The sequence below is a fragment of the Luteibacter jiangsuensis genome (assembly GCF_030812295.1).
GTDB classification, from domain to species: Bacteria; Pseudomonadota; Gammaproteobacteria; order Xanthomonadales; family Rhodanobacteraceae; genus Luteibacter; species Luteibacter jiangsuensis_A.
In genome coordinates, this window is the sequence record NZ_JAUSSK010000005.1 from 397146 (window position 1) to 453343 (window position 56198).

A 56198-nucleotide genomic window follows, 5' to 3' on the forward strand; every position below is an offset into this window, starting at 1 on the left:
GCGTGAAGGGAGCCCACTGATGGCCACGCTGACCGTCAAGCGCGCCGACCGGCTGATCGGCGCCAGCGTCCTCGGCACCCTGCTCCTCGTCTGGCTGGTGCTGACCGGTTTCGACGCGCTCACGCAATTCGTGCGCCAGCTGGGCAATATCGGCAAGAACGGCTTCACGCTGTACGACGCCATCGCGTACATCATGCTCACGGTGCCACGGCGGCTGTACCAGATGTTCAGCAACGCGGCGTTGATCGGCGGCCTTCTCGGCCTGGGTGGCCTCGCCGCCACGGGAGAACTGACCGCACTGCGCGCGGCGGGCATGTCGAAGCTGCGCATCGCCGCCTCGGCGGCGGGCGTGATCGCCGTGCTCACTGTCGGTGTCGTCATCATGGGGGAGACCGCCGGCCCTTACGGCGACCAGCATGCCCAGGCGATCCAGGTACGCATGCGCTCGAGCAACCTGGGCTCCACCAGCAGCGGCCTGTGGGCCCGCGATGCTGGCAAGATCATCAACGCCAAGTCGGCCATCGCCACGCAGGACGGCGACCGCACCACGGTGAAGCTGGTGGACGTCCGCGTCTACACCTTCACACCGGACGGCCAGGTGAGCGTGTTCTCGCACGGCGACAGCGCCATCCACGATGGTAACCGCTGGGTGATGACCAATGTGCGCACCACCACGCTCGACGCCCAGGGCACGCATTCCTCGCACGAGGACACGCAAACCTGGGCTTCGCGCCTGAATCCGCACGTGCTCGAACAATCGGTGATCCATCCCGAATACCTCTCGATGGCCGACCTGCGCCGCAACATGCGCTATCTCGAGGCCAACGGGCAGAATCCCGGCGCGTACGCCGTGGCCTTCTGGGGGCGTGCACTGTTCGCGGTGAACACGCTTGTGCTGGTGCTGTGCGCCATGCCGTTCGCGTTCGGCTCGCTGCGTTCCGGCGGCCTGGGCAAGCGCCTCTTCATCGGCATCATCCTTGCGATCGGCTGGTACTTCCTGCAAGGCGCCATGGTCAACTTCGGCACCGTCTACGGCATGCCACCGCTACTGGCGAACCTGCTGCCGACGACATTGCTGGTCGTGGGCGCCCTCGCGTACTTCAGGCGGTTCGGCTAGCACGGGCTTTCTGGTGGGAGCCGACCCTGTCGGCGATCCCGTGGCAACGGGCCAGGTTGAGGCAAGCGTTTATCGCCGACAGGGTCGGCTCCCACCAGAGGAAGAGACCTTTACTGCATCGTGGCGGCCGATGCGTGGCAGACACTCTCCAGCACCGCGTCCAGGTCGTCGCCCGTCATGGGTTTGCGCAACAAGGCGTCCATGCCGGCGTCGCGGATCGCCGACAGTTCGTCGCCGGCGGAACGCGCTGTGACGGCAATGATCGGCAACCCATCCAGGTGTTCCATGCGGCGGACGAGGCGCGCCACCTGGAAGCCGTCGACCACCGGTAGGTCCAGGTCGAGCAGCATTGCGTCGAAGGTGCCGCGCGACAGTTCGGTCATGGCGGCAAGTCCGTCGGCGACAGCCGTAACCACATGGCCGCGCCGGCCCAACAAGCCAGTGATCACCTCGCTGACGAGGGCGTCATCCTCGACCAGGAGCAGCCGCTTTCCCGTGAGGGCGAACGACGGGACAGGGTTGCTGGCGTGACCCTCGCACGTACACACCTCGAATGGGAGCTGCACGACGAAGGAACTGCCCTGCCCTGGCTCGCTGCTCACGCGGATCGTTCCGCCCATCAGGACGCATAGCTCGTGGCAGATCGCAAGGCCCAGCCCGCATCCCTGGGCGCGTTGCGGTGACCCACCCTGCTCGAACCGGGAAAATACTCGCGAGCACAACGCTGCCGACATGCCCGGGCCGGTGTCGTTCACCGTCATGACGACGGTTCCGCCATCGCGCCCCATGTGCAGGGACACTCCACCGCGCTCTGTGAATTTCACCGCGTTGTTCACGAGATTCTGCAGGATCTGACGAAGGCGGATCGCATCGCCACGGATGGCCGCGGGCACGCCGGCGTCGATCGCCGACGAGAGGACCAGGCCCTTCTCCCCCGCGCTGCCGGTGGCCAATGCGACCACCTCGTCGCTGATGGCACGTAGCGAGACACATTCCGACTCGAGAACCAACCGGCGCGATTCGATGCGGGTGATGTCCAGCGCATCGTTGACCAGCCGCAACAACGTAGCTCCCGAACGGCGGACCGCCTCGACATAGCTTCGTTGCGTATCGTCGAGCGGGGTTCTCGCCATCAACTCGGCCATGCCGAGCACGCCGGTCATCGGTGTACGGATCTCATGGCCGAGCGTCGCCATGAAATCGGTCTTTGCCGCGTTCGCTGCTTCAGCAAGGCGCTTCTGTTGCTCGGCAAGCTTGAGCCGCATGGCCTGGCGTACGCGCCGGCGCGTGCTGAAGACGATGGCAAGGGCGACGCCACCCAGGGCGACCGCGTAGGCGAGCCATGCCCACCAGCGAAACCATGGCGGCGCATCGACCACGATGGTCAGTGGCTCGGGAAGCGATCCGTTCACTTCGTCGCGCCCCGAGCCGGATATCACCAGCCGATAGACGCCCGCGCGGAGCGGGCCGAAGTTACGCTCGCCATCCTTTCCCGTATGCAACACCGTCGTACCGCCATCGTGCCCGAGCGTGAAAACCAGGTGGTTGCGATCCGGATTGACGTAGGAAAGGGCACGCGCCCGCACGATCAGTTCGCGATCGTTCCAGGCAAGACGCAATGATCCGTCTTCGACGGGCACGACCTGGCGAACGCCGCCGCGCGACACCGTGGCACCGAGTACGGCGATGGCGGGCGCCCGTATGTGGTCGCGCTGACGATCGGGCCGGAATCCCACAAGGCCCCCGAGGGTGGCGCCATACATCGTACCGTCGTCGAGTAGCACGGTTGTCGCATTGGTGAATTCGCCGCTGGCCAATCCGTCGGCGAGGCCGAACGGACGAAAGTTGCCACTGCCCGGATCGAAGCGCCAAACCCCGGTGTGACCGTACAACCAGATGCGGCCAACGACGTCGCGGCGCACGTTGAGGATATCCGACGACGGGAATCCATCCGCGCCGCCGACATGGCGATCGCGCTGCGCTCGCCGGCCGTCCCAGCGGTAGTGTTCCAGGGCGTCCGGGCGTACGACCCAGAAGCCGTCCTCCTCCGGTTCGAAGGCATTGATCCGGCCAGGCGCGATGCCTTCAATGAAGCGCATGTCGCCCGACCCGCGATCGAGTCGGGCGAGGCCCGCCAGGCTTGCCTGCCAGAGCTCGCCGTCGACGATCTCAATTTGCCGCGTATCCGCCGCGCCGCGCCGCGACTCGGCGAAGGGAATCGCGGTGGCCTGGGTGAGCTTTGTATCGAGCGCGAAGAGACCCTGGCCCAGCGAGGCGACATAGACGGTTTCATCATTACCCGCGACTATCGTCGTGACGGGCCGATCGACGCTTGCCCGCAACAGTGGCCGCGCGCGTCCACGCCGCGCGAGCGACAGGCCGTCCACCGTCCCGATCAGCAGGCCACGCGATACCTCGAGCAACGATTGCACGCGCACGGACCCGATATCGAATCCTTCATCGGTGCGCCCCGTGGCGGGATTGAAACGGCGGATCCACCCGCGCAGGCCCCCGACCCACAGTTGCGTGCTTCCGTGCGCGGCCACGGCCGTGACCGCACGGCCGGGAAAACTGAAGCGATCGGTGGCGACATGCGCGAAACGGGTGAAGTCCTCCCAGGCCGGCCCGAGGTAAGCCAGTCCACCGTCGCTCAGGGCGAACCACAGGCCGTGCTCCCGATCCTCCAACATGCCGCGCACGGTACGTCCGGGTAGTCCTCCGGATGCGGTCCATGAGCCCGGCACGGCGTGCAGGCGCCCGTAGCGATCGAGCATCGACAAACCATCGACGCCCGAGAGCCATAAGCTGCCGTGGCTGTCGACAAGGGAAGCGTAGGCTGTTGATACCGGGAGGCGTCGGTCGCGGCGCAACTGACCGTCATGGGACAGGCGATAAAGGCCTCGTTCGGTCGCGAAGCGTAACTCCGCCGCATGGCCGTCGATCCGAAGCACACGTGGGTGGCTTCCGTCTTCGAAGGGCACGCTGTAGATACGGCCAGACACATCGACGACATCCACGCCCCCGTCCGAGCCGATCCATACACGACCGTCGTCCGATGCGTGGACGGCACGAATCGATGCCGACGACGGCCCGTCGGCGCCCGCATGACGATGCTCGAAGGCGCTGCCGTCGGCCCGCATATGGGCCAGGCCACCACCGGTTCCGATCCAGATCGAACCGTCGCGCGCCTGCGCGATCGCGCGGACGTCGTTGTCCGCCAGGCTGTCGTGCCACTGCACGAAGCCACCGCTTGCGGGATCGTAGCGCCCGAGTCCCATTTCGGGGCCGCCGATCCAAAGGCGATCGGCGGAATCCACCAACAGGGCCACCACGCCACCGGTGGGTAACGGGTGGGTGAAGTCCGGGCCGATGCCTGGCGTGGTGAATTCGACGCCATCGAAACGGGAGAGGCCAACCGACGTGCCCACCCATACGAAACCGCGGGCGTCCTGGGCTACGGCCTGGACCTTGCTGCTGGGCAGGCCTTCATGCAATCCGTAGCTGCGGAACTGCGGCGTGGGGACCGGCGGCATGGTGGCCGCTTCGGTGGTGAGGGGGGCCGCGATCACGAAGATCGTGGCCACGAGGATCCATCTCGTGATGAGCGTGTGATGCATACGCAAGTTCCCGGTACGAGCCCGATGATGCCATGCCAGCGACGGGGGCAAAATGGGCATGCCCCGGCCGGGGACGTAGGTGTGCGCCTACTCGCTGCCCGTAGAATGGGGGCATGTCCCGCCGATTCCGCCTCCTCGTAGCAACCATCGGTTTCGCCGCCGTTGTCTGGCTGCTGTTGGCGGCGCTCGACCGCGCGGTCGCGCTCGCCCAGCGTTTCATGGGGTTGCCCGAGGGTTTGCGCTGGCTGGTTGGCGGTCTTCTGGTCGCCCTGGCGGTCCTCGGCGCAGGCCTCGCGGCGTGGTGGCTGCGCCCCCGCAAGCCACGCGCTCCCGTCGTCGCACCAGACCGGGCGTCACTCGAGGCGCGTATCGCCCAGCTGCGCGAAACCGACGCCAGTGTTGAGGAACTTCGTAGTGAGTTGGGCGAACTCGACCGCCGCCGCGAAAGCGCACACGTCTATGTCGCGGTGTTCGGCGAGATTTCCACGGGCAAGTCAACCCTGATCGCGGCGCTGGTACCGGGCGCCGCACCGGGCAGCGACGTGCTCGGCGGAACCACGAGGGAGATCGCGCATTACGAGGGCGAGACACCGGCAGGCGAGCGCTGGATGATCGCCGATGTACCTGGTTCCGCCGAGACGGGCGGTGAATCACGGGAACGGCTGGCCCGGCACGAAGCGCTGCGCGCGCACGCCGTGATCTACGTCTGCGCCGGCGACCTCACCCGTACCCAGGCGGATGAATTGCGCTGGCTGGGGGACTTCGGCAAGCCGTTGCTGCTGGCGGTCAACAAGGCCGACCAATGGACGCTCGCCGAGCGCGAGCGCATCCTGGCCCGCGTGCGCGAACGGGCCGCCGGGATACCCGATGCCGTGGTCGCGATCAGCGCCGGTGGAGAGGAACGCTTCACACGGCGCCTGCCCGATGGAGATACCGAGGAGGTCACCCGAAGGCGCGCCGCCGATGTGCGGCCACTGCTCGATGCGCTGCGCCGCCTCCTGGCACCGGGAGCGGCCGCCCTGGAGGCGCTGCGCGAAAACGCCGTACTCGCTGGCCTGCACGAACGCACGGCGGAACAAGAGTCCGTGTACCGCGCCCTGGAGTCGGAGCGCATCGTCCACCGCTACGCGCGACGCGCCATCGTCGGCGCGATGGCCGCGGTCGCGCCGGGAAGCGATCTGGTCATCCAGGGCATCCTGGCCACAGGCATGGTTCGCGCTTTGGCCGACCTCCATGGTGTCCGGGTCACCGACGTCGAAATCGACAATCTCCTGCGCCAGGTTCGCATGACCTTGCGCACAGGAACCTCGGTGGTGCTCGCCGTGGCGGGCAACGCGATGAAGGCTTTTCCAGGCCTGGGCACGCTCGGTGGCGGTGTCTTGCACGCTTTTGCCTACGCCCTCATTTTCGACAGCTTCGGGCGTGGCCTGGCGGCGACGCTGGCGGAGCGGCACACACTGGACCAGGCCGATGCGGGCGAACGGATGCGTGAACTGCTCGCCGACGCCGGAACTTCGCGCCTGCGCCGCCTCGCCGAATTGACCGGCGAAGCCTTGCGGGATCGCTGAGTGAACGATCCGTTCGCGGCAACCGGGCTGACAAGCCACCGCCGCTCGGCCACACTCTTCGCATCGGCCGCCAGGCGGCCTTCCGGCAGCAGGCCACCACGCATGCACCTTGCCCGTTTCATCCTCCCTGTCGCGCTGGGCACAGCCCCCTTCATGACGCACGCGGAAGCCGTCACCTATCGGATCGACCCCGTGCACAGCCAGGTCGTCTTCAATGTCGACCACAACGGTTTCTCGCGATCCTTCGGCCGATTGCGCATCGCGAACGGAACGATCGTCTTCGACCGCGACGATTGGTCGAAATCGTCGGTCGACGCGACCATCGACCTGGCTTCCGTGGACATGGGCGACAGTGGATGGGACAAGGCGGTGCGCGGGTCCAGCCTGCTCGACAGCGACCGCGCCGCCACCGCGCGCTACATCAGCGAATCCGTGGAGAAACGAAACGACGACGAGGGCGTCGTGCACGGCAAGCTCACCCTGCGCGGCACGACGCTTCCACTGGACATTCCGTTCCGGGTGAACCGCATAGGCAAGACCATCTACGGCTTGCACACCGTGGCCGGCTTCTCGGCCCAGATCATCCTCGACCGCACCGCCTACGGCATGACCTCCAACCGCAACTCGATCGGTACCGGCGTATCGGTATGGCTGGAAATCGAAGGCATCCGCGGCGGTGAATCCGCCGACCAAAACAAGGAGACGAACCGTGCCGCTGCGCAGTGATCACACCCGCTGGAGCCCCGTCGCCAAGACCTTCCACTGGACGATGGCCTTGTTGATCCTGGGCAACGGTGCGTTCGCCTACTGGATGGATGGTCTCAAGCCATCGCTGCACAAGATCAACATGTTCGCGCTGCACAAGTCGATCGGCCTGACGGTGCTGGCGCTGTTCCTGCTGCGCGTGCTCTGGCGCACGATCGACCGCCGTCCGCACGACGAGCCCGCCCCGGCCTGGCAGAAGATCGCGGCGCACACGGTTCACGGCTTCCTCTACCTCCTGATCGTCACGATCCCGCTGACCGGCTGGGCGTACAATTCGGCGCACGGATATCCGCTGCAGTATTTCAAGCAGTTCAACCTTCCCGCCTTGCTGGAGAAGAACGAAGAACTGTCCAACGTCCTCGGCGCGGTGCATGAATACCTGTTCTGGTTCCTGCTCCTCGTGCTTGTCGCCCACGTCGGTGGCGCGCTCAAGCACCACATCGTCGACCGCGACGACACCCTCCGCCGCATGTTGCCGTTCGGCCGTGTGAAGCGGAACAACCCCACCATCCCCGGAGATACCCCATGAATCCGACGATCCGCCGCCTGTCCATGCTCGGCCTCGCCCTGGCCTTGACCTTCGCCGCTTCCGCCGCGGACTACAAGGTCGGCCCCGGCAGCACGCTCGGCTTCAGTGGCAAGTTCCAGGGCCAGCAGTTCGATGGCAGCTTCGGCAAGTTCGATGCGGCGATCAGTTACGATCCGGCGAATCTCGCCGCGTCGAAGTTCGACGTGAGCGTCGACGTCGCCACCGCCAGGACCGGCGACAACGATCGTGACAGCGCGTTGCCCGGCAGCGACTTCTTCGATGCATCGAAATTCCCGAAAGCGCACTACGTCACCACGGGCTTCAGCAAGGATGCCAAGGGCAACGTCATCGCCAATGGCAACCTCACCCTGCACGGCGTCACCAAGCCGGTCGCGTTGAAGGTCGCTTTTTCGCCAAACGCCGGCGGCGCGCGGCTGTCGGTCACGGGCACGGTGAATCGCCTCGACTTCGGTGTCGGCAGCGGCGATTACAAGGACACCACCACCATCGCCAACGAGGTGCTGGTCAATGGCTCGCTGAACCTGCTGCCGAAGTAAGCGGCACATGACGGGGTGGCGCGAACGCCTGCGGGACATCGCCGGCCGCTTCCGCCGCGGCGACGCTACGGCGTCCGCCGTGGACAAGCGGGGCGGCGCGGTGGCCGCCAGCCTTCGTGGCCTGCTCGAGGATCCCTCGATACCGTCCCATGTCCGCGAGGCCATGGCTGCCGACTTCCAGCGCGTCGAGCGCATGCTCGACCGCCTGGAGAACGAGGAATTGCACGTGGCCGTCTTCGGTCGCGTATCCGCGGGAAAATCGGCGCTGGGCAACGCGTTGCTCGGTCGCGATGCCTTCGAAGTGGGCGTGCTCCACGGCACCACCACCGAGGCCGGTGCGGCGCGCCTGGACGAAGCGGCCAGTGCGGGCCTGGTGCTGATCGATACGCCGGGGATCAACGAACTCGGCGGTGAAGCGCGCGAGAAACTCGCCTTCGAGGTCGCCGAGGTGAGCGACCTGATCATCTTCGTCGCCGACGGCGACCTCACCCGCGAGGAGCGTGACGCGCTACGCACGCTGGCATCCACGCGCCGGCCGCTCCTGGTCGCCCTCAACAAGGCCGACCGCTACAGCGACGACGAACGTGAGAGCCTGCTCGAACGGCTTCGCCAGCATGCCGCGAACCTGGTCCGGCGGGAGGACGTCATCGCCGTGACGGCGCGCCCCGCCCCGCGCGATGTCATGGAAGTGGACGCCGCGGGCAAGGAGCGCCATCTCCGTGAACCGCGCGCCGCCGATGTGGCAGCGTTGAAGGCGCGCCTGCTCGCCATCGCCGAACGCGAAGGCAAGGCACTGTCGGCGATCAACGCCGGGCTGTTCGCCGGTCGGCTGACCGATCAGGTCAGCGAGCGTATCGCCGCGACCCGGCGCGACGTCGCCTCCGGCGTCATCCGCCAGTACTGCATCGCCAAGGCCGTCGCCGTGGCCTTGAACCCCGTGCCGGTCGCCGACCTGTTGCTCGCCGGCGGCTTGGATGCGGCGATGGTCGTACAACTCGGGCGCGTCTATGGGCTACCCCTGACCCGAAGCGAATCGGGACGGCTGGTCGCCGTCATCACCACGCAGCTGGCCGCCCTGATGGGAGCGGTATGGGGTGTCCAACTCGTGTCGTCGGCGTTGAAGGGCTTGAGCGGGGGCTTGTCCGTGGTGGTCACCGCCGCCGCCCAGGGCGCACTGGGCTGGTACGCCACGGTGCTGATCGGCCGTGCGGCCGAGCACTATCTCGTCACCGGAAAGTCGTGGGGCGAACACGGCGCCAAGCGCGCCGTGGCGGAGATCGTCGCCAGCCTCGACCGGGATTCGATCCTGCGCGAAGCGCGCGAGGAAATCCTGCGGCGGCTGCGTAAGTAGGAATCACCGACAGGGTCGGCGCTTCAGCCCGCGAAACGCCGCGCCGTCTCCACATCGAAAGGCCACTCCAACTCCACCCCATCCTCCCTCCGCAGCACCGGCACCCGCGCGCCATAACGCGCCTCCAGCCCGTCGTCGTCGTCGATCCATACGGAAACGAAATCCGGGAACCGCGCCTCCGCCAGCACCGCCAGGGCCTGGTCGCAGAGGTGGCAATCGTCGCGCTGGAACAGGGTGAAGTGGGACATGCGCCGGTGTATGGGGTCGTCGGGGCTCGCAGCGTAGAATAGCGGGCTCCCCATAGCCAATCCTCCCGCAGCCATGGCAGTCAGCGTCTTCGACCTCTTCAAGATCGGCATCGGCCCATCTTCGTCCCACACCGTCGGGCCGATGCGTGCCGGGGCACGTTTCGTCGAGCACTGGCTGGAGGAAAAGGGCGTGCTGGATCGTGTAGCCCGCGTCCGCTGCGAGCTGTTCGGCTCCCTGGCGATGACCGGCCGCGGCCACGGCACCGACAAGGCCGTCCTGCTGGGCCTGGAGGGCGAGTGGCCCGACCGGGTCGATCCGGACACGATCCCGGCGACACTCGAGCGCATCCGCAGCAGCAAGCGCATACGCATCCTCGGCCGCCACGAGATCACCTTCGACGAGAAGGCCGACCTCGTCTTCAACAAGCGGCAGAAGCTCCCGTTCCATACCAACGGCATGCGGTTCTCGGCCTACGATGCCGAGGGCGACGAACTGGCCACGCGCGACTACTACTCCGTCGGTGGCGGTTTCGTGGTCAATCCAGACGAAGCGGCAGAAGATCGCATCGTGGCGGACACCAGCGAGCAGCCGCTCCCGTTCTCGTCCGGCGACCAGTTGCTATCGCTGTGCAAGGAACACGGCCTCACGATCGCGCAACTGATGATGCGCAACGAAAGCATCTGGCGTCCCGAAGCGGAGACCCGCGCCGGCCTGCTCAGGATATGGAAAGCGATGCAGGACTGCGTGGAGCGTGGCCTTCGCTCCCCCGGTGTATTGCCGGGCGGACTGAAGGTCAACCGCCGCGCCCCGACGATGGCCGCCGAGTTGCGCGCGCAGCCGGAAGCCGCGCTGCGCGATCCGCTCACCATCCTCGACTGGGTCAACCTCTACGCGCTGGCGGTGAATGAAGAGAACGCCGCCGGCGGCAGCGTGGTCACCGCGCCGACCAACGGCGCGGCGGGCATCGTCCCCGCCGTGCTGCACTACTACCGGCGCTTCTGTCCGGGCGCCAATGAGGACGGGGTGGTCGAATTCCTGCTCACCGCGGGCGCCATCGGCATCCTCTACAAGGAAAATGCCTCGATTTCCGGTGCCGAAGTGGGCTGCCAGGGCGAGGTGGGCGTCGCCTGCTCGATGGCCGCCGGTGGCCTCACCGCGGCGTTGGGCGGTACCGTGACCCAGGTGGAGAACGCCGCCGAGATCGGCATGGAACACAACCTCGGCCTCACCTGCGATCCCATCGGCGGCCTGGTGCAGATCCCCTGCATCGAGCGCAACGCGATGGGCGCGGTGAAGGCGATCAACGCCAGCCGCATGGCGCTGAAGGCGGACGGCAAGCACCATGTGTCGCTCGACAAGGTGATCGCCACCATGCGCGACACCGGTCGCGACATGAAGGACAAGTACAAGGAAACCTCGCGCGGCGGCCTGGCGGTGAACGTCATCGAGTGCTGACCGCGATTGCGATGAACCTCAGCGCGACGGGCACAGCCTCGGCAGCCGGTCGACCGTCTCGACCCGTACCGGCTGGTCCTCACCCCACCAGTTGGCCACCGCGGTGTAGCAAATGCGCAGCTTCCCCCGGCGTGTGTCGAAGCGCTGCTTGCTCGTGTACGCGAAGCAGGAAACCGATGCCAGGTGGCCCAGTTCGCGCATCGCGATGGCGCAGCGCCGCACGGCTTCCACGGGGTCTTCGCCGGGATACAAAGTGAAGTAAAAACCCTTGGCGGTGCGGTCGTAGGACTCCGAATCGATCAGCCGGCCCTTGTCGCTCCATTGCTCGGCGGCTGCGGCAATGCCGCATGCCGTCATGGCAACGAACAACATGGTGCTGGCGACCGCCTTCGAACGCATCCGAACCCCTTGATCCCTACCGCGTCGGCCAGTGTATATCGACGCGGTGCCGGTTGGGGTACGGCCGGCACTGGCTGACAGAGAGGTCCCGGGCTGTCATCATCCGGCCCTTGTGCCGCCCTGGGCCGGGGTCCACCCGTCCCGTCCGACCGGAGTCACCATGTCCCATAGCGCTATTCGCCGCGACGTCGGCGCCTTTGCCCTCATGCTCACCGGCCTGGGGTCGATCATCGGCTCAGGCTGGTTGTTCGGTGCCTGGCACGCCGCCCAGTTGGCCGGCCCCGGTGCCGTCTACGCCTGGCTCATCGGCGCCGTCATCATCCTCTTCATCGCCCTCACCTACGCGGAACTCGGCGCGATGTTCCCGGAGTCCGGCGGCATGGTCCGCTATGGCCATTACTCACACGGATCGCTGGTCGGCTTCATCGCCGGCTGGGCGAACTGGATCGCCATCGTCTCGGTGATCCCCGTGGAAGCCGAGGCCTCGGTACAGTACATGGCCTCGTGGCCATGGGAATGGGCCGCGTGGACCAAGGACCTGTACGTGGTCACCAATGGCCATGGCGAACTCACGCCGCCGGGTCTCGCCATCGCCGTCGTGCTGGTGCTGGTCTATTTCTTCCTCAACTTCTGGAGCGTGAAGCTGTTCGCCAAGAGCAACACGGCGATCACGGTCTTCAAGCTCGTCGTCCCGGCCGCCACCGGCATCGCCCTGATCGCGACCAGCTACAACCCGGGCAACTTCGACATCGGCGCCCATGGCGGCACCCACGCGATCGATATCTCGTCGATCCTCACCGCCGTCGCCATCTCGGGCATCGTCTTCAGCTTCAACGGCTTCCAGAGCCCGGTGAACCTCGCCGGCGAAGCGCGCAATCCGGGGCGCAGCGTACCGCTTGCGGTGATCGGGTCGATCCTGCTGGCCACGGTGGTGTATGTGTTGCTGCAGGTGGCCTTCATCGGCGCGGTGCCACCCGACCAGCTCGGCAATGGCTGGGCCGGCCTCGAGTACGCCTCCCCGTTCGCACAGCTCGCCACCGCGCTGATGATCAACTGGATGGCCATCCTGCTTTACGCCGACGCCTTCGTCAGCCCGAGCGGTACCGGTGCCACCTACACCGCGACCACGGCGCGCATGATCTACGCGATGGAGCGCAACGGCCAGTTGCCGAAGATCTTCGGTCACATCCACCCGCGTTTCGGCATCCCCCGCCCGGCGATGTGGCTGAACCTCGTGGTGAGCTTCATCTTCCTGTTCTTCTTCCGCGGCTGGGGCACGCTGGCGGCCGTGATCTCGGTGTCGACGATCATCTCGTACCTCACCGGCCCGGTGAGCGTGATGACCCTGCGTCGCACCGCCCCGGAACTGAAGCGCCCGCTGCGCATCCCCGGCCTGCCGGTGCTTGCCGCGCTGGCCTTCATCTTCGCCACGGAACTGCTCTACTGGGCGAAATGGCCGCTCACGGGCGAGATCATCCTGCTGATGGTCGTCGCCCTGCCGATCTACTTCTATTACACCGCCAAGAGCGGCTGGGAAGACTTCAGCCGGCACCTCAAGGGCGCCTGGTGGCTGATCGTCTACCTGCCGGTGATCGCGCTGGTGTCCTGGGCCGGCAGCAAGACCTTCGGCGGCCACGACTACATTCCCTATGGCTACGACCTCGCCCTGGTCGCCGTGCTGGGTGCGATCTTCTACTTCTGGGGCATCGCGACGGGTTGGCGCACGCCGATGGTGGAAGCCGCGCGCTTCCACCACGATGAACTGGAGCCGGGTGAGCCGGACCTTCCGCCAAGCGCGGACGAGGCCGAGAAAATCGTCGGCCACCGGTAAGGAAAAACCGCCCTTCGGGGCGGTTTTTTTGTTGTGCTTTTCGGTGGGCCCCGCCCTGGTGGGAGCCGACCCCGTCGGCGATGGGTGCTCGCTTCAATCCCTTGTGGGAGCCGACTTGTCGGCGATGGGTACTCGCCTCAATCCCTTGTGGGAGCCGACTTGTCGGCGATGGGTACTCGCCTCGACCTGGCCCGCTGCCGCGGGATCGCCGACAGGGTCGGCTCCCACCTAGAGCGCCAGCACATCGCCAAGCAACGCCTGGGCGGTGATCTCCGGTCCCGCCCCCGGTCCCTGGATGACCAACGGCGTCGCGTGATATCGGGTGGTCGTCAGCGCGAACTGGTTATCGGTGCCCGACAACCGCGAGGCCGGGTGGTCGTGGCCAACCTCGACCAAGCCGACACGCGCACGGCCGCGCTGGTTCAGCCGTGCCAGGTAGCGCAGCACCTTGCCGTTCGCACGGGCTTGCGCGTGGCGTTCACGCAAAGGCTCGTCCAGCTCGTCCAACCGGTCCAGAAACGCCTTGGTGTCCACGCCACGCAACGCTTCCGGCACGAGGCTTTCCACTTCCACTTCATCGCTGCCGAGGGCGAAGCCCGCATTGCGCGCGATGATCAGCAGCTTGCGCGCCACGTCTTCGCCGGAGAGGTCCGAGCGCGGATCGGGCTCGGTGAACCCCAGCCGCCGCGCGTCGCGCAGGAGCGACGAGAACGGGCGGCTGCCGTCGTACTGGTTGAACAACCACGATAGCGAGCCTGAGAAGACACCCTCGAGGGTAAGCAGGCTGTCTCCGCAATGGCGCAGCCGGCGCAAGGTGGAAAGCACGGGCAATCCCGCGCCGACCGTGGCGGCGTCACCGTACACCGCGCCGCCCGCCGTCGCGCTTTGCAGCGCGCGCCAGCCGGACAGGTGTCCACCCGCCAGGGCCTTGTTCGCGGTCACGACGTGGTAACCGGCGGCAAGCCACTCCGCGTGGCGGCTCGCTTCGATGGCGCAGGCCGTGGCGTCGACCACGACCTTCCTCGTCGCGCTGGCCGCATCGAGTGCGGCCAGCAAGGGCAGGTTGTCCCGGCCCTCGCGTGCCTTGGCCAGGCGCTCGGCCACCTCGCCAGGTGTGACGCCATCGGCCAGTACGTGCTGGCGCCGGGAGTTCGCCGCACCCACCAGGCGTAGCGAACGTGCCGCGGGCGTACCGAGCAGGGTGAGCAAGGCGCGGCCGACCACGCCAGTTCCCAGGAGCACGATGGCGGTGCGCGGTACCGGCTCGGCCAACGGTGCGATCGCCACGGCGCTCATGCGCCGACCTTGCGTTTGGAGGTCGCCGAGGCCACCGCCGCGGCGCGAGCCAGGCCGGCTTCGATGTCGGCGATGAGGTCGTCGCCATCCTCGATACCGATCGACAGGCGCAGCAGGCTATCGGAGATGCCGGCGACACGGCGTGCTTCCGGCGCCATGGATGCATGCGTCATGGTGGCCGGGTGCGCCACCAGGCTTTCCACGCCGCCAAGGGATTCCGCCAGCGAGAAGAAACGCAACCCGTCGACGAAGGCCTCGATGGCATCGGTGCCGCCATCGAGTTCGAAGCTCAGCATCGCACCGAAGCCCCCTTGCTGGCGCTGCGCCAGGGCATGGCCGGGGTGGGAGGCAAGGCCCGGGTAATAGACCCGCTGCACTGCCTCGTGAGCGTCGAGGCGGTCGGCGACGCGGCGCGCATTTTCCTCGTGCGCACGCAGGCGCACGGCGAGCGTGCGCACGCCACGCAACGTGAGGTAGCTGTCGAACGGTGAGCCGGTAAGGCCATTGCAATTGCCCCACCACTTCAGCTGTTCGGCAACGGCCTGGTCCGCGGCGATCACCGCGCCACCGACGACATCGCTGTGACCATTGATGTACTTCGTGGTCGAGTGCACGACGAGGTCGGCGCCGAGCTTCAGCGGCTGCTGCAACGCGGGTGAAAGAAAGGTGTTGTCGACCACCACGAGCGCGCCCACCGCATGCGCGGCCTGTGCGACATGGCGAACGTCGGTGATCCGCAGCAGGGGGTTCGACGGTGTCTCGATCCAGACCAGGGAAGGCCTCGCGGCGAGCCCCTCGGCAAGAGCGGAGGGATCGGTGAAGTCGACGAAGCGCACACTGAAGCGGCCTTTCTTCGCCCACGCATCGAGCAGGCGCCAGGTACCGCCGTAGCAGTCGTGCGCAGCGAGCACCAGCGATCCGGCGGGAACCAGTTCGAGCGCAAGCGCCACTGCCGACATGCCACTGCCGGTGACCACGGCGCCGGCGCCCTCTTCCAGCTCGGTGAGCGCGTCCGCGAGCAAGTCACGAGTGGGATTGCCGCTGCGCGAATAGTCATAGGCGCGCTTGCGGCCGAAGCCGTCGAACGAATAATTCGTGGACAGGTGCAGAGGCGGCACCACCGCGCCGTGCTGCGTATCGGATTCGATGCCTGCGCGCACGGCGCGGGTACAAAGACGGGAATCGGTCATGGCTTAGCGGTCTCCGCGACAGTCGTTGAGTGCGTGACGCAGCACGGGGGCGAGCTGCACGGTTTCTTTGAGGAAGGCGTCGTGACCGTAGGGCGAATCCACGACTTCCAGGGTGGCGGTGCCGCCGAGGCGGCGCTGCAATTCACACAGGTCGGCCAGCGGGACGAGACGATCCGACGGAAAGCCCACGAGCGTGGTCGGCGTGGAAACACATTCCGGCGAGATGTCGTGCAGGTCGATCGACTCGGACAGCGCGAGGAAACGCTCCGGTTCGAACCGTTCGACAAAACGCCGTCCGGCGTGTTCCAGATAGTCTTCCACCGGGAAATGAAAGCGGCCCTCGCGCAATTCGGGGCCCGCGGCGAAGCGGCGCGAGAACTCCTCGCTGCCGCGATAGGTGGTCATCGCCAGCTGCCGGGCCAGCGCCAGCGCCTCGTCGGTGCGGCCCGACGCGATGCCCAGCCGCACGATGCCGCGCTGCACCGAACGCTGCGCCGTCGCCAGCGGATGCGGGCGGTGCGCGCCGGCGAGCAGCACCAGCGATTTCAACTTTTCCGGGTACAGCGCCGCGAAGGCCAGGCCGGTCATCGCGCCGTACGAGGAACCAACGAAGGCATGCACGCGACCGATGCCGAGCTCGTCGACCAGCGCGGCCAACGCCGCGGCCTGGTCTTCGCTGGAGACCGAGGCGACATCGCCCAGGTCCGCCGGCACCAGCCAGTCGATCGAGAGCACGCGGCATGCCGCGAGATCGATCGCGGCGCCCTGCCCCACCAGATCCTGCCACCAGCCGGCGGCGCGCTCGCGGCCGGCGCAGACATCGCGGTCGGCCGAGATGCCGCCCTGCACGATCACCGTCGGCGCATGCGGCGCGCCGCACCAGAGGTAGCGCACGTCCACCGCGACGGAGTCGCTACCGTACTTCGGCTTGAGGGACACGCGGCGGGTACCGCGCTGTTCGGTGAGATCGGCCGCGCAACGCGGCGCGGCGGGGACGGCCACTTCGGGGAGGGAGATCACTTTGAGGGGCTCAGCTGACATGTCCGGGTTCCTGCGTTCGGGATCGAGCCCTGCGGATACCGTGTACGGACTGTCGGCTCGGCGGGTACGCGGTGGCGTGCCCCGAAACGGACATCCCATCTATCGGCTGACGTGAAACACGCCCCGCAGGAGTTGGCACCGTCGCGGAAATCCGCAGGTTGCCCCGGCTTCAAAGGGCCTGTCCCTCAGCCGGTCTCGATGAGTGGAACCGACGATACGCCTGGATATGGTAGGTGTCAACAGACGTTTAGACGTCCAGATGTCCATACTTCCATTTCTTGCGATGCATATGTTGGATCTTGCACCGGATCCGGTGGGATATGACCCTGTGGGAGCCGACTCCCACAGGGGCGGCTCTCCCGCAGGGTCGGTTCCCACAGGAGCGGCTCCCGAAAGGGTGGACCAGCGCCCGGGCCGGACGGGTTAACATCCGGCCATGCCTATCCGGACCTCCTTCGCCGCCGCCGTCGGCCAGACGCCGCTCCTTCGCCTGCGCCATGCATCGGAGGCCACCGGCTGCGAGATCCTGGCCAAGGCCGAGTTCCTGAACCCGGGCGGCTCGGTGAAGGACCGCACCGCCCTGGGCCTGCTCGACGATGCCGAACGCCGTGGCCTGGTCCGTCCCGGCTGTGTCCTGGTGGAGGGCACGGCCGGCAATACCGGCATCGGCCTGGCCCTGCTCGGAGCCAGCCGGGGTCACCGCACGCTGATCGTCATGCCCGAGACCCAGAGCCGGGAGAAGATCGACGCCTTGCGGGTCACCGGCGCCGAAGTGCGACTGGTACCCGCCGCTCCCTTCAAGGACCCAGGGCACTACGTGCACGTCGCCCGGGCCTTGGCCGGGAAGATGAACGAGCAAGAGCCCGGCAGCGCGTGGTTCGCCAACCAGTTCGACAACACGGCCAACCGTGACTGGCACGAGGCCCATACGGGGCCCGAGATCTGGGAGCAAACCGGCGGCAAGGTGGACGGCTTCGTCTGCGCCGCGGGTACGGGCGGCACCCTGGCCGGCGTGGGCCGCGCCCTGAAGGCCCGGCGGCCGGATATCCGCATCGCCCTGGCCGATCCCGGCGGTTCGGCGCTGGCGGCTTTCGTCAACACCGGCGAGCTGGCCGCCGAAGGCACCTCGATCAGCGAGGGCATCGGCAGCAGCCGGATCACGGCCAACTTCGCCGACGCCCCGGTCGACCTGGCCTGGACGATCCCGGATGCCGAGTCCGTCCCGGTCCTGCACGACCTGCTCCAGCGCGAGGGCTACTGCGTGGGCGGCTCCAGTGGCGTCAACGTGGCTGGCGCGCTGCGCCTGGCCCGGGAGCTCGGGCCCGGCCACACCATCGTCACCGTGCTCTGCGACGGCGGCATGCGCTACCAGGCCAAGCTGTTCAATCCGTCCTTCCTGCGCGGCAAGGGCATCCCGGTACCCGAATGGCTGGACCGGGCGTTCCCCTAGCCCGGGCTTCCCCAACCTTCCCTGATAGAATAGGGGGTTAGCCAGAATCAGCGACCCGAGAACGATGTCCTCACACCTCACCGAAACCCGCCGTCGGCGCAGCTTCGCCATCGTCAGTCACCCCGACGCCGGCAAGACCACGTTGACCGAAAAGCTCCTCCTGTTCGGCGGTGCCATCCAGATGGCCGGTTCGGTGAAGAGCCGCAAGGCCGCGCGCCACGCCACCTCGGACTGGATGGCGCTGGAAAAGGAACGCGGCATCTCGGTCACCTCGTCGGTGATGCAGTTCCCGTACAACGACGCCATCGTCAACCTGCTGGACACCCCGGGCCATGCCGACTTCTCCGAGGACACGTACCGCGTGCTCACGGCGGTCGACTCGGCCTTGATGGTCATCGACTGCGCCAAGGGCGTCGAGGAACGCACGATCAAGCTGATGGAAGTCTGCCGGCTGCGCGACACGCCGATCATGACCTTCATCAACAAGCTGGACCGCGAAGGCCGCCCGCCGATCGAGCTGCTCGACGAGGTCGAATCGGTGCTCGGCATCGCCTGCGCGCCTCTCACCTGGCCCATCGGCATGGGTTCACGCCTGAAAGGCGTCTACCACGTGCTGCTGGACGAAGTGCATGTATTCGAGCCGGGCAAGAACTTCACCCGCCAGGATTCCACCATCTTCAAGGGCCTCGATCATCCGGACCTCGCTGGCCGCATCGGCCAGGCCGCGCTGGATGAACTGCGTGACGAACTCGAGCTCGTGCTGGGCGCGTCCAACCCGTTCGACATCGACGCCTATCTCGCCGGCAAGCAGACCCCTGTGTTCTTCGGCTCCGCCGTGAACAACTTCGGCGTGCAACTGCTGCTCGATTTCTTCGTCGAGCATGCGCCGTCGCCGCGATCGCGCGAAACCCTCACGCGCGAAGTGAAACCCGAGGAAGAAAAACTCACGGGCTTCGTATTCAAGATCCAGGCGAACATGGACCCCGCGCATCGCGACCGCGTGGCGTTCATGCGCGTTTGCTCGGGCACCTATACCGCCGGAATGAAGATGCAGCAGACGCGCACGGGCAAGGAAGTGCGCATCGCCAACGCGCTTACATTCATGGCTTCCGACCGCGAGATCGTCGAGCGCGCCTTTCCCGGCGATGTCATCGGCCTGCACAACCACGGCACGATCACCATTGGCGACACCTTCACCGAAGGCGAACCGCTCTCCTTCACCGGCATCCCCAACTTCGCGCCGGAACTGTTCCGTCGCGCGCGCCTGCGCGACCCGATGAAGATGAAAGCGCTTCAAAAAGGACTGGCCCAGCTTTCGGAAGAAGGCGCCACGCAGTTCTTCCGCCCACTGATGTCCAACGACCTGATCCTCGGCGCGGTGGGTGTGCTGCAGTTCGACGTCGTGGCCTATCGCCTGAAAGACGAATACAACGTCGATGCCACGTTCGAACAGGTAGGGGTCGCCACGGCGCGCTGGATCCATTGCGACGACGCCAAGAAGCTCGAGGAATTCCGCGAGAAGAACGCCGGCAACCTCGCCATCGATGGCGCGGGCGAACTGGTTTACCTCGCGCCGACCCGTGTCAATCTGCAGCTCGCACAGGAACGCTGGCCGGCGGTGCGCTTCTCGGCCACGCGCGAGCATGCGTCCGCGGTCGAAGTCTGAGTTCGCCGCCCGGGGAACCGGACGGTCAAACGGGCGACGGATTGAGGAACCGGTGGATCGCCTGCACGACCACCGAGCCCTCGCCCACGCTGGACGCCACTCGCTTGATCGAGCCCGAACGCACGTCTCCCACCGCGAACACCCCGCGCAAGGTCGTCGCGAACGGTGAAGGCGTGGCGTAGCCGTCCGCGTCGCGTCCGGTCACCACGAAGCCCTTGCGGTCGAGGTCGAGGCATCCTTCGAGCCAGCCCGTGTTCGGCTCGGCACCGATCATCACGAACAGGCTGCCCGCCTTGATCCGCTTCTGCGTCCCGTCGGTACATTTCCAGCCCACTTCCCGCAGGTAGGCATCGCCGTCGAGGTGGTCGATCTGGCAGCGCGCGTGCAAGGTGATCCGCGGCGATTGCGCGATGCGCTGCACGAGGTAGTCCGACATGGTGGCCGCGAGGCCGTCGCCGCGCACGAGGATATGCACGTGGGCCACCGTGCGCGCCAGGAACACCGCCGCCTGGCCCGCGCTGTTGCCGCCGCCGACCACCACCACGTCCTCCCCTGCGCAAAGCGTGGCCTCCATCGCCGTGGCGGCGTAATGGATACCCTGGCCTTCGAACCGGTCGTAGTCCACGTGGTCGAGCTTGCGATAGCGCGCACCGGTGGCGACGACGACCGCGCGGGCGGCCACCGATGTGCCGTCGTCCAGCAAAAGGCGGTAGGGATGCCTGGAGCAATCCATGCCTTGTACCGAGCGCGCTATCGCCATGTGCGCGCCGAACTTCATCGCCTGCACCTGGGCACGGCCGGCCAGCGCCTGGCCCGAGATGCCGGTGGGAAAGCCGAGGTAGTTTTCGATCTTCGAGCTGGTACCGGCTTGCCCGCCTGGCGCAAGCGCCTCCAGCACGAGGGTGTCCAGCCCTTCGGACGCCGCGTACACCGCCGCGGCCAGGCCGGCCGGTCCCGCGCCGATCACGGCCACGTCGTGCACGTGATCGCTGTCCAGCACGATGGTGATGCCCAGCTCATCGGCCAGTTCGGAGGTGGTGGGGCAACGCATCACGCGGCGGTCCGGCATGATCACGACCGGGCATTCCGAGGGATGCAAGCCAAAGCCATCGATCAGGTGCCGGGCATCTTCATCGATGTCGGTGTCGAGCAAGCGGTAGGGATAGCCGTTGCGGATCAGGAAGCTGCGCAGGCGCACGGTATCGGCGGCGTGAGCGGAACCGGCCAGCGTGACCCCTCCCTGCCCGCTCTGGATCAAGCCCACGCGGCGCAGGATGAAGGCGCGCATGATGATCTCGCCGATGTCCGGCTCTCCCGAGACCAGCTTGCGGAAACTCGGCGGATCGACGCGGACCAGGCGCGTATCGGAACCGGTCCGGCCATTCACCATGATCTGCCGCTCGCTGAACAGGTCCACCTCGCCGGTGAACTGGTTCGGCCCATGGACGGTGAACACGTTTGGATGGCCGTCTTCGCCGATGTCGTAGACCTCGATGCAGCCTTCGATCACGAAGAAATAATCGATCCGCCGGTCGCCCCGCCGGAACAGGACCGTACCCGACGGAACGACCTCCTCCACCCCGTACTTCACCAGGCGCGCCGCCATCTCTTCGTTGAGGTGGGGAAACGTCTGCTCTCGCCGGTTCGTCGGGCTCGAGGGGTCGTTTTCGGAGGGGATGGCCATCGCTTGATTTCCAGGTCCGGGCGTACCCGCCCATGGCCGCGACCTTAATGGAAGCGGCGTTGCACTATCTTGTATCGGAGCACCATCATGCCTGCGTAGACTGCGTGCGCAAGCCCCTCTACGCGAGATGCCCATGTCAGCCGAGCCAACTGTCGCGACCCGCCCAGCACTGCCCTTGCGCCTGCTCCGCTCACCCCTGGGGCGGATCGTGGCCTTCTCCGCGACGGCCTTCCTCATTGGCGTCGTCATCGCCCGGATCTACGACGGCCTCGGCCTGCCCAAGGGCGCCATACCCTTCAGCGACGTCACGCCGCTCATCGAACTATTCCGGCTGGCCCCGGTGGTGCTGGCCTACTGGTTGCTGGTCCGGATCATTGAAAACCGCAGGATCGACGAGCTCGCTCCGCGCAAGGCCGTACCTCATGTGCTCCTCGGCATCGCCGGCGGCACCGCGCTCTTTTCGCTCGTCGTGGGCGCCCTGTGGGCCCTCGGGGCATTCGTGGTCGACGGGGTGAACCACGATGTGCCTTGGCTGGGCCCGGTCCTGGTGCTTGGCGTCGGCGCCGGGGTCGGCGAGGAGATCGTCAGCCGCGGCGTGATCTTCCGCATCGTGGAGGAAGGCCTGGGTACGTGGGCGGCCTTGCTGTTCTCGGCTGCGGTGTTCGGCGGCCTGCACGCGTGGAACCCCAATGCCACCGCGTGGAGCGCGCTCGCCATCGCCATCGAGGCGGGGTTGCTTTTCGGCTTGCTGTACCACGTGACCCGGTCGCTATGGGTTTGCATGGGCATGCACGCTGCCTGGAACGTGGCGCAGGGCCCCGTCTACGGCATCCCCGTGTCCGGCTTCGAACAGCACGGCCTCCTTGCCTCGCACATGCGCGGGCCCGACTGGCTCACCGGCGGGGCGTTCGGCGCCGAAGCATCCGTGGTGGCGCTGGGCCTGTGTTCGGTCGTCACGGCGGGCTGCCTGGCGATCGCCCTGCGCCGTGGCACACTGGTTCCACCACCGTGGCGCCGAAATCGTGCGCAATCCGCCTGAGCCATTTCGGTAACGTGGTGATCCGGGGCGCGACGCCCCTTCCCGTCCTCATTGGGCTGTCACATGCCTTCGACTGAAAAGAAGTACTCCTGGCTGGCCAACCAGCCTCTCCAGCGCAAGATCGTGCTCGCCATCGGCATGCTGCTGATCCTCTTCGTGGCGGTCGGCATCAGCAACCTCGTCTCGCTGGGCCGTGAGGACGACTCGCGCGAATGGTCTTCACATACGTATCTAGTGCTGCTCACGCTGGCGGAAGTGAGCGACGATGCGCAGACCCGCCAGGCGGGCGCGCGCGGCTACATGCTCAACCAATCGGAGGACGAGTACGCCGACTTCGAGGCCGCCGATCGCGACCTCGATCGCAGCTTGGCGGGCCTGCGCGGACTCACCGCGGACAACCCCCTGCAGCAGTCGCGCATCGACCGCTTGCAGGAGATGCTCGACCGCTGGAAAAGGGAGGTGCTGACGATCGGCCTCGAGCCCATGCGGGCCATCGGCGATGCCGCGACACCGGAAGGCGTCGCCGCGCGCGAGGCCATCCGCCGGGGCTACTTCGTGCAGCGCACCGTCTTGATGGACGATATCCGCAAGCACATCCGTGAAATGGCGGAGACCGAACGCGCCCTGCTGGCCAAGCGCAACGCCGAGCTCGACGCGGAGGTGAAAGCCATCCGGTACGTGGATATCGCCTCGCTCGCCCTCTGCGTGCTCATCGGTGGCATCGTGATCGTCATGACGTTCCGCCTCATCACGCGGCCGATCGTGCGCATGACGGGGCTCATGACGCGATTGTCGAACCACGACCATTCGATCGAGGTGCGCCAGCTCGAACGCAAGGACGAGATCGGCGAGATGGCCCGCGCCCTGCAGGTCTTCAAGGAAATGGCGATCGAGACGGCCGGGCAGACGTGGTTGAAGTCGACCGCCACGAACATCTCCAACCGGCTCCAGGCCGCCACCTCCTACCGCGACTTCGCCGACACGCTGCTCTCCGAACTGGTGCCGAACCTGAAGTCCGGGCTGGGCGTGTTCTACGTCTTCCGCGAAGAAACCGGCCGGCTCGAACTGCTCGGCAGCTACGGATACAAGCAGCGTCGCCACGTCACCGCCGACTACGCCCTCGGCGAGGGGCTGGTCGGGCAGGCGGCCATCGAACGGCGCACCATCGTCCTGCAGGACGTCCCCGACGATTACACGCGCATCCATTCCGGCAGCGGGGAGGCGCCACCACGCAGCGTCGTGGTCGTTCCCGTCCTACTGCGAGACACCCTGCTCGGCGTTCTGGAGATCGCCAGCTTCACCCACCTCACCGACGTGCAGGAGCGCCTGCTCGATGAGTTGACGCCCATTGTCGCGCTATCGCTGGAGAATCTCGCCCGCACCCTGCGCACCCGCGCCCTGCTCGAACAGACGCAAAGCCAGGCCGACGAGCTGCGGGCTTCCGAGGAAGCGTTGCGCCGCCAGCAGGAAGACTTGCGCAGCACCAACGAAGAACTGAAAGCCAAGACCGCCGAGTTGCTGGAGCAGTCGCAGCGGCTGGTCGCCTCGGAAGAGGAACTGCGCGTGCAGACCGAGGAATTGCACGCCTCGAACGAAGAATTGCGCGAAAAGAGCATCACGCTGAACCAGCAGAAGGAGGCGCTCGAAGCACTTCAGCGAGAGACCCAGGAAAAGGCCGAGGAACTGGCGCGCGCGAGCCAGTACAAGTCCGAGTTCCTGGCCAACATGTCGCACGAACTGCGTACGCCACTGAACAGCCTGCTGATCCTTTCGCGCAGCCTGGCCGACAACGACGAGGAGAACCTCAACGCCGAACAGGTCGAATCCGCACGGATCATCCATGACGCAGGGTCCAACCTGCTGCGCCTGATCAACGACATCCTCGACCTCTCCAAGGTCGAGGCTGGAAAGATGGAACTGGTGGTGGAACCACTCCCCCTGGCCGACCTGGCGCGCACCCTGGGGCGTACCTTCAACCACGTGGCCCAGGAGAAGAAACTCGATTTCGAGATCCACCTCGATCCCCGTCTTCCGGCCACGATACGTACCGACGGCGGCAAGCTGGAGCAAGTGGTGAACAACCTGCTCAGCAACGCGTTCAAGTTCACCGCCAGCGGCCGTGTCGGTGTGACTATCTCGCGGCCAGCCGCGGATGCCCGCCTTCCCGATGGGCTCGACGCCGCGCGGGCGATCGCCATCATCGTGACGGATTCGGGTATCGGCATTCCCCGGGACAAGTTCCAACGCGTCTTCCACGCCTTCGAACAGGTCGACGCCAGCACCAGTCGCCAGTTCGGCGGCACGGGGCTTGGTCTGGCCATTTCGCGGCGTATCGCCATGCTGCTCGGCGGTGACATCTCACTGCGCAGCACACCCGGCGAAGGCAGCACCTTCACGATCCACCTGCCCGAGGAGGCGCCGGAAGGCGACGGCCGTCCGGAACCCATTCCCCTGCAGCAAGCCGCAGCGGAGGCCACGCTACCGCTATCACCCGGCCTGCTCGCCGAGACGATCGAAGACGACCGCGATTCGTTGAATCCCGGCGACACCGCCATCCTCGTCGTCGAGGACGATCCTGCCTTTGCACGTATCCTGGCGGCGATGATCCACCGCAAGGGCCATCGCGTGCTCGCCGCGGCCGACGGCGAGTCGGGACTCGCCCTGGCCAAGCGCTATCGCCCAACCGGTATCCTGCTCGACGTGATGTTGCCGGGCATGGATGGCTGGACGGTGATCGAACGGCTGAAAGCCGAAGCCGCCACGCGGCACATACCTGTGCATTTCATCTCGGCCACGGACGACGCCACGCGCGGACTGGAGTTGGGTGCCGTGGGATTCCTCACCAAGCCCGTCAGCCGGGAATCGATCACGGCGGCCTTCGAACGCCTCCTGCACTTCGCCGAGGGCCGCACGCGTCACCTCCTCGTCGTGGACGACGACGCCAGCGCCCGTGCCGCCGTGCGCAGCCTGCTCAAGGATGATTCCGTCCTTATCGAGGAAGCGGCCTCCGGTGAGGAAGCGCTCGCGATGACCGCGGAAAAGCCGTTCGATTGCATCGTCCTCGATCTTGGATTGCCACACATGACCGGCTTCGAGTTCCTCGAGCGGCTGTCGCAAGCGGGGTATACGCCACCCGTAGTGGTGTATTCAGGGCGCGACCTCTCGCGCGAAGAGAGCATGCGCATCCGCCAGTACACCGACAGCATCGTCGTCAAGGGCGCCCGCTCGCCGGAGCGCCTGCTCGACGAAGTGAGCCTGTTCCTGCACTCGATCCGCCACGGTGGAGGGGTGCGTGCCGAGGCATCGGCCACGGCGGACGGCCTGGAGGACGGCGACCTGCGCGGCCACCGCCTTCTCCTTGTCGACGACGACATGCGCAACCTGTTCGCGCTATCCAAGGTGTTGCGTGCGAAAGGCATGGACGTGGTGATGGCCCAGGATGGACGGAAGGCTCTCGACACGCTGGACAAGGACCCCACCATCGAGCTCGTGCTGATGGACATCATGATGCCGGTGATGGATGGATACGAGACCATGCGGTCCATCAGGGCGAAACCGGCGCTGGCACAGGTGCCGATCATCGCCCTCACCGCCAAGGCCATGCGCGGCGACCGCGAGAAATGCCTCGAAGCGGGTGCCAACGATTACCTTTCCAAGCCGATCGACGTCGACCGCCTGTTGTCGATGATCCGCGTATGGCTGCCGGCGCGGGTCTGACATGGACGTCGAGGACATCGAGATCCAGCTCTTCGTGCGCGCCATGCAACTGCGCCACGGATACGACTTCAGCGACTACGCGCCTGCGTCGCTGAAGCGACGGATCCAGCAACTCGTGCGCACGCACGATGCCGGCACGATCAGCGGCCTCACCACGCGCTTGTTGCATGACCAGGATTTCCTGCGCAAGGCGGTCGAGGGCCTCTCGGTTCCCGTGTCGGAGATGTTCCGTGATCCCCCGGTTTTCCGCGCCCTGCGCGACAAGGTGTTTCCGGTGCTGGCCTCCTATGCGGAGATCAATATCTGGCAGGCCGGCTGCGCGCACGGACAGGAAGTGTATTCACTGGCGATCATGCTGGAGGAGGCCGGACTCTACGACCGCACCCGGATCTATGCCACCGACTTCAACGATGCCGCGCTCGCGGCCGCGGCCGAGGGTATCTATGCGACGCGGGACGCCCGGGACTGGTCGCGCAATTACCTGGAAGCCGGCGGCAAGCACTCCTTTAGCGACTACTACAGCGCGCGCTACGAGTTCATCAAGCTCGACCGGCGCCTGCGCCGCCATGTCACCTTCATCAACCACAACCTCGTTACGGACAAGGTGTTCTGCGAGGCGCATCTGATCCTCTGCCGGAACGTGCTGATCTATTTCAGCAATGCCTTGCAGGACCGCACGCTCGGCCTGTTCAGGGACAGCCTCGTCCGCGGCGGCTTCCTCTGCCTCGGCACCCGCGAGAACATCGATTTCTCCCCGGCGGCAGCGGGATTCACCGACATCGACCAGGCCATGCGCATCTATCAGGCAGGTGGATCGGGCGCGAGGCCACTGGCCAGATGAGTACACACGACGCCGTGGTCATGGGTTGCAGTGCGGGTGGACTCTCCGCGCTGCAACGTGTGCTGCCGGGCCTGGATCGTCATCTCGCCGTGCCGGTGGTGCTCTGCTGCCATACAGGCTCGGCTGACGTCTCGCTGCTGGTCGAGTTGCTCGCGCGCGTTTGCCCGCTACCAGTGACCGAAGCGCAAGAACGTGCGCCCGCCGATCCGGGCGTGGTCCACGTGGCACCCAGCGGTTACCATTTGCTGGTGGAAGACAACTTCCGGTTTTCCCTCAGCGTCGATGCGCGCGTGGCTTATGCGCGGCCTTCGATCGATGTACTGTTCGAAACCGCCGCGGAGGCATGGCGCGAGCGATTGGTCGCCGTGTTGATGACTGGGGCGAACTCCGATGGTGCGAACGGGATCGCAGCCGTGCGCCGGGCCGGCGGTTACGCTGTCGTGCAAGAGCCGGCGACCGCCGAAGCCGATGTGATGCCGCGGGCCGCGCTGGAACTCGCGGGAGCGGATGCCTGCCTGACACTGGACGCGATCGCAGCGAAGATCAACGAATTGTGCCTGCCATGAATCCGCTCCGCCCGAAAATCCTTGTCGTCGACGACACGCCCGCCAACCTGGTGGCCATGCGTCGCCTTCTCGCCCGCGCGGATGCCGATATCTTCGAGGCGGGCAGTGGCAACGAGGCGCTCGCGCTCTGCCTGGACCACCAGTTCGCGCTGGTGTTGCTCGATGTGAACATGCCTGAGATGGACGGCTTCGAGGTGGCCCAGTTCATCTCTGAAACCGACCACCTGAGCGAGACGCCGATCATCTTCGTCACGGCCGCCTATGCGGACGACATCAACCGGATCAAGGGATATACATCTGGTGCCGTCGACTACATCGCCAAGCCGATCAACGACGTGATCCTGCAGTCCAAGGTCAAGATCTTCCTTGAACTCTATCGCGCACGTGCCTTGCTGCAGCAGGCCCTGGATGAGTTGTCCCTGCGCAACCGGCAGCTCACCAGCGAGGTGGCCGAACGCACACGCATGGAGCAACTGGTGCGACACCAGGCTACCCACGATGCGCTGACAGGCCTGCCGAATCGCGTCCTGTTCCGCGACCGCCTGGAAGCTGCCATCGAACTGGGTAGCGGAGGAGCACCGTTCGCACTCGCCTATATCGATATCGACGGATTCAAGGCCGTGAACGATGCCCATGGCCACGCAGCCGGTGATGAGCTGCTCAAGGCGATCGCCGCGCGCATCGACGCCCGCACACGCGGAACCGATACGGTCGCCCGCCTGGGCGGCGACGAATTTGCCGTGCTGTTGCATGACGCCGCCAGTGCGGAAGGCGCCCTCGTGCGCTGCCAGGCGCTATGCGAGGCGGTGGGAGAGCCATACATGCTGCATGTGGGCGATATACCCATCCCCGCCAGGGTCGGCGCCAGCATTGGCGTGACGATGTTTCGCGCGGGGACAGGCTACGACGACCTCGTCGCCGCGGCCGACGGGGCGATGTACGAGGCCAAGCGCGGCGGGAAGAACCGTTGCGTTCTGGGGTGACAGGGAGACGGGAAACAGGAGGCCGCCGGCTAGAGGGTCGCCAGGAACGCCTCGAGCACCGCCCCACGGTAGCGCTGTCGATGCAGTAACACCGATAACGTACGCCTCAAGTCGAGGAAAGGCGTCGGCAACATCGCGATCCGCCCTGCCCGGACGGCGTCGCCCACGGCCACCTCGGGCAGGCAAGCGATGCCCAACCCTGCGATCACCGCCTGCTTGATCGCCTCGGACTGGTCCAGTTCCAGTACCGTGCTGCCTTCCGGCAATTCCGCCAGGGCCCGCTCGCTCAACGCCCGGGTCGCCGAGCCACGCTCGCGCAGCACCCAACGCTCGCCGGCGAAGTCCTCCCGGCGCAAGCGCTTCTTTCGTGCCAGCGCATGCTCGGGCCGCGCGCACACCACCAGGCGATCCTCCCGCCAGGGGCGAACCTCGAGCGACGGGTGAGCCACCGGGCCCTCGACACAGCCGATGTCGAATTCATGATCGAGCACGCCCTGCGCGATTCGCGCGGTATTGGCCACGCCCAGACGCAGCGACACACCCGGATGCGCGGCCGCGAACCCCCCGAGCAGATCGCCTACCAGGTAGTTGCCGACCGTATTGCTTGCACCGATGCCGATTTCGCCCGCCAGCTCGGTGATCGTGCCCTGCGCCCGGCGGCCGAATTCCGCATGACGTTCCAACAGCTCACGCGCAAGTGGCAACAGTTCGCGGCCACGGTCGTTGAGGCGCAGGCGCCCCCGCTCGCGGGCGAACAACGGAAGACCGATCTGCCGTTCCAGTTCGGCCAACGCCATGCTCGCGGCGGGTTGGCTGAGGAACAACCGGTCGGCGGCGACGCGCACGCTGCCCGTGGTGGCCACGGCCACGAACACCTCGAGTTGCCGGGGGCTGATGAAATGCATCAGTAATACTGATACTTCTAATAAGCTATTTTCAATATGCTTATCGACTTGGCGGACCGAGAATAGGTCCGTCTCCCCGCAAGGATTTTCCCGTGTCCGCCATTGCCGCTCCGTCGCCCTCCTCCTCGCGCCTGCCGGGCATATGCCTCGCCTTCGCCGTGGCCGCCGTTGCCTTCGGCCTGGGGCGAGCCATGCCACTGGTCGGGGGCGCGGTATTCGGTATCGTCCTGGGTATCCTGGTCCGCCAGTTCGCGTCGCCGTCGACGCGTTTCCTTCCTGGGATCCGCTTCGCGTCGAAGCAGGTACTGCAATGGTCCATCGTCGCCCTCGGTTTCGGCCTCAGCATCAAGCAGGTCGCCCATACCGGCCTGGAGTCGCTATCGGTCACCCTCGCGACCGTTGCCGCCGCCGGTCTCGCGGCATGGGGGCTCGGCCGCCTCCTTCGCGTGCATGACACCCTCAAATTGCTGATCGGCGTGGGTACGGCCATCTGCGGCGGCTCGGCCATCGCGGCGGTCGTGCCGATCGTGAAACCGGACGAGCACGACACCGCCTTCGCGATCTCGACGATCTTCCTGTTCAATCTCGTCGCCGTGCTGCTGTTTCCCGCGCTCGGCCATTGGATGGGCCTGTCCGACCTCGGCTTCGGTCTCTGGGCCGGCACGGCGATCAACGACACGTCTTCCGTGGTGGCGGCCGGCTACAGCTACAGCCACGCCGCGGGCGATTACGCGACCATCGTGAAGCTGACCCGTGCGACCCTGATCATTCCGATCTGCCTCGTCATCGCCCTGGTCGTGGCCTGGCGCGAGAAGCGCGGCGGCGCCACCGGCTTCAGCCTCGCCAAGATCTTCCCGTGGTTCATCCTGTGGTTCCTGGTCGCATCGGCGATCCGCACGGCGGGCGTGATTCCCGCGGCCGTGTTACCCGTGATCCACTTCGCCGCCGAGTGCCTGATCATCGTGGCGCTCACGGCCATCGGCTTGTCCGCCGACCTGCGCCGGATGGCGTCGACCGGACCGCGGCCGATCCTGCTCGGGCTGGGTGTCTGGGCGGCGGTGGCGTTGACCAGCTTGCTGGTGCAGCACCTTATCGGGCGCTGGTAAAGGCATCGCCGACAGGGTCGGCTCCCTCCGGTAATGTGGGAGCATCGCCGCTGAAGCGGCTCCCACAACAGCCGCAGACCCGAGAACAGTAAGCGGGCTACCACGGCACGGCAACCAAGGTGGGAGCCGCTTCAGCGGCGATTGCCCTCTATCAAGGCGAGCAACCGCAGGTTCAACGCATGCTGTTGCGCCTGCCACTCGGAGAGCCTGTGACCGTCTGCCTCGACCTGTCCATCCATCGCGCTCAGCCGCCGTTTCCACCAGGACTTGTAGCGATACCTCGAGATCTCTCCGGTGATATCGCTGCCGATGAGCCGGCCGCGAACGGCACCGATGATCGCGGCGCCGCCAGCCTCGCTCAGTGTGCCCTGGTCCCAATTCGTCATCGCGACATCGGGAGCGTAGGCATCCTTGTCGATCGACAGGTATACGGGCTCGCGCCGGGTCCGCTGCGCGTCGACGAAGGCCTCGACCATCGCTTCCGTATCGTCGAACGAACGAAAGGATGCGGCGATCCCGAAGCGGGACGCCCAGGACACGTCGACACCAGCCGACCAGTAGGTGAGCCTGCCCGCGCGCAACGGCGTCAGGTAGTTCTCCCAGGCATGCTTGCGGCCGATGTCGCCGGATGTGATTCCCACGACATGCACGTGGCTGACACGCGGCAACGCGGCCACCCGGCGCACCCACGATCCGCAGTGCACGCCGAATGGGAAGCGCATGTTGTCGGGGTGGTTATCGATCACCACCACCTGGAAGCGCCAATCGCCGGGAACGCGCTGCACCAGCGGCAGTGTGAGGTGATGGAAATCGCCACTGCCGAGGAACACGGTGCCATGTTCGCGTGGCAGCGTACCGGCGAGCAGCTGGCCGAAGCGATGAAGCCGGCGCATGGAACAACCGAAGCGGATCGTTTCCTCCCAATCGCGTAGCGGCAACACGACACGTCCAGCCAAAGGCCCGACGGAATCGTCCAGGTCAAGAACGACGGGCTGCCGCATCGGGAACCTCCCACTGGCTATCCGGCTCGAAGCGATGCGCGAAGCGGCGCAGCAACGCGCGCAGCAAGGGGTTACGCACGAACACCGCATGCCGGGTCAGGTGGAAGCGCGCGCCGAGCGAAGCCTTCACGGCAGGGTCGCTCCAACCCGCGACGTAATGGGTCAATCCCCGCGTGAGAGCGTACTCCAGGTTCACGAACCAGCTCACGAAATAGAGATCGAGTTCGCGTGCCGCCGGGTAGGCGAAACCGACGTACTTGTCGAGCAACTTGCCTTGGTGTTCGTAGCAAAGGTTCCACCCGACCAACCCGCCATCGGCGTGGTAGGACATGACGACGCCGCCCGGCTCGCGCAGCGCGGCGGCGAAGAAATCGCGGGAGAGTTTGTCGAAGTGGACTTCGCTCTGTGCGTATACGTTCTCGAAGAGTGCGTAATACGCGTCCACGCTGGCATCGGCCGCGAAAGCCGCGCCGGTGGGGGTCACCGATACGGCCAGCCGGCCGCGCGAACGGAGTTTGCGGCGCAGGTTCTTCCTTCGCGACGATGACAGGCGACCGAGGTACTCCTCGATCGACACGAAATCGATCGGCACGTAGGCGAGCGCCTGGCCTTCGACGATCAGGTACCCACGCTCGCGCGCGGCATCGGCGAAGCGGGCGGTCCATGCCCGGTCGGCGACGGCGGTCAACGGCGAATCGAGGGCGAGATCCTTGACCACCAGCAACGGGTGCGCGCGACCCGGCCCATGCGCCAAGGCCTCCGCGACGGCGACGGGATCGCTATCCCTGGCGAACAGGGAATACTCGGAAACGGTGGTTCCGGCGAAGCACGTCCTGGGGGTCAGCAACCGCTTCAGCAACCGCTGGAAGGGCAAGGCCGCCACGCGTCGCCGCAAGGCGTCGTCGGCGGTGGTGAGCAGGTCGAACGGCGCCACGAAAAGTGGCGCGCCATCCGCCGCACGGACAGGGGTGAAGCCGTGCGGCGGATGACGCTCGAAGTGCCCGAGCAATGCATCCGGCTCGAGCTGGTTCACGAACGCCATGGTTGGCTGCCGGGGATCAGCCGCGCTTGGCCAGCGTGAGGAGCTGGTCGAGCAACGCAATGGCGAGGTCGATTTCGTCGTGGCTGATGTCGAGCGATGGCGCGAACGTGATCACGTTCTTGTACCAGCCGCCGACATCGAGCACGAGACCGATCTTCTTGCCTTCGTGAGTGAGACCGCCGGCCAGGCCGATGTCGACCATGCGGTCGAGCAGCGCCTTGTTCGGCGTGAAGCCGTCGTCCGTGCAGATCTCCGCACGCAGCGCCAGGCCGAGGCCGTCGACGTCGCCGATTTCCTTGTGACGCTTCTGCAGGTCGCGCAGGCCTTCGAGGAAATGCTTGCCCTTCTCGGCCACGCGCGTGCCGTAGTCCAGCTCGTAACCCATCTTGATCACCTCGAGTCCCAGGGCGGTGCCCAGCGGGTTCGAGTTGAAGGTGGAGTGCGTGGAGCCGGGCGGGAACACCGTCGGGTTGATCAGTTCCTCGCGGGCCCAGATACCCGACAATGGATTGAGCCCGTTGGTGAGCGCCTTGCCGAACACGAGGACATCGGGCGTGACGCCGAAATGCTCGATCGACCACAGCTTCCCGGTGCGCCAGAAACCCATCTGGATCTCGTCGACCACCATAAGGATGCCGTACTTGTCGAGCACCTTCTTCAGGTCGATGAAGAAGTTCTTCGGCGGGATGACATAGCCGCCGGTACCCTGGATCGGCTCGACATAGAAGGCGGCGTATTCGGCCTCGTTGACCTTCGGGTCCCACACGCCGTTGTATTCGGTTTCGAACAGGCGCTCGAACTGGCGCACGCAGGCATCGGAATACTCTTCCGCCGTCATGCCCTTCGGGCGACGGAACGGATACGGGAACGGGATGAACATCGCGCGCTCGCCGAAGTGGCCGAAGCGGCGGCGATAACGGTAGCTGGACGTGATGGCCGACGCACCGAGGGTGCGGCCGTGGTAACCACCTTCGAACGCGAACATCAGGCTCTTGCCACCGCGCGCGTTGCGCACGAGCTTGAGCGAATCCTCCACCGCCTGCGCGCCGCCGACATTGAAATGCACGCGGCCATCGAGGCCGAATTTCTGTTTCGCATCGACCGCGATGGTCTTCGCCAGTTCGATCTTGCCTTGGTGAAGGTACTGGCTGGCGACCTGCGGCAGCAGGTCGATCTGCGCCTTCAGGGTATCGTTCAGACGCTTGTTGCCATAGCCGAAGTTGACCGCCGAATACCACATCTGCAGGTCGAGGAACGGGATGTTCTCGCTGTCGTAGATGTAGCTTCCTTCGGCGTGGCGGAAGATCTTCGGCGGATCGACGTAGTGCACGGTATCGCCGAAGGAGCAGTACTTCGCCTCGTCGGCGAGCAAGGCCGCATCGTCGATGACGAGGGGCGCGTTCTTGGTGAGGATGTTCATGCAGGCAGTTCCTGGGGGTTCGCCGCGGGGAGGGGCATGACGGTTCGCGGTGGCAGGCGTCCGTCGAGAAGATCGGGAAGGAGTTCGAGCGCCTCATCGAAACTGGCGATGGGTGCGTACGGGATGCCGGCGGCACGGCAATGTTCGATCAGGCGATTCTTCGCGAAGACGAAATCGACACGGTCGGCCGCGCAGAAGTCGGAGGCGCCGTCACCGATCAACAGGGTCTTGCCGCCGCGCGCCCGCGCCGCGTCGACACGCGCACACTTGCAGGTCCCGCTGCGGCATCCCTGCACGCTGTACGGCGAGGTGAGGTTCCACTCGCGCTCACCCACTTGCAGCAGGTGGTTGGCGACCGTCGGCAGGCGCTGAATACCATGATTGGCCAGGATCGCGTGGATGGCGTGGTCGATGCCGTCGCTCACGATCTCCATCGGAATGCCGTGCTCGACGGTCGCCCTCACGAAGGCGGCGAAACCGTGGTCGATGCGCAGGCCGCCGAGATGGCGCTGGAGTTCGATGTGGCTCATGTCGAGCAAGGCGACCTGACCCGCCATGCAGACCGCCGAGCCGATGGTCCCGGCGCGCCAGTCGCGCTCCAGGATCTCCCAGCCGGGCCGCCCGTAGCGGTCCAGCAGCGAGTCGATGACGTCCTCGACGGCGATCGTGCCGTCGAAGTCACACAGGATGTTCCAGGAGGGGCTGAGCACGTGGATGCGCCGTTGACCAGTTTGCAGCGCAGGCTAGTGGTGCATCCTTTCCAAGCCCTTTCCCCACGTCGAAAGCAATATGTAAGAACCCATGTGGCATGCTTCGGTGCTCATCCGGCTCCGGTTTCCGCGCATGTGCCGTTCGCGCCTCGTTTTCCCCATCCTTCTCCTGCTGGCCGCGACCGCCCAGGCCAGCGACGACGACACCCCCAGCTATGCCTTCGGCGCAGGCATGCAGCGGATGCCCGCGTGGCAGGGTTCGAAGGACCGGCGCGACCAGGCCATCCCCTACGTGGACATCGACCTGCCCGGCAAGGGCGAGCTATCCACCGCCGACGGCCTCACCATCGACCTCATCTCCGGCGAGCACTGGCACGGCGGCGTCTACGGCAACTGGTTGTGGGGCCGCACGCGTGGCGACCTCGGGCAACTTGGCGGCAAGGTCGCCTCGCTGTCGCCGCGTTTCCAGGGCGGCGGCTACCTGGAGTACGCCTTCGACAAACGCTTCAGCGTGGGGGGGCACGTCGCCCACGACACCAACGGCGCGGGTGCCTATGCGGCGCTGTACGCCGACTATCGATTGCCAGACGTGTGGTATATCCAGCATTCGATCGAACTGCAGGTCGAGGGCATGAATGGCCCGGCGATGCGGCGCTTCTACGGTGTCACCCCTGGTGAGGCAGCCACCCTGGGCACCCAGGCATGGCACCCCGGGGCGGGCTGGCAATCAGCGAACCTGGAATACGACGCCTTCATTCCCACCTCGCGGCATACCGGCTTCGCCCTGGCCGTTTCGTACGGACGGCTATATGGGAATGCCGCGCAGAGTCCGCTGGTCCGCCAGTTCGGCTCGACCCGGCAGGTGACGGAAACCCTCGCCTTCGTCTATCACTTCTAGACGGCCGGGCCGGCATTGAGTTCGTCGCGTTCCGGCGGCGCCGGAACCGCGAACAGCACGCCCAGCATCACCAGGTGGGCGGCGGCTGAAAGGAACGGCGACCATGCCTGCGACAGCACCTGGTAGGGAAGGATGTCGCCGATCAATACATTGGCGAGGTTCCAGCCCCAATGCAGGCCCACCGCCAGCCACAGCGAACCGGTGCGCAGCACCGCCGTGGCATAGGCGAGCCCGAAGCAGAACAACATCACCCATTCCGCAGGGCCGGCACCGAGCCGGTAGATATGGTTGACCACGTAGAACGTGCTGGATACGAGTACGAAAGCCCACGGCACCCAGCGGATTCGTGCCGCACGGTAGAGGAATCCACGCGTGAGGATGTCCTCGGCGATGGAGGGCACGAAGGTTGCGACAAGGGCCCATGGAATCGACGAGAGAAAGGAAACGGCAGCTACCCGTGGCGATTCCGGCGCAAGCGCGGCATAGACGTTGAAGACCATGCCGATGCAGACGGCCACGTACTTGAGAAGCAGTGCCAGCGCGAGCCCGCCGGCCAGCAAGACCCCCGCCGACCGGCGCCACTCCAGGGCGTAGGCATCGTAGCCACGAAAGCCGAGCCAGCGTCCGAGCGGCCAGGCGGCCACGACCATGCCCACCATCAGGCCGGCCTGGACCGTGAAGCTGCCGAGCAACCGCCCGCCGATACCCTCGGCAGCCTGGTACAGAACGAACAGGATCGCGAAGGCGAGTGCCGCGCGCCATCGATCGTTCTGCGTCATGGAATCCCCTGAAGGTTGCTTGTACTGCGCGAAGCTTAGGGCCCGAAGGCGTTGCGCGCCATAGGATTTTGGTCGCCGCTTACGGGCCGGCGAGCGGGGCTCAGCGATCGTCGCGGGTCCAGATCGCGCCTTCGGCTTCCTTCACGGGGAAGACCGGAACCGGCTCGTAGGCGGGCGGACAGGTAACCTCGCCGGACCGGACGTCGAAACGGGCACCGTGCCGGACACATTCGACCTCGAAGCCATTCACCGGCCCACCAGCCAGTTCGCCGCCATCGTGCGTGCAGACGTCTTCGATGGCGTAGAGATCGCCGTCGATGTTGTATACGGCGATCGCCGTATCGCCGTCCCACACCACCCGGTACTCGCCGGGAAGCAACTCGCTACGCGTCCCTACCCGTACCCAACCGTTCATGTGCGCAATTCCTTCGTCAGGTACTCGAAGCGCAGGTCGTCGCGCTGCGGGAGACCGACGCGTTCGTCGCCATAGGGGAATGGTTTCGTCCGGCCGGTACGGAGGTAGCCGCGCCGCTCGTACCAGGCGATGAGTTCGACGCGGATATCGATCACTGTCATTTCGACACGTTGGCATCCCCACTCGTCGCGGGCGATGCGCTCGACCTCTTCGATCACCAGCCGGCCGATGCCCGCCCCCTGCAGCGGCGGGTGAACGGAAAACATGCCGAAGTAGCAGGCCCCGCCTTGCCGCTCGATGTAGCAGGACGCGGCGACCACCCCATCCCGCTCGAACAGCACGAAACGCCCGTTCCCGCCGGAGAGCAATGCCTCGATTTCGGTGACGTCGGTACGCCGGCCGTGCAGGAAATCCGCCTCTGTGGTCCAACCCGCACGACTGGCATCGCCGCGGTAGGCGGATTCGACTAGCGCGGCGATGACGGGAGCGTCGGCCGGGGTGGCTTTGCGGAAGGCATGCTTGATGGTCATGCGGGAATCTTAGCGGTTCAGAGCAGCAGCTTGCGCACCCGGCCGACAGCTTCGATGAAGCCGTCCACCTCGGCCTTCGTGTTGTAGAAGGCCAGCGAGGCTCGCAGCGTGGCCGGTACGCCGAAGAACTGCATCAACGGGTGGGCGCAATGGTGGCCCGAGCGAACGGCCACGCCCTGCAGGTCGAGCAAGGTGGCCATGTCGTTGGCGTGCGCTCCCTCCAGCAGGAAGGAAATGACCGGTTCCTTCTCCTTCGCACGACCGAAGATGCGTACACCCGGCAGGTTTTCGATCGCATCGGTGGCATACGCCAGGAGTTCCTGCTCATAAGCCTTGAGCCGGTCGAAGCCCAAGCCCTCGAGGTACGCGATCGCCGCGGGGATACCCGCGAAACCCGCGATATTCGGTGTGCCCGCTTCGAACCGGTGCGGCGGATCGGCGAAGACGGTGCCGTCGAAGCGCACCTCGCGGATCATCTCGCCGCCACCGAAGAAGGGCGGCATCGCCATCAGGTGCTCGCGCTTCGCCCATAGCGCGCCGGTGCCTGTCGGCGCCATCATCTTATGACCGGTGATGGCATAGAAGTCGCAACCGAGCGCCTGAACGTCGATCCGGCGATGCGGCGCCGCCTGTGAACCGTCGACCAGCAGCGGGATACCGCGCTTACGGCACTCGCGGGCGATCTCACGGACCGGATTCACCGTGCCCAGCACGTTGGAAACGTGGGCGACGCAGGCGAGTTTCACCTCGGGCGTCAGCATCTCGATGTACTTCTCGACGATCAGCTCACCGTTCGCATCGATCGGCGCGGCCTTCACCGTGGCACCGGTACGTTCGGCCACCAGCTGCCAGGGGACGATGTTGGCGTGGTGCTCCATCACCGTGGTGAGGATCGCGTCCCCCGCCTTCAGTCGTGGCAAGGCGTAACTGTAGGCCACCAAATTGATCGCCTGTGTCGTTCCGGAGGTGAGGATCACCTCGTCCCGCGAGGGTGCGTTGACGAACCGTGCGATGGCGTCGCGCGCGGCCTCGTAAGACGCCGTGGCTTCCTCGCCCAGCGTGTGCACCGCGCGCGCCACATTGGCGTTGTGCTCGCGATAGTGCCGGTCCACCGCCTCGATCACCGATACCGGCTTCTGCCCGGTGTTGGCATTGTCGAAATAGATCAGCGGCTTTCCGTGGACGGTCCGCGACAACAGCGGGAAGTCGGCGCGGATGTGTTCGACGTCCAGCGGCAAGGTGGCTGTTTCGGGCTTGGCGTTCATGGCTTGGCTCCGTAACTTATTCGGCGGCGGGACTGGTCGGCAGGTGCGCGACCAGCAGTTCGCCCAGATGCTCGCGCAAGGCCTCGTTCGGCAGCGATTCGAACACGGCACGGCAAAACGCCAGCGTGAGCAGGCTGCGCGCCTGGACCAACGGGATACCGCGGGAACGCAGGTAGAAAAGCGAGCGTTCATCAAGCTGGCCGATGGTGGCACCGTGCGCCGCCTTCACCTCGTCGGCATAGATCTCGAGTTCCGGCTTGGTGTCGATCTCGGCCTGTCCGGACAGCAGCAGGTTCTTGTTGCTGAGCGAGGCATCGGTGCCATCGGCACCCTCGGAGACCACGATCGCGCCACGGAACACCCCGCGCGAGCGGCCGTCGGCGATCCCGCGCCACAGGGCATCGGATGCCGTGTTCCGCGCGTTGTGCCGGATCTCGAGTTGCGTATCGGCGTGCTGCCGGCCCGACAGGGCGAACACGCCGCGCGAATCGAAGCGCGCACCATCGCCCACCAGCTCGGCGCTCACTTCATGCCGGACGAGCGCGCCGCCGAGTTCGAGGGCGTGCAGGGTCACTTCGGCCCGCTCGTCGAGACGGACATGACTGCGGCGAACCAGTGTGGTGGCGACCGAGGCGTCCTGGACCACGACGAGGCCCAGGCGGGCCCCTTCGCCAGCGACGACATCGGAGACCAGCGTGCCGAGTTGCGCGGCGGCGCCCGCCGAGACGAAGTGCTCGACGATTTCCGCACTCGCGTACTTGCCGATTTCCACGAGCACGCGCACATGCCAGGCGCTATCGCCCTGGACGCCGCTGGAAACGTGCACGATATGCAACGGCTTCGCCAGGGCGACGCCCTCGGATATGCGAAGCACGAGACCGTCCGTGGACAACGCCGCATTCAGGTGCGCGAAGGCATCCGCGGCGGCGCGCCGGTAACGGTTGGCCAGCGCGAAGCGCAAGGGCTCGGGATGGGTGGACAGCGCGCCGGACAACGGGGTCCATTCGACACCGTCGGCATCGAGCGAGGAAAGATCGGCGCGAAACGCACCGTCGACAAAGACGACACGGCCGCCGTCGACACCGGGCAAGGCATACAGCGCGGGATCGACGATGGCGGCAACGGCGGCCGCACGGTCGGCGAGTGCGAACCCGCGCTGCGACAGCGCACGCAGCGGCGTGTACTTCCACGCCTCGTCACGCCCTTCCGGCAGGCCGGTGACAGCGAAGGCATCGAGATTTTCCGCACGCGCGGCGTCGAGCCATGCGATGCCGGTCGAGGGAAGCGTGGCGGCGGCGTCCAGTGCCGCCCGCACGAACGGGGACGGCGCGTTGCTCATGCCGGCGCCCCGGCGAGATCGGCCTTGCGCAGTTCCGGATGCGTGTCGGCGAGCCACGCATAACCCTGCTCTTCCAGCTTCAGGGCGAGGTTCTTGTCGCCACTCTCGACGATGCGGCCGCCGGCGAGCACGTGGACGAAGTCCGGCTCGATATAGTCGAGCAGGCGCTGGTAGTGGGTCACTATCACGAACGAGCGGTCCGGCGAGCGCAGGGCGTTGACGCCCTCGGCCACCTGCTTCAGGGCATCGATGTCCAGGCCGGAATCGGTTTCGTCGAGGATGGCCAGCTTCGGCTCGAGCACGGCCATCTGGAAGATCTCGTTACGTTTCTTCTCGCCACCGGAGAATCCTTCGTTCACCGCGCGGTGCAGCAGTTCGTCGGAGATCTGCATCACCTTCAGCTTCTCGCGGACCAGCTTGAGGAAGCGCATGGAGTCCAGCTCGGCTTCACCGCGGAACTTCCGCTGCGCGTTGAGCGCGGCACGCAGGAAGTAGGTGTTGTTCACTCCCGGGATTTCCACCGGATACTGGAAGGCCAGGAAGACGCCGACGGCGGCACGCTCTTCCGGCTCCAGCGCGAGGAGGTCGCGGCCGTCGAAGGTGACGGAGCCTTCGGTCACCTCGTAGCCATCGCGCCCCGCGAGCACATTGCCGAGCGTGGACTTGCCCGCGCCGTTGGGCCCCATGATGGCGTGCACCTCGCCGGGCTTCACCGCGAGCGAAAGGCCTTTGAGGATCTCCTTGCCTTCGACGCGGGCATGGAGGTTGTCGATCTTGAGCATGTGCATGGCGGTGCTGTCCAATCAGGGCGTGAGGTGCGAGAGCGCGTCGAGCGCGTCGTCGCGGCGATCCCAGGGCACGAAGATGTGGTCGTGCAGGAACGCGGATACGGGGTTGCAGGGGATGCCGCGCTTGGCGAGCGCGGCGGATACGGCGGCCATCATGCCGACCGCGGTGAGACTCGACTGCACGCGCAACGTGATGCGCGCCCAGAGCAGGCGGTCGCCTTGCACATCGTCACCATCGACATCCACGATCAGCGTGCTGCCTTCGGCCTCGCGGAACATCATCAGCGCGTCGGCCAGGCGCGTCCGCGCCTTCTCGTGCGAGACGTGGAGGAAGCGCTTGGGGATCGGGTCGATCTCCGGATCCAGTGCGGCGAGCAGCGCGCGCAGATCGGTCACGCCCGGTGCGGAACCGGCAATGCCCATCGTCAGCCCACCGCGCCTTCGAGGGAGACCTCGAGCAGCTTCTTGGCTTCGACGGCGAACTCCATCGGCAGTTCGCGGAACACCTGCTTACAGAAACCGTCGACGATCATCGACACGGCATCTTCCTCGCCAATGCCTCGCGAGAGGCAATAGAACAACTGGTCGTCGGAAATTTTCGAGGTGGTGGCTTCGTGCTCGACGATCGCGTTCGGATTCTTCACTTCCATGTACGGAAAGGTATGCGCGCCGCACTTCTTTCCGATGAGGAGGGAATCGCATTGGGTGTAGTTGCGCGCACCGTCCGCACCCTTTTCGATCTTCACCAGGCCGCGATAGCTGTTCGAGCTGCGGCCGGCGCTGATGCCCTTGGCGACGATTTTCGACTTGGTGCCCTTGCCGATGTGGATCATCTTGGTGCCGGTATCGGCCTGCTGGCGGTGGTGCGTGAGCGCCACGGAGTAGAACTCGCCCACTGAGCGGTCGCCCCGCAGCACGCAGCTGGGGTACTTCCAGGTGATCGCGGAACCGGTCTCGACCTGGGTCCAGGAGATTTTCGAATCCGCGCCACGGCAGTCGCCCCGCTTGGTCACGAAGTTGTAGATGCCACCCACGCCGTTCTCGTCGCCGGGATACCAGTTCTGCACGGTGGAATACTTGATCTGGGCGCGCTCCAGCGCGACCAGCTCGACCACCGCGGCGTGCAGCTGGTTCTCGTCGCGCATGGGCGCCGTGCAGCCTTCCAGGTACGACACATAAGCGTCGTCCTCGGCCACGATGAGGGTGCGTTCGAACTGCCCGGTGTTGATCGCGTTGATGCGGAAGTAGGTGGACAACTCCATGGGGCAACGCACGCCCTTGGGGATGAACACGAAGCTGCCGTCGGAGAACACGGCCGAGTTCAGCGCGGCGAAGTAGTTGTCGCCCGTGGGCACGACGCTGCCCAGGTATTGGCGCACGAGGTCGCCGTGCTCGCGGATCGCCTCGGACATCGAGCAGAAGATCACACCGGCCTCGGCCAGTTCCTTGCGGAAAGTGGTGCCCACCGACACCGAGTCGAACACCGCATCCACGGCGACGCCGGCCAACCTGGCCCGCTCATGCAAGGGCACGCCGAGTTTCTCGTAGGTCTCGAGCAGCTTGGGGTCGACCTCGTCCAGCGACTTCGGACCAGCCTTCGGGGCCGAGTAGTAGCTGACCGCCTGGTAATCGATGGGCGCGATGTCGAGCTTCGCCCAGTCGGGCTCGGGCATGGTCAGCCAATGGCGATACGCGGCAAGGCGCCACTCGGTCATCCACTCGGGCTCCTGCTTGATCGCGGAGAGCTGGCGGACGATGTCCTCGCTCAGGCCGGGAGGCAAGCTGGTGGATTCGATGTCGGTGACGAAACCGGCTTCGTAGCGGCGGTTGAGGGCCGCTTCGACTTCGGCGTTATCGCGCACCGGGGCTGCCACGTCGCGTGTCATGTTCTCACTCTCGTTCATGCGTTTGCCTGTGCGGCCTGGGCCGCATCCTTCGCCGGCGCCCCGGGGCGCGCGGCCAGCATCTGTGCCAGGGTCATGGAACGCAGCACGCCGTCGATGGCCCCGGAGACCGACCGCCAGCTGTCGCTGACGCCGCACTGGGACTGCCGGTCGCAATGGCCCTGGGCCACGCTGCATTCGGTCATGCCGATCGGACCTTCCATCGCCTCGACGATGTCGGCGAGGCTGATCGCCTCGGCCGGACGGGCGAGGCGGTAACCGCCGTTGACCCCGCGAAACGACTCCACCAATCCGGCGTGGCCCAGCAGCTTCAGCAGCTTCGAGACCGTCGGCAGCTCCAGGCGCGCCTCCTCGGCGATCTGGGCGGTGCTCAGAACGTCGGCGGGATGCGCGGCGATGCAGGTCATCACCACGGTCGCGTAATCGGTCAATCGGCTGACACGGAGCATGGGGAGGGGATGTCGTCAATACCGGACCAAAATGGTACTAATTTCCGGCAAGCAGCGCAATGGCGGAAGGCGAACAGGGCCGCCCTTTGAGAGGGGAATCACGAGGGCCAACCCTTATGGGAGCCGAACCCTTGTGGGAGCCGACCTTGTCGGCGATCCCGCGGCAGCGGGCCAGGTCGAGGCAAGCACCCATCGCCGACAAGGTCGGCTCCCACAACCGCGCACCCATGGTGCAACTCGTCGCACCTAGATGGTGCGTCCGGGGCATTGCCGGCGTCACCGTCGCTAGCCGTTGCCGCGCCGCACAACGCCTGGAGGCACTCGCCCCCAAGTGGCACGCATCCTGCTCTTCATCTGGCAGGCCAATCGAAGGGGAAGCGCGCTCCATGAAGTGGATCAACGCGATCATCAAGCCGTTCACGCTGGACGACGTCCGCGAAGCCCTCTCCGAGGTCGGGGTCCAGGGGATGACGGTCACCGAGGTGAAGGGTTTCGGCCGCCAGCACGGCCACACGGAGTTGTACCGCGGCGCCGAGTACGTCGTGGACTTCCTGCCCAAGCTGAAGATCGAGATCGCCGTCACCGACGAACAGTTGGAGCGCGCGGTCGAGGCGATCACCACCGCCGCCCGCACGGGCAAGATCGGCGACGGCAAGATCTTCGTCATCGACCTGGAACAGGCCATTCGTATCCGCACCCAGGAGGTCGACGCCGATGCGCTCTGATGTCATCCGCAAAACCCTCGCGCCGGCACTGGTTGCCGCCCTCCTCCCCTGTGGCGCCCTCGCCCAGGCAGCCGCCGCTCCGGCGAAGCTCGATTCCGGCGACACCGCCTGGATGCTCACCGCCACGATGCTCGTGCTGCTGATGACCATTCCGGGCCTCGCCCTGTTCTACGGCGGCATGGTCCGCGCGAAGAACCTGCTCTCCGTCCTGATGCAGTGCTTCGCCATCACCGCGCTGGTCACCGTCCTGTGGGTGGTCTACGGCTATTCGGTGGCGTTCGACAACACCGGCATGACCGCGGGAACGACCAACCTGCATTCCTTCGTCGGCGGCCTGGGTCACGCCATGCTGGCCGGCCTCGAGCCCGGCAGCCTCTACAACACGATTCCGGAAGCGGTCTTCGTGATGTTCCAGATGACCTTCGCGATCATCACGCCGGCACTCATCGTCGGAGCGATCGCGGAACGCATGAAATTCTCCGCGCTGCTCGTGTTCACCGCACTGTGGTTCACGCTGGTCTACCTGCCGATCGCGCACATGGTGTGGGGCGGCCCGGGTTCTTTCCTGGGCGACCTCGGCGTGCTCGACTTCGCCGGCGGCACCGTGGTGCACATCAACGCGGGCATCGCGGGCCTCGTGGGATGTCTCGTGATCGGCAAGCGCCGCGGCTATCCCTCCACGCCGATGCCGCCGCACAACCTCGGCTACACACTGGTCGGCGCGAGCATGCTCTGGCTTGGCTGGTTCGGCTTCAATGCCGGTTCCGCGGTCGCGGCCAACGGCAGCGCCGGCATGGCGATGCTGGTGACGCAAATCGCGACGGCGGCCGCGGCGATCGGCTGGACCGCCATCGAGTGGATCACCCACCGCCGCCCCAGTGTGCTCGGCGTCGCCTCGGGCGCCGTCGCCGGACTCGTCGCCATCACGCCCGCCGCCGGCACCTGCGGCCCCGGTGCCGCGCTGGTGCTCGGCCTCGTCGCGGGTATCGTCTGCTTCTTCTGCGCCACGCGCCTCAAGCGCAGGTTCGGCTACGACGACTCGCTCGATGTCTTCGGTGTCCACGCCATCGCCGGCATCATCGGCGCGTTGCTCACCGGCCCATTCGCCGCGCCCGCGCTCGGAGGGTTCGGTACCGTGACGGACCTCGGCCTGCAGTTATGGATCCAGTTCAAGGGCGTGGCCTTCACCGTCGTCTACAGCGCCGTACTGAGCTACGTCATCTTCAAGGGCATCGCCGTGACGATGGGCCTGCGTGTCGACGAAGAACAGGAGCAGGTGGGCCTGGATATCGCGCTGCACGAGGAGCGGGGTTACAACTTGTCTTGAGCCTGTCCCGTCGATCGGGTGGGAAGCGGCCTTGGCCGCGATCGGGCATCCGTCAAGAGCCCGTTCGTGCGCCAACGCGCTTCCCACCCGCAAGGGCGCATGAGTGTCACGGGCGGACGGCGGTGACTTCGATTTCCACGAGGAAGTTCGGGCTCGCCAACGCGGCCACCTGCATCGCCGAGCGCGATGGCAGGTTCGGTTGCGCCGCGGTACCGAAGAACTGCGTATAGCCCGCCATGAACCCGGCGAAGTCCATCTTGCCACCCTTGGCGGGATCGCCGACCAGGAAGACCTGCATCTTCACGACGTCACCCATCGACAAACCCATGCCCTTCAGTTGCTTCTCGATCGAGGTCAGCACGACGACGGTCTGCGTCTTCGTGTCGCCATAGGCCTGCGGGCTGTCCTTCGGTGCGTTCGCATCGGCCACCGGCGGCACGACGCCACTCAGGAAGACGAGGGTCTTGCCCGCGGGAATTTCCACCGCGGCGGAAATGGGAAACGTGCTGTTCGGAATTTTGTGCCGTACGACATCGGCGGCGAGCGCGGGCGCGGTGGCGGCAAGCAGCAGCGATGCGATCAGTGTTGGCTTGAACATGGGTCAGTTGTCCTCGTCGGTGGGAGCGGCAGCGGGACGGAACGCCTTCACGTCATCGGGCTTCAAGGTGTCCGAATAGGCGTTGCCGAAGTGGCTGCGCACGTAGTTGACCACGTCCGCGACCTGGGCGTCCGTCAACAGGGGGCCGAAGGCCGGCATGGCGCCACGGCCATTCATCACCATCACGACGGGATAAGCCGCCGACGCGAGCTTCGGATTGCTCGCCAGCGCCGGATAATGACCCGCGCCGACGGCACCCTTCGCGTCCGCCATATGGCAGCCTTGGCAGATGTGCGTGAAGATCTGCTGGCCGGTGGCGTGCGAGGCCTCCTTGGCATCGATGAAATCGGCATCGGTCTTTTGCGCCAGGGCGAAACCGGGCGACACGAGCAACGCGATCGCGAGGATGATCGTTTTCATGCGTGACCCCCGGCCCGTGCCCGCTGGTGCAAGGCATCGATCGCGGAAAGCGACGAAAGGATGGCGCCTTCCTGCCAGGCCGGCAGGTACGACGCGTGCTCCCCTGCCAGGACGATGCGGCCGTCCATCGAGCAGATGTCCGCGTAGTGTTTTTCGCGCGCGGCATCGGTCCACCAGCCGAAACAGCCGAGGGTGAACGGGGAACGGTGCCAGGCCACGGCCATGCCGTTCTCGAATGCCGCGGTGTATTGCGGATGGATTCGAGCGCCATATTCGACGGCCTTGCGGATACGCGCCGCGGGATCGAGCGAGGTGAACTCGTAGGCTTCGGTGAAGAAGGTGTATGAGCCGAGCAGCACGCCTTTCTTCGTGCCGATGCCGTGGCTCGGATAGGAGATCATCCCGATGGGGAGATCGGTGGCCGTGATGCCACCGTAGATCGCCTCGTCTTCTTCCCAGAACCGCCGCTTGAACTGCAAGCCGATCTTCGATGACGCCATGTACGGCACGGCGGATATCGCCGCCGCCTTGGCGGCGGATACCTGGATGGGAATCTGGCTGAGGATGGACAGGGGAATCGTGCACACGCACCAATCGGCTTTCGCCTGTCGCGGCGAACCGGGCGCGTTGGTGTCCTCGTAGGTCACGGTGACGCCGCTGTCGTCCTGGGCGATGCCGGTCACCTTCGCGTTGTAGCGGATCACGTTGCCGCCGATCTCGCGCACGAAGGCCTTGCCGATGGCGTCCATCCCACCCACGGGCTGCATCAGTGTGGTCTGGTACTCGTAGAGCTCGCTCATGCCCAGCGCCTTCCACAGGCGGCCATTGAGCATGTCGGAAAGACCGACCGGCGTGGAGAATGCCGGCTTGCCGTCCGGGCCACCGCCGGCGTCTTTCGCATAGCCGCGGTGTTCACTGCTTTCACGCCCGGCCGCATAGCGGTATTCGCGATCGAGTCCGCCGAAGTCACGCATCGCCTCGAGCAGGATCTCACGATCCTCGCGGCTCACTAGGTCGTCCAGTCGACCCTTCCCCGCCGCCTTCGCAAGCAGCTCGGCCACGCCGCCATGGAAATCCGCCTGCACCTCGCGCAAGCGCTGCGGCTTGCCGCCGAATGCGTCCTTCCCGTGGATGTAGGCGTTGTGATTCACCTGCACGAAGGGTTCGAGCGGCACGCCGAACCGGCGGCAGTAATCGAGCACACCGTGGTGGTGGTACGGAATTCTCCAGGGGCCGGGATTGAAGTATTGCCCTTCGTCGAAGCGGCACACCTGCTGGTGGCCGCCCAGCTCGGTGTAGACGTCGCCCCCACGGAGCGTCCAGTTACGGCCGCCCGGCCTCGCGTTGTACTCGAGGACCTGCACCGTGTAACCGGCCTTGCCCAGTTCGTAGGCGGCGACGAGGCCAGCCAGGCCCGCGCCCAGCACCAGCACGTTGCCACGCCCTGTGCCTTGCAATGGCGGTGGCCGCCGGTAAGGGGACTCGGCGGCGAAGCCGAGGTTGGTCATCGCCTGGTACATGAGAGCGCCGCCACCGGCGATACCGATCATCCGCAGGAGATCGCGTCGCGTCATGGACGCGCTTCCACAGTCGTTTTCCACCTACCCGTCCCCCGATAGAAACCCCTGGGCTCCTAGATAACCACACGCTGCAGTGCACCACAAGAATCGGATGATATGCACCATGGAGGTGCTATGACAGCGCGCGGCAAAGGCTCTAAGCTGACCGGCGGTATCGTCCTCGCAGAATGTCCATGACCGCTTCCGACCGCTCCGCCATCCGCCTCGCCTGGGCCCGACACGTCACGGGCGACGCCACGCTCGCACTCGATCCCGCCTCCGCCGACGCGAGCTTTCGCAGCTACTGGCGCGGCCATGTCGACGGCCAGCCGGTGATCGTGATGGACTCGCCGCCGGAAAAGGAGAACCCTGCGCCGTGGGTGGAGATCGGCGAGCGCCTCGCACGCGCCGGCCTGCACGTACCGAAAGTGATGGTGGCCGATCTCCAGCAGGGCTTCCTGCTCATCGAGGATCTCGGCACGCGAACCTACCTTCCCGAACTGAACGACGCGAGCGTGGATGCGCTATACGGCGATGCCCTGGATGCGCTGCTACGCATGCAAGCGCACGTCGATACACGTGGCCTGCCCTCCTTCGACCATGCGTGGCAGACCATGGAACTGGAGATCATGCCCTCCTGGTTCCTGGAGAGGCACCTGGGCGTGACGCTGGCGTGCGGCGAATGGGACGTCGTGGAAAACGCATTCACCACCATCATGCATGTCATCGCGGAACAACCGCGTGCTTTCATGCATCGCGACTATCACAGCCGCAACCTGCTTGTCACCGAGGAGCGGTCGCCCGGCATCATCGATTTCCAGGGAGCGATGTCGGGGCCGATCACCTACGACCTTGCTTCACTACTACGCGATGCATACATCGTCTGGGACAACGAGCGCGTCGAAGGCTGGGTCGAGGCCTATCGCCTGCGCCTGCTCGACGCGCGGCTGCTGGAAGAGACCGTGGACACCGACCGTTTCCGTCGCTGGTTCGACCTCACCGGCCTGCAACGCCACATCAAGATCCTCGGCCTTTTCTGCCGGCTCTGCTATCGCGACGGAAAACCTGGTTACCTCAACGACCTTCCGCGGGTTCTTCGTTACGTGCTCGATACCGCACGGCGTCATGCCGACACCGCACCGCTGGCCGACCTCATCGAGGCGACGGTCGGCGATCGCGACCTGCGCGTGGCGGTGGACGCATGAAGCACGCATTGATCCTCGCCGCGGGCCTGGGCGAACGTATGCGCCCGCTCACCGAACACACTCCCAAGCCCTTGCTCGAAGTGAACGGCAAGCCGCTCATCGTGCACCATATCGAGAAGCTCGCCGCGGCGGACGTGCGTTACATCGTCGTCAATACCTCGCACCTCGCGGACCGCTTTCCGGAAGCGCTTGGCGACGGATCGCGCTGGGGCGTGCGCCTCCGTTATTCGTACGAGGGACCCGTGCCACTGGAAACCGGCGGCGGCATGCTCAAGGCGCTGCCACTGCTCGGCCCCGAGCCATTCATCGTGGTGAGCGCGGATATCTGGAGCGACATCGACTACGCCGCACTTCCCCGCGAACCTCGGGGCCTGGCCCACCTGGTGATGGTGCCGAATCCCGACTTCCACCCTCACGGCGATTTCGCCCTGGCGGCGGGACAACTCCATGAAGGCGACGGTCCGGCAGGAGCAGAGCGCCTCACCTTTGGCAATGTCGGTGTGTACCGGCGCGAGATCGTCGAAGGAGAACCACCGGGACGATTCAAGCTGCTGCCGATGTATCGGCGCGCCATCGCATCCGGAAGCCTCACCGGCGAACGGCATGATGGCTTCTGGCGCAATGTGGGCACGCCAGCGCAGCTGGATGAACTGCGCCACGCGCTTACGGCCGCTTAGCGGCTACTGGATGGTATCGACGCCCAGTTCGCGCAATCGCTCGTGGCCGAGGGCGAACGCTTCGTTGAACGCGCTCGTGATGTCGACGAAATCGTTCGTGCCGGTGCTGGCTTCGATTTCCTCACCGATGTGATCGAGAATCCGGTAACTGCTGCGGTAGACCTGCTCACCGGCGTTGTCGTATTTCACCGCCTTGGCCACCACTCTGTACTTACTGTGATTTTCCACTGCGCTTCCCTCCCCTATGCGTTGATACTGCCGGGGTAACATGACCGTTGCAAGCGACTTCGACAACGGCATGGGTACGGCGTTCCCGGCCGTCTCAGCCGGGCGAATGCAGATGGGGCACCGTGGGCGGGCCGGGTTCCGTGGCGACATCCGCTGAAAGCGCCGCCCGCGCCGCCTCACGCGTCATCACCACGATACTGATGCGTCGATTGATCGCTGCCGCGGGGTTTGCCTTGTCAAACGGCACGGAGGCGGCCAAACCCACCACACGGGCGACCTTTTCCGGCTGCATGCCGCCCTCGATCAGGGTACGGCGCGCGGCGTTCGCGCGGTCGGCGGAGAGTTCCCAGTTGCCATAGGCGCTGTCCGCGCGGATATACGGTGCGCTGTCGGTATGGCCCGAGATGCTGATCTGGTTCGGAACCTGGTTCACGAAGCCGGCCAGCTCATGCAGGATCTGCACGGTGTAGGATTTCAGTGCACCGCTGCCCGTATCGAACATCGGCCGGTTCTGCTTGTCGACGATCTGGATGCGCAACCCTTCCGACGTGATGTCGAGCAAGAGCTGGTCTTTGTAGGGGGCCATCGCCTGACTCTTGGCGATCGCTTCGTTCAGGTCCTTCATGAGCTGTTCGAGGCGGCGCTTTTCCTGCGCCTTGGCCAACTTCTCGACCTCGCTCTCCGCCGGTTTGGCGAAGGCTTGCTGGTCGCCCGGGCCCTTCGGCAGTTCCAGCGCGCCACCCAGCTTGATCATGCTGGTGCTGGCCCCGCCCGGCCCCATCTTGCCCGACGGCGCCATGGTCGACTGGCCCTGGGTCATGCTGGGGTTCTTGAAGTATTCCGAGATGGCGGCGCGCTGCTGCTTGGTGCCCGCGCCGACCAGCCACATGACCAGGAAGAACGCCATCATCGCGGTGACGAAGTCCGCGTAGGCGACTTTCCAGACGCCGCCGTGATGGGCATGGCCACCCTTTCTTCGCTTGCGGACGACGATGATCTGTTTCAGGTCGCTCATGGAGGCTTACCGAGCGGCCTTGAGGTGGGTCTCGAGATCTTGGAAGGTCGGCCGGGAGCCCGACTGCAACGATTTGCGCGCGAACTCGACCGACACCATCGGGTTGTAGCCGCGCAGATTGGCAAGCAAGGCCACCTTCACGCATTCGAACGCCTTGCCGTCGGTGCCCACGCGCGCTTCCATCGCCGCCGCCAGCGGACCGACGAAGCCATAGGACAGCAGGATGCCGAGGAAGGTACCCACCAGCGCGCCCGCAATATGCTGGCCGATAACGACGGCATCGCCGTCGATCGACTTCATGGTGATGACGATGCCGAGCACGGCCGCGACGATTCCGAAACCGGGCAGCGCGTCAGCCATCTTCTGGACCGCCAGCGCCGGCACCAACGCCTCGTGGTGATGCGTTTCCAGCTCGACGTCGAGCAATTGCTCGAGCTCGTGCGGGTCCATGCTGCCGCCCACGATAAGACGCAGGCAGTCGGTGATGAAATCGATGAGGTGATGCTCGGCGACCAGGCGCGGGTACGCGCCGAACAACGAGCTGTTCGCCGGGTCCTCGATATGCGCTTCCATGCCCAGCTGACCTTCCTTGCGCATCTTCACGAAGATGTCATACAGCAGCGACAGGAGATCCACGTAGTCCTGCTTGCGGTACTTCGGCCCCTTGAACAAGGCGACGGTATCGCGACCCGCCGCCTTGACGACATCCATCGAGTTGCTGCTGATGAAGGCACCGAACGCCGCGCCGAAAATGATGAGCAACTCGTACGGCTGCCACAGCGCGGCCATCTCGCCGTGCGAGAGAACATAGCCGCCGAGTACGGAGACCAGGACAATAATCGAACCGATGATGACCAACATGACTTCACTTCCTCCCAGTCCCTTGCTATATCGGCCGATCCATCGGCAAATTGAGGAACGCGGTCACGTTTTTCGCAGCTTTCACTCGTCTAGGACGAAGGGCCCGGGATAGCGTGGAAAAACCAGGCGGATGCGGGTGCCGACGCCAGTCTCGCTCTCGATCTCGATCGCCCCACCCGCCTGCGCCACCATGCCGTAGACCTGGGCGAGGCCAAGACCGGAACCGCCCTCCTTGGTGGTGAAGTAGGGCTCGAACAGGCGCTGACGCACCTCCTCGGCCATGCCACCGCCGGTATCCGCCACGCTCACGAAGACCTGGCGCAACCCGCCGGCTTCATGGGCGAGTCCGGGCAGGCGCTCGTCGCCGACGCGCTCACCGACCTCCATCACGATGGCCCCGAAGCCCCCCATCGCGTCGCGCGCGTTCAGGCACACGTTCATCAATGCCTGTTCCACGCCATGGCGATCCAGCCACACCGGCAAGGCGCCCGGCTGACGCAGTACGTCGATGCTTACGCGGCCACCCAGGCCATGCCGGGCGAAGTCCGCGAAAGCCACGACCAGGTCGCCGAGGTCGACCGCCTCCGGCTGGGCGTACTGGTTACGCGCGAAGGCCAGCAGGCGTCGGGTCAATGCCGTGGCGTGCCGCGCACCCTCCACCGCATAGGTGATCATCCGACGGTGCCGGGGCGACAGTTCATCCGAGTCGTCCTGCAAGCCGGAGAGGCTGACGATCACCGTCTGCAACATGTTGTTGAAGTCATGGGCGACTCCGCTCACCAGCTGGCCGATGGCCTGCTGCTTCTGGGCCTGGCGCGCTCCCGCCTCGGCAAGGTCGCGCGCGCGGTTGGCCAGGTCGAGTTGTTCCCGGACGCCGGCGAGCCGGCTTTCGGCGTCGCGCCTCGCTCCATGCTCGCTCTCCAGTCGCTCCAGCAAGGTGCCGTACTGTGTCGTGGCCGAGACCGACCGCGCCACGGTCTCGTTGAGCCGCTCCTGGAGCAACTCGATGATCGCCTCAAGGGCGGCCTGGAGTTCCACGCGCTCGGTCACGTCCCGGCTGATGACGATGAGGTGGTCCAGGACATCGCCGGCCACGACCGGGGCGACCATGACCTCCCACCATCGGGAAGGTCCATCGCCGGTCCTGCGTGCGCCGACGAAGTCGACCCTTTCGCCTGCGCAGGCCCGGTCCAACACCCCGGCGACCATGTCACGGGCCTCCGGGGGCCAGAGGTCCAACCAACGCATCCCGACCAGTCGATCGGTACCTTCGGGAGCCAGCGCGGCGCAACCCAGGCCTGCCACGAAGCGAATGACGCCATCGCGGTCCAGTTCCTTCATGCAGTCGGAAGATGCCTCGACGAACTGCCGGTAGCGCCCATCCCCTTCGCTCATGTTATGTCGCTGCCCCGTCGTCGCCCATCGGTATCACGCGCTGCGTGACGGCCCGCTGTCAAGCTGGACAAGTAAGGAAGTCACGCGTCGTCATCGAAGCCGGTCTCGCCCTCGGCGAACACCGGCGCGCCGTCCTCTTCGACACCCAGGACGAGGCCCAACGCCTTCTCTGCCGCCGCGGCGGCACTGTCCTCATCACGGAAGCTGCGGTTCTCGTAGACGGCGAAATAGCTCGGAAAGCTGCCGTCGGCCGGGTGCGCGGACAGGAGCGCGGTGTATCGGGAGCCCTCGCGGGTGGCGCCACTGCGCAGTGTGAAGCCGGGGAATTCGCGTTCTGCCATGGATCGGACCTCGAAGGGAAACGAAAGTCTAGCGTAGCCGGGCGCTTGCCAGCGCTCTTGCATGGAACCCCTTATGAGTCAAGGAATTCGTTCAGGAAATCGGCACTTGCCCCCAGGGAAGTTTGTAGGGTATTTCCTACAACAAGCGCCTCACATATCGATGCACGAGGGCGCGATTCAGGGGAAACAGGGGCACTGCAGCATGAACGTCACCACCACCACGTCACCGTCGCGGCGACTTGCGTGGACCGTCGCCACCGTACTCGCGCTTGCCGGCATCGTCGGCCTGGCACTTGCACCACGGGTGGCGCTCGCCATCCCGCGTACGGCGATCCAGATGGTCTACGCCTGGCTTTGTGCATCACTCGTGGGCTCCGCCTACGTCGTGGTCACACTGGCCAACGACGCGGAAGGCGCCACCGAGGATAGCGACGATTTCTGATCTCAGGGATGGGGTGTAATCAAAGAATGAGCCTGCCTATCCCAAAGGCAGGCCGTCTTCGGTCAAGGCCGACGAGCAGTGATCGGGCAACGCGCTGCCGAATTCGCATCGGATACACCTACAACCGACGAGCTATGTACGCATCGGTCCGATAACGATAGCGTATCGAGCACGTCGTGCGCATGACGCACCTCACCTACAAGGAACGTAGAGCATGAGCTTTCTCACGTCGCTCGATAGTTTGCCCGCCCCCATCATCCCGGACGGCGCGACGCCCGACACCTCGGGCAACATTTCCGTCCATGTCGGCCCATGGCAGGGCTTCAACGATGGTGATTCGGTACAGATCCTCGGAGGCTTCGGTGACCAGGTCCTCGGCAGTACCAAGGTCGTCGTACGCAAATCGTTCTTTGGCGGCACGGCAAAGGTCGAGAGCGTGGATATCGACGTATCCGGCGTGACCCTTGGCAATCTCGGTAACAGCGGGCTGACGATCAAGGCGCGCTGGATTCACAAAGATGGCGAGGCATTCGGCAGCAAAGTCTCGGCTGAGCTCGAGGTGCCATCCCCCGGGATGCGTGAAGCACCTTAAACAGGCTGGCGACCAGGTAGATCGCCGTACGCGGGCGCCCCGGCTGGCCAGCTGCCCGGCCTGACCAGCTGCCCGGATTCCTGGTGGGAGCCAAAAGGTCGGCTCTCACCAGGGCTCCCGTAGGAGCTTTCCTTCCCGTTGCAGTGCCGCTTGCCGCCTTACGGGCGGCGCTCCAGCGCCGGATCTTCCTTCGTGACCGGCATGAGGTCCTTCTTCGAGACGCCCAGCCAGAGCAGGATCGGGCTGGCGACGAAGATCGAGGAAAGCGTGCCGACCAGGATGCCGATCAGCATCGTGATGGCGAAGCCGTGTACGACCGGGCCACCGATGAAGAACAGCGCGGCCATGGTGATACCGGTGAACAGCGAAGTGATGATCGTGCGCGACAGCGTGCTGTTGATCGAACGGTTGAGCACCTCTTCCGGCGTGGCGTTGCGACTGGAGCGGAACAGTTCGCGGACGCGGTCGAAGACGACGACCTTGTCGTTGATCGAGTAACCGACCACCGCCAGCACGGACGCAAGCACGGTCAGGTCGAACTCGCGCTGGGTGAGCGCGAAGATGCCGAGGGTCACCAGCACGTCGTGGATTTCCGTCGCGAGCGCTGCGATCGCGAAGCGCTTTTCAAAGCGGATCCACAGGTAGCCCATGATGCCGACGATGACGAAGATCACCGCGACGATGCCGTCGCTGCGCAGTTCCTCACCGACCTGCGGTCCGACGAAAGACTTGCTCTTCATCGCGACGTCGGGACGGGACGCCTTCAACGCCGCCATGATGTCGTTCGCCACCTTCGTGGCCGCCTCGTCGTTGGTGAGGTTGCCGGCGGCGGCGACGTCACCCTTCGGCTGGAGGCGGATGGTGAACTCACGGGTGCCTCCGACGGCCTGCACGAGCGGGTTCTCCAGGTGCGACTTCTCGAGCGCCGAGCGAACGTCAGTGGGATCCACCGGCGTCTTGTACTCCACCTGGACCGCTACGCCACCGAGGAAATCCTGCCCGTAGTTGAAGCCACGGGTCAGGATCAGGGCGATCGAGGCGACCATGAGCAGCACGGCGAGGCCGATGCTGAACTTGCGCAGGCCGAGGAAGTTGAAGTTCGAATTGTGGTTGAAGATTTCCATGGCGTCCCTCCCGTCAGACCGACAGGGTCTTGAGCTTGCGGCCGCCGTGGATCAGCGCCGTGATGGCATGGGTCACCGTCACCGATGTGAACATCGAGGTCAGGATACCGATGAACAGCGTGACGCCGAAGCCCTTGATCGGGCCCGAGCCCATGGTCATGAGGCCGAGCGCCGCGAGCAGATGGGTGACGTTGGCGTCGAGGATGGTCGCCCACGCCTTGTCGTAA

The 56198-nt window shown here is 65.8% G+C and carries 55 protein-coding genes and 1 riboswitch (2 of these 56 cut by a window edge); of the genes, 24 read left to right on the plus strand and 31 right to left on the minus strand.

The annotated features are described in order from the left end of the window. Both lptF and lptG read left to right on the plus strand, forming a co-directional pair. Positions 1-20: the 3' end of an LPS export ABC transporter permease LptF gene (gene lptF, locus J2T07_RS18050; RefSeq protein ID WP_306851913.1), read on the plus strand. It extends 1084 nt beyond the left edge of the window; only the last 20 of its 1104 coding nucleotides appear in the window; the start codon falls outside the window, past its left edge; the stop codon is at positions 18-20. After that, the gene (lptG, locus tag J2T07_RS18055; protein WP_306851915.1) at positions 20-1117 is read left to right on the plus strand and encodes an LPS export ABC transporter permease LptG; all 1098 of its coding nucleotides are present in this window, start codon (positions 20-22) and stop codon (positions 1115-1117) included. Before lptF ends, lptG begins: the two co-directional genes overlap by 1 nt. A 110-nt stretch (positions 1118-1227) precedes the next feature. Here lptG and J2T07_RS18060 read toward each other — a convergent pair whose 3' ends face one another. Continuing rightward, positions 1228-4734, minus strand: coding sequence for a hybrid sensor histidine kinase/response regulator (locus J2T07_RS18060; protein ID WP_306851918.1), 3507 nt, complete (start codon positions 4732-4734; stop codon positions 1228-1230). 113 nt (positions 4735-4847) lie between these two features. On the opposite strand from J2T07_RS18060, the gene J2T07_RS18065 reads away from it, so the two are divergent. The 5 genes from J2T07_RS18065 (at position 4848) to J2T07_RS18085 (ending at position 9504) form a co-directional block, all read left to right on the plus strand. After that, positions 4848-6302, plus strand: a complete 1455-nt coding sequence (locus J2T07_RS18065; protein WP_306851921.1) for a GTPase — start codon at positions 4848-4850, stop codon at positions 6300-6302. A gap of 102 nt (positions 6303-6404) precedes the next feature. Then, positions 6405-7028, plus strand: coding sequence for a YceI family protein (locus J2T07_RS18070; RefSeq protein WP_306851924.1), 624 nt, complete (start codon positions 6405-6407; stop codon positions 7026-7028). Further along, a complete protein-coding gene (locus J2T07_RS18075) occupies positions 7012-7596 on the plus strand; it encodes a cytochrome b (RefSeq protein ID WP_306851927.1) in 585 nt (194 codons plus the stop codon). The genes J2T07_RS18070 and J2T07_RS18075 overlap by 17 nt, the downstream gene beginning before the upstream one ends. Further along, the gene (locus J2T07_RS18080; protein ID WP_306851930.1) at positions 7593-8153 is read left to right on the plus strand and encodes a YceI family protein; all 561 of its coding nucleotides are present in this window, start codon (positions 7593-7595) and stop codon (positions 8151-8153) included. Before J2T07_RS18075 ends, J2T07_RS18080 begins: the two co-directional genes overlap by 4 nt. A 7-nt stretch (positions 8154-8160) precedes the next feature. Continuing rightward, positions 8161-9504 (plus strand): GTP-binding protein, encoded by a 1344-nt coding sequence (locus J2T07_RS18085; RefSeq protein ID WP_306851933.1) that lies wholly within the window; start codon positions 8161-8163, stop codon positions 9502-9504. Between the two features lie 23 nt (positions 9505-9527). Here J2T07_RS18085 and J2T07_RS18090 read toward each other — a convergent pair whose 3' ends face one another. Further along, positions 9528-9752, minus strand: coding sequence for a glutaredoxin family protein (locus J2T07_RS18090; protein WP_306851936.1), 225 nt, complete (start codon positions 9750-9752; stop codon positions 9528-9530). Positions 9753-9825: 73 nt separating this feature from the next. Here J2T07_RS18090 and J2T07_RS18095 point away from each other — a divergent pair, with 73 nt between their 5' ends. After that, positions 9826-11208, plus strand: coding sequence for an L-serine ammonia-lyase (locus J2T07_RS18095; protein ID WP_306851939.1), 1383 nt, complete (start codon positions 9826-9828; stop codon positions 11206-11208). Between the two features lie 18 nt (positions 11209-11226). On the opposite strand, the gene J2T07_RS18100 is transcribed toward J2T07_RS18095, so the two are convergent. Then, positions 11227-11607 carry a hypothetical protein gene (locus J2T07_RS18100; protein ID WP_306851943.1) on the minus strand — a complete coding sequence of 127 codons (381 nt, stop codon included), beginning with the start codon at positions 11605-11607 and terminating at the stop codon, positions 11227-11229. Positions 11608-11767: 160 nt separating this feature from the next. Between J2T07_RS18100 and J2T07_RS18105 the strand changes: the two genes are divergently transcribed. Continuing rightward, a complete protein-coding gene (locus J2T07_RS18105; protein WP_306851946.1) occupies positions 11768-13438 on the plus strand; it encodes an APC family permease in 1671 nt (556 codons plus the stop codon). 228 nt (positions 13439-13666) lie between these two features. Here J2T07_RS18105 and J2T07_RS18110 read toward each other — a convergent pair whose 3' ends face one another. From J2T07_RS18110 to metX, 3 genes are read right to left on the minus strand one after another with little or no spacing between them, the layout of a single operon-like run. Beyond that, positions 13667-14734, minus strand: coding sequence for a homoserine dehydrogenase (locus J2T07_RS18110; RefSeq protein WP_306851948.1), 1068 nt, complete (start codon positions 14732-14734; stop codon positions 13667-13669). Continuing rightward, a complete protein-coding gene (gene metB, locus J2T07_RS18115; RefSeq protein ID WP_306851950.1) occupies positions 14731-15924 on the minus strand; it encodes a cystathionine gamma-synthase in 1194 nt (397 codons plus the stop codon). The genes J2T07_RS18110 and metB overlap by 4 nt, the downstream gene beginning before the upstream one ends. A 3-nt stretch (positions 15925-15927) precedes the next feature. Then, a complete protein-coding gene (gene metX, locus J2T07_RS18120) occupies positions 15928-16965 on the minus strand; it encodes a homoserine O-succinyltransferase MetX (RefSeq protein WP_306851952.1) in 1038 nt (345 codons plus the stop codon). A 92-nt stretch (positions 16966-17057) separates the two neighbouring features. Next, positions 17058-17170, minus strand: a riboswitch (SAM riboswitch). Positions 17171-17401: 231 nt separating this feature from the next. Between metX and J2T07_RS18125 the strand changes: the two genes are divergently transcribed. Next, complete coding sequence (locus tag J2T07_RS18125) at positions 17402-18415, plus strand: cysteine synthase A (RefSeq protein WP_306851955.1); 1014 nt, start codon at positions 17402-17404, stop codon at positions 18413-18415. Positions 18416-18479: 64 nt separating this feature from the next. After that, the gene (locus J2T07_RS18130) at positions 18480-20081 is read left to right on the plus strand and encodes a peptide chain release factor 3 (RefSeq protein ID WP_306851957.1); all 1602 of its coding nucleotides are present in this window, start codon (positions 18480-18482) and stop codon (positions 20079-20081) included. 25 nt (positions 20082-20106) lie between these two features. On the opposite strand, the gene J2T07_RS18135 is transcribed toward J2T07_RS18130, so the two are convergent. Further along, on the minus strand, positions 20107-21765 hold the full coding sequence (locus J2T07_RS18135) for an FAD-dependent oxidoreductase (RefSeq protein ID WP_306851959.1): 1659 nt from the start codon (positions 21763-21765) through the stop codon (positions 20107-20109). A gap of 133 nt (positions 21766-21898) precedes the next feature. On the opposite strand from J2T07_RS18135, the gene J2T07_RS18140 reads away from it, so the two are divergent. From J2T07_RS18140 to J2T07_RS18160, 5 genes are all read left to right on the plus strand, one after another. Further along, complete coding sequence (locus J2T07_RS18140) at positions 21899-22804, plus strand: CPBP family intramembrane glutamic endopeptidase (protein ID WP_306851962.1); 906 nt, start codon at positions 21899-21901, stop codon at positions 22802-22804. Between the two features lie 63 nt (positions 22805-22867). After that, positions 22868-26521 carry a response regulator gene (locus J2T07_RS18145; protein ID WP_306851965.1) on the plus strand — a complete coding sequence of 1218 codons (3654 nt, stop codon included), beginning with the start codon at positions 22868-22870 and terminating at the stop codon, positions 26519-26521. A 1-nt stretch (position 26522) separates the two neighbouring features. After that, a complete protein-coding gene (locus J2T07_RS18150; RefSeq protein ID WP_306851966.1) occupies positions 26523-27362 on the plus strand; it encodes a CheR family methyltransferase in 840 nt (279 codons plus the stop codon). Further along, positions 27359-27928 carry a chemotaxis protein CheB gene (locus J2T07_RS18155; RefSeq protein WP_306851968.1) on the plus strand — a complete coding sequence of 190 codons (570 nt, stop codon included), beginning with the start codon at positions 27359-27361 and terminating at the stop codon, positions 27926-27928. Before J2T07_RS18150 ends, J2T07_RS18155 begins: the two co-directional genes overlap by 4 nt. Continuing rightward, on the plus strand, positions 27925-28911 hold the full coding sequence (locus J2T07_RS18160) for a two-component system response regulator (RefSeq protein WP_306851970.1): 987 nt from the start codon (positions 27925-27927) through the stop codon (positions 28909-28911). Before J2T07_RS18155 ends, J2T07_RS18160 begins: the two co-directional genes overlap by 4 nt. A 29-nt stretch (positions 28912-28940) precedes the next feature. Here J2T07_RS18160 and J2T07_RS18165 read toward each other — a convergent pair whose 3' ends face one another. After that, positions 28941-29816, minus strand: a complete 876-nt coding sequence (locus J2T07_RS18165) for a LysR family transcriptional regulator (RefSeq protein ID WP_306851972.1) — start codon at positions 29814-29816, stop codon at positions 28941-28943. 92 nt (positions 29817-29908) lie between these two features. Here J2T07_RS18165 and J2T07_RS18170 point away from each other — a divergent pair, with 92 nt between their 5' ends. Then, the gene (locus J2T07_RS18170) at positions 29909-30922 is read left to right on the plus strand and encodes a YeiH family protein (RefSeq protein ID WP_306851974.1); all 1014 of its coding nucleotides are present in this window, start codon (positions 29909-29911) and stop codon (positions 30920-30922) included. Between the two features lie 131 nt (positions 30923-31053). On the opposite strand, the gene J2T07_RS18175 is transcribed toward J2T07_RS18170, so the two are convergent. Genes J2T07_RS18175 through J2T07_RS18190 form a run of 4 tightly spaced genes read right to left on the minus strand, consistent with a single transcriptional unit; the run spans position 31054 to position 35095 of the window. Then, entirely contained in the window at positions 31054-31923 is an 870-nt protein-coding gene (locus J2T07_RS18175; RefSeq protein WP_306851975.1) for an arginase family protein, read from the minus strand. Continuing rightward, positions 31901-32965 (minus strand): GNAT family N-acetyltransferase, encoded by a 1065-nt coding sequence (locus J2T07_RS18180; protein ID WP_306851976.1) that lies wholly within the window; start codon positions 32963-32965, stop codon positions 31901-31903. Before J2T07_RS18180 ends, J2T07_RS18175 begins: the two co-directional genes overlap by 23 nt. A 16-nt stretch (positions 32966-32981) precedes the next feature. After that, positions 32982-34385, minus strand: a complete 1404-nt coding sequence (locus tag J2T07_RS18185; RefSeq protein WP_306851978.1) for an aspartate aminotransferase family protein — start codon at positions 34383-34385, stop codon at positions 32982-32984. Beyond that, positions 34382-35095, minus strand: a complete 714-nt coding sequence (locus J2T07_RS18190; RefSeq protein WP_306851980.1) for an MtnX-like HAD-IB family phosphatase — start codon at positions 35093-35095, stop codon at positions 34382-34384. Before J2T07_RS18190 ends, J2T07_RS18185 begins: the two co-directional genes overlap by 4 nt. 133 nt (positions 35096-35228) lie before the next feature. Here J2T07_RS18190 and J2T07_RS18195 point away from each other — a divergent pair, with 133 nt between their 5' ends. Further along, positions 35229-35993: a MipA/OmpV family protein gene (locus tag J2T07_RS18195; protein WP_306851982.1), complete on the plus strand. Its 765-nt coding sequence runs from the start codon at positions 35229-35231 to the stop codon at positions 35991-35993. Here the strand turns inward: J2T07_RS18195 and J2T07_RS18200 are convergent. The 9 genes from J2T07_RS18200 to J2T07_RS18240 all read right to left on the minus strand — a co-directional run bounded on the left by J2T07_RS18200 (position 35990) and on the right by J2T07_RS18240 (position 43462). Then, positions 35990-36772, minus strand: a complete 783-nt coding sequence (locus J2T07_RS18200) for a CPBP family intramembrane glutamic endopeptidase (RefSeq protein WP_306851985.1) — start codon at positions 36770-36772, stop codon at positions 35990-35992. The two genes, J2T07_RS18195 and J2T07_RS18200, sit on opposite strands and share 4 nt — an antisense overlap. A 100-nt stretch (positions 36773-36872) precedes the next feature. Further along, positions 36873-37187, minus strand: a complete 315-nt coding sequence (locus tag J2T07_RS18205) for a non-heme iron oxygenase ferredoxin subunit (protein WP_306851988.1) — start codon at positions 37185-37187, stop codon at positions 36873-36875. After that, the gene (locus tag J2T07_RS18210) at positions 37184-37717 is read right to left on the minus strand and encodes a GNAT family N-acetyltransferase (protein WP_306851990.1); all 534 of its coding nucleotides are present in this window, start codon (positions 37715-37717) and stop codon (positions 37184-37186) included. The genes J2T07_RS18205 and J2T07_RS18210 overlap by 4 nt, the downstream gene beginning before the upstream one ends. A 17-nt stretch (positions 37718-37734) precedes the next feature. Further along, the gene (locus J2T07_RS18215) at positions 37735-38982 is read right to left on the minus strand and encodes an aminotransferase class V-fold PLP-dependent enzyme (RefSeq protein WP_306851991.1); all 1248 of its coding nucleotides are present in this window, start codon (positions 38980-38982) and stop codon (positions 37735-37737) included. 16 nt (positions 38983-38998) lie between these two features. Beyond that, entirely contained in the window at positions 38999-40321 is a 1323-nt protein-coding gene (sufD, locus tag J2T07_RS18220; RefSeq protein ID WP_306851993.1) for a Fe-S cluster assembly protein SufD, read from the minus strand. Continuing rightward, the gene (gene sufC, locus J2T07_RS18225; protein ID WP_306852189.1) at positions 40318-41103 is read right to left on the minus strand and encodes a Fe-S cluster assembly ATPase SufC; all 786 of its coding nucleotides are present in this window, start codon (positions 41101-41103) and stop codon (positions 40318-40320) included. The genes sufD and sufC overlap by 4 nt, the downstream gene beginning before the upstream one ends. A 21-nt stretch (positions 41104-41124) precedes the next feature. After that, on the minus strand, positions 41125-41505 hold the full coding sequence (locus tag J2T07_RS18230) for an ACT domain-containing protein (protein WP_306851995.1): 381 nt from the start codon (positions 41503-41505) through the stop codon (positions 41125-41127). Between the two features lie 29 nt (positions 41506-41534). After that, the gene (sufB, locus tag J2T07_RS18235) at positions 41535-42995 is read right to left on the minus strand and encodes a Fe-S cluster assembly protein SufB (protein WP_306852192.1); all 1461 of its coding nucleotides are present in this window, start codon (positions 42993-42995) and stop codon (positions 41535-41537) included. 14 nt (positions 42996-43009) lie between these two features. Continuing rightward, complete coding sequence (locus J2T07_RS18240) at positions 43010-43462, minus strand: SUF system Fe-S cluster assembly regulator (protein ID WP_306851997.1); 453 nt, start codon at positions 43460-43462, stop codon at positions 43010-43012. 386 nt (positions 43463-43848) lie between these two features. Here J2T07_RS18240 and J2T07_RS18245 point away from each other — a divergent pair, with 386 nt between their 5' ends. Both J2T07_RS18245 and J2T07_RS18250 read left to right on the plus strand, forming a co-directional pair. Continuing rightward, entirely contained in the window at positions 43849-44187 is a 339-nt protein-coding gene (locus J2T07_RS18245; protein ID WP_306852000.1) for a P-II family nitrogen regulator, read from the plus strand. Beyond that, positions 44177-45514, plus strand: coding sequence for an ammonium transporter (locus J2T07_RS18250; RefSeq protein WP_306852002.1), 1338 nt, complete (start codon positions 44177-44179; stop codon positions 45512-45514). Before J2T07_RS18245 ends, J2T07_RS18250 begins: the two co-directional genes overlap by 11 nt. A 106-nt stretch (positions 45515-45620) precedes the next feature. On the opposite strand, the gene J2T07_RS18255 is transcribed toward J2T07_RS18250, so the two are convergent. The 3 genes from J2T07_RS18255 to J2T07_RS18265 are packed head-to-tail and all read right to left on the minus strand — an operon-like array spanning position 45621 to position 48106. Next, complete coding sequence (locus J2T07_RS18255; protein WP_306852004.1) at positions 45621-46112, minus strand: RidA family protein; 492 nt, start codon at positions 46110-46112, stop codon at positions 45621-45623. Between the two features lie 3 nt (positions 46113-46115). Further along, a complete protein-coding gene (locus J2T07_RS18260) occupies positions 46116-46532 on the minus strand; it encodes a c-type cytochrome (protein ID WP_306852006.1) in 417 nt (138 codons plus the stop codon). Further along, positions 46529-48106: a flavin monoamine oxidase family protein gene (locus J2T07_RS18265; protein ID WP_306852008.1), complete on the minus strand. Its 1578-nt coding sequence runs from the start codon at positions 48104-48106 to the stop codon at positions 46529-46531. Before J2T07_RS18265 ends, J2T07_RS18260 begins: the two co-directional genes overlap by 4 nt. A gap of 179 nt (positions 48107-48285) precedes the next feature. Here J2T07_RS18265 and J2T07_RS18270 point away from each other — a divergent pair, with 179 nt between their 5' ends. Next, the gene (locus J2T07_RS18270) at positions 48286-49296 is read left to right on the plus strand and encodes an aminoglycoside phosphotransferase family protein (RefSeq protein WP_306852010.1); all 1011 of its coding nucleotides are present in this window, start codon (positions 48286-48288) and stop codon (positions 49294-49296) included. Next, entirely contained in the window at positions 49293-49973 is a 681-nt protein-coding gene (gene murU, locus J2T07_RS18275; RefSeq protein WP_306852013.1) for an N-acetylmuramate alpha-1-phosphate uridylyltransferase MurU, read from the plus strand. Before J2T07_RS18270 ends, murU begins: the two co-directional genes overlap by 4 nt. A gap of 3 nt (positions 49974-49976) precedes the next feature. On the opposite strand, the gene J2T07_RS18280 is transcribed toward murU, so the two are convergent. The 5 genes from J2T07_RS18280 to J2T07_RS18300 form a co-directional block, all read right to left on the minus strand. Next, positions 49977-50201, minus strand: coding sequence for a hypothetical protein (locus J2T07_RS18280; RefSeq protein WP_306852015.1), 225 nt, complete (start codon positions 50199-50201; stop codon positions 49977-49979). A gap of 94 nt (positions 50202-50295) precedes the next feature. Next, complete coding sequence (gene motB, locus J2T07_RS18285) at positions 50296-51216, minus strand: flagellar motor protein MotB (RefSeq protein ID WP_430539376.1); 921 nt, start codon at positions 51214-51216, stop codon at positions 50296-50298. A gap of 6 nt (positions 51217-51222) precedes the next feature. After that, positions 51223-52077 (minus strand): flagellar motor stator protein MotA, encoded by an 855-nt coding sequence (motA, locus tag J2T07_RS18290; RefSeq protein ID WP_306852017.1) that lies wholly within the window; start codon positions 52075-52077, stop codon positions 51223-51225. Between the two features lie 81 nt (positions 52078-52158). Further along, a complete protein-coding gene (locus tag J2T07_RS18295) occupies positions 52159-53472 on the minus strand; it encodes a two-component system sensor histidine kinase NtrB (protein ID WP_306852020.1) in 1314 nt (437 codons plus the stop codon). An 80-nt stretch (positions 53473-53552) separates the two neighbouring features. Continuing rightward, a complete protein-coding gene (locus J2T07_RS18300) occupies positions 53553-53813 on the minus strand; it encodes a hypothetical protein (protein WP_306852022.1) in 261 nt (86 codons plus the stop codon). 202 nt (positions 53814-54015) lie between these two features. On the opposite strand from J2T07_RS18300, the gene J2T07_RS18305 reads away from it, so the two are divergent. Continuing rightward, entirely contained in the window at positions 54016-54255 is a 240-nt protein-coding gene (locus tag J2T07_RS18305; protein WP_306852025.1) for a hypothetical protein, read from the plus strand. Between the two features lie 214 nt (positions 54256-54469). Further along, complete coding sequence (locus J2T07_RS18310; protein ID WP_306852028.1) at positions 54470-54847, plus strand: hypothetical protein; 378 nt, start codon at positions 54470-54472, stop codon at positions 54845-54847. Between the two features lie 158 nt (positions 54848-55005). Here J2T07_RS18310 and secF read toward each other — a convergent pair whose 3' ends face one another. Both secF and secD read right to left on the minus strand, forming a co-directional pair. Beyond that, on the minus strand, positions 55006-55971 hold the full coding sequence (secF, locus tag J2T07_RS18315) for a protein translocase subunit SecF (RefSeq protein ID WP_306852031.1): 966 nt from the start codon (positions 55969-55971) through the stop codon (positions 55006-55008). A 13-nt stretch (positions 55972-55984) separates the two neighbouring features. Then, on the minus strand, positions 55985-56198 hold the end of the coding sequence (secD, locus tag J2T07_RS18320) for a protein translocase subunit SecD (RefSeq protein WP_306852034.1). Its footprint extends 1661 nt past the window's final position; 214 of the gene's 1875 nt are visible here — the last part of the coding sequence; its start codon lies beyond the right edge, outside the window; its stop codon occupies positions 55985-55987.

Coding starts and splice junctions, on each gene's coding strand:
- J2T07_RS18265 (WP_306852008.1), bottom strand. CDS start 48,106: ATGACGCGACGCGATCTCCTGCGGATGATCGGTATCGCCGGTGGCGGC.
- J2T07_RS18130 (WP_306851957.1), top strand. CDS start 18,480: ATGTCCTCACACCTCACCGAAACCCGCCGTCGGCGCAGCTTCGCCATC.
- sufD (WP_306851993.1), bottom strand. CDS start 40,321: ATGAGCAACGCGCCGTCCCCGTTCGTGCGGGCGGCACTGGACGCCGCC.
- J2T07_RS18310 (WP_306852028.1), top strand. CDS start 54,470: ATGAGCTTTCTCACGTCGCTCGATAGTTTGCCCGCCCCCATCATCCCG.
- J2T07_RS18300 (WP_306852022.1), bottom strand. CDS start 53,813: ATGGCAGAACGCGAATTCCCCGGCTTCACACTGCGCAGTGGCGCCACC.
- murU (WP_306852013.1), top strand. CDS start 49,293: ATGAAGCACGCATTGATCCTCGCCGCGGGCCTGGGCGAACGTATGCGC.
- J2T07_RS18145 (WP_306851965.1), top strand. CDS start 22,868: ATGCCTTCGACTGAAAAGAAGTACTCCTGGCTGGCCAACCAGCCTCTC.
- J2T07_RS18295 (WP_306852020.1), bottom strand. CDS start 53,472: ATGAGCGAAGGGGATGGGCGCTACCGGCAGTTCGTCGAGGCATCTTCC.
- J2T07_RS18180 (WP_306851976.1), bottom strand. CDS start 32,965: ATGGCGTTCGTGAACCAGCTCGAGCCGGATGCATTGCTCGGGCACTTC.
- motA (WP_306852017.1), bottom strand. CDS start 52,077: ATGTTGGTCATCATCGGTTCGATTATTGTCCTGGTCTCCGTACTCGGC.
- J2T07_RS18215 (WP_306851991.1), bottom strand. CDS start 38,982: ATGAACGCCAAGCCCGAAACAGCCACCTTGCCGCTGGACGTCGAACAC.
- sufC (WP_306852189.1), bottom strand. CDS start 41,103: ATGCTCAAGATCGACAACCTCCATGCCCGCGTCGAAGGCAAGGAGATC.
- J2T07_RS18245 (WP_306852000.1), top strand. CDS start 43,849: ATGAAGTGGATCAACGCGATCATCAAGCCGTTCACGCTGGACGACGTC.
- J2T07_RS18210 (WP_306851990.1), bottom strand. CDS start 37,717: ATGACCATCAAGCATGCCTTCCGCAAAGCCACCCCGGCCGACGCTCCC.
- metX (WP_306851952.1), bottom strand. CDS start 16,965: ATGTCAGCTGAGCCCCTCAAAGTGATCTCCCTCCCCGAAGTGGCCGTC.
- secF (WP_306852031.1), bottom strand. CDS start 55,971: ATGGAAATCTTCAACCACAATTCGAACTTCAACTTCCTCGGCCTGCGC.
- J2T07_RS18270 (WP_306852010.1), top strand. CDS start 48,286: ATGACCGCTTCCGACCGCTCCGCCATCCGCCTCGCCTGGGCCCGACAC.
- J2T07_RS18080 (WP_306851930.1), top strand. CDS start 7,593: ATGAATCCGACGATCCGCCGCCTGTCCATGCTCGGCCTCGCCCTGGCC.
- J2T07_RS18205 (WP_306851988.1), bottom strand. CDS start 37,187: ATGAACGGTTGGGTACGGGTAGGGACGCGTAGCGAGTTGCTTCCCGGC.
- J2T07_RS18085 (WP_306851933.1), top strand. CDS start 8,161: ATGACGGGGTGGCGCGAACGCCTGCGGGACATCGCCGGCCGCTTCCGC.
- J2T07_RS18260 (WP_306852006.1), bottom strand. CDS start 46,532: ATGAAAACGATCATCCTCGCGATCGCGTTGCTCGTGTCGCCCGGTTTC.
- J2T07_RS18105 (WP_306851946.1), top strand. CDS start 11,768: ATGTCCCATAGCGCTATTCGCCGCGACGTCGGCGCCTTTGCCCTCATG.
- J2T07_RS18165 (WP_306851972.1), bottom strand. CDS start 29,816: ATGCATTTCATCAGCCCCCGGCAACTCGAGGTGTTCGTGGCCGTGGCC.
- J2T07_RS18090 (WP_306851936.1), bottom strand. CDS start 9,752: ATGTCCCACTTCACCCTGTTCCAGCGCGACGATTGCCACCTCTGCGAC.
- J2T07_RS18100 (WP_306851943.1), bottom strand. CDS start 11,607: ATGCGTTCGAAGGCGGTCGCCAGCACCATGTTGTTCGTTGCCATGACG.
- J2T07_RS18240 (WP_306851997.1), bottom strand. CDS start 43,462: ATGCTCCGTGTCAGCCGATTGACCGATTACGCGACCGTGGTGATGACC.
- J2T07_RS18195 (WP_306851982.1), top strand. CDS start 35,229: ATGTGCCGTTCGCGCCTCGTTTTCCCCATCCTTCTCCTGCTGGCCGCG.
- J2T07_RS18305 (WP_306852025.1), top strand. CDS start 54,016: ATGAACGTCACCACCACCACGTCACCGTCGCGGCGACTTGCGTGGACC.
- J2T07_RS18060 (WP_306851918.1), bottom strand. CDS start 4,734: ATGCATCACACGCTCATCACGAGATGGATCCTCGTGGCCACGATCTTC.
- J2T07_RS18125 (WP_306851955.1), top strand. CDS start 17,402: ATGCCTATCCGGACCTCCTTCGCCGCCGCCGTCGGCCAGACGCCGCTC.
- J2T07_RS18155 (WP_306851968.1), top strand. CDS start 27,359: ATGAGTACACACGACGCCGTGGTCATGGGTTGCAGTGCGGGTGGACTC.
- motB (WP_430539376.1), bottom strand. CDS start 51,216: ATGAGCGACCTGAAACAGATCATCGTCGTCCGCAAGCGAAGAAAGGGT.
- sufB (WP_306852192.1), bottom strand. CDS start 42,995: ATGACACGCGACGTGGCAGCCCCGGTGCGCGATAACGCCGAAGTCGAA.
- metB (WP_306851950.1), bottom strand. CDS start 15,924: ATGACCGATTCCCGTCTTTGTACCCGCGCCGTGCGCGCAGGCATCGAA.
- J2T07_RS18070 (WP_306851924.1), top strand. CDS start 6,405: ATGCACCTTGCCCGTTTCATCCTCCCTGTCGCGCTGGGCACAGCCCCC.
- J2T07_RS18095 (WP_306851939.1), top strand. CDS start 9,826: ATGGCAGTCAGCGTCTTCGACCTCTTCAAGATCGGCATCGGCCCATCT.
- J2T07_RS18185 (WP_306851978.1), bottom strand. CDS start 34,385: ATGAACATCCTCACCAAGAACGCGCCCCTCGTCATCGACGATGCGGCC.
- lptG (WP_306851915.1), top strand. CDS start 20: ATGGCCACGCTGACCGTCAAGCGCGCCGACCGGCTGATCGGCGCCAGC.
- J2T07_RS18200 (WP_306851985.1), bottom strand. CDS start 36,772: ATGACGCAGAACGATCGATGGCGCGCGGCACTCGCCTTCGCGATCCTG.
- J2T07_RS18065 (WP_306851921.1), top strand. CDS start 4,848: ATGTCCCGCCGATTCCGCCTCCTCGTAGCAACCATCGGTTTCGCCGCC.
- J2T07_RS18110 (WP_306851948.1), bottom strand. CDS start 14,734: ATGAGCGCCGTGGCGATCGCACCGTTGGCCGAGCCGGTACCGCGCACC.
- J2T07_RS18250 (WP_306852002.1), top strand. CDS start 44,177: ATGCGCTCTGATGTCATCCGCAAAACCCTCGCGCCGGCACTGGTTGCC.
- J2T07_RS18150 (WP_306851966.1), top strand. CDS start 26,523: ATGGACGTCGAGGACATCGAGATCCAGCTCTTCGTGCGCGCCATGCAA.
- J2T07_RS18175 (WP_306851975.1), bottom strand. CDS start 31,923: ATGCGGCAGCCCGTCGTTCTTGACCTGGACGATTCCGTCGGGCCTTTG.
- J2T07_RS18160 (WP_306851970.1), top strand. CDS start 27,925: ATGAATCCGCTCCGCCCGAAAATCCTTGTCGTCGACGACACGCCCGCC.
- J2T07_RS18135 (WP_306851959.1), bottom strand. CDS start 21,765: ATGGCCATCCCCTCCGAAAACGACCCCTCGAGCCCGACGAACCGGCGA.
- J2T07_RS18140 (WP_306851962.1), top strand. CDS start 21,899: ATGTCAGCCGAGCCAACTGTCGCGACCCGCCCAGCACTGCCCTTGCGC.
- J2T07_RS18255 (WP_306852004.1), bottom strand. CDS start 46,112: ATGTTCAAGCCAACACTGATCGCATCGCTGCTGCTTGCCGCCACCGCG.